Origin of the sequence: Nocardia concava NBRC 100430, assembly GCF_000308815.1 — a bacterium.
GTDB classification, from domain to species: domain Bacteria; phylum Actinomycetota; class Actinomycetes; order Mycobacteriales; family Mycobacteriaceae; genus Nocardia; species Nocardia concava.
The window spans coordinates 1-56,023 of the sequence record NZ_BAFX01000042.1; the positions used below are offsets into that span (position 1 = coordinate 1).

The 56,023-nt window shown below is 67.9% G+C and carries 59 protein-coding genes and 1 rRNA gene (1 of these 60 cut by a window edge); 40 read left to right on the forward strand and 20 right to left on the reverse strand.

Features of this window, described 5'->3' with window-relative positions; translation table 11 throughout:
- Positions 1-84 precede the first annotated feature (84 nt).
- The 5 genes from rrf to ON43_RS07750 all read left to right on the forward strand — a co-directional run bounded on the left by rrf (position 85) and on the right by ON43_RS07750 (position 2,644).
- Positions 85-201, forward strand: a 5S ribosomal RNA gene (gene rrf / locus ON43_RS07730).
- 157 nt (positions 202-358) lie between these two features.
- Entirely contained in the window at positions 359-1,081 is a 723-nt protein-coding gene (locus tag ON43_RS07735) for a rhomboid-like protein (RefSeq protein WP_063712508.1), read from the forward strand.
- A gap of 23 nt (positions 1,082-1,104) precedes the next feature.
- Complete coding sequence (gene nucS / locus ON43_RS07740) at positions 1,105-1,782, forward strand: endonuclease NucS (protein WP_040805250.1); 678 nt, start codon at positions 1,105-1,107, stop codon at positions 1,780-1,782.
- 10 nt (positions 1,783-1,792) lie between these two features.
- Positions 1,793-2,098, forward strand: coding sequence for an Rv1322 family protein (locus ON43_RS07745; RefSeq protein WP_040805251.1), 306 nt, complete (start codon positions 1,793-1,795; stop codon positions 2,096-2,098).
- Between the two features lie 87 nt (positions 2,099-2,185).
- On the forward strand, positions 2,186-2,644 hold the full coding sequence (locus ON43_RS07750) for a hypothetical protein (protein WP_157513946.1): 459 nt from the start codon (positions 2,186-2,188) through the stop codon (positions 2,642-2,644).
- 90 nt (positions 2,645-2,734) lie between these two features.
- Here ON43_RS07750 and ON43_RS07755 read toward each other — a convergent pair whose 3' ends face one another.
- Positions 2,735-3,706 (reverse strand): coiled-coil domain-containing protein, encoded by a 972-nt coding sequence (locus tag ON43_RS07755; protein WP_040805254.1) that lies wholly within the window; start codon positions 3,704-3,706, stop codon positions 2,735-2,737.
- 86 nt (positions 3,707-3,792) lie between these two features.
- Positions 3,793-4,380, reverse strand: coding sequence for a methylmalonyl-CoA epimerase (gene mce, locus ON43_RS07760; RefSeq protein ID WP_373283411.1), 588 nt, complete (start codon positions 4,378-4,380; stop codon positions 3,793-3,795).
- Positions 4,381-4,403: 23 nt separating this feature from the next.
- On the opposite strand from mce, the gene ON43_RS07765 reads away from it, so the two are divergent.
- The 3 genes from ON43_RS07765 to ON43_RS07775 all read left to right on the forward strand — a co-directional run bounded on the left by ON43_RS07765 (position 4,404) and on the right by ON43_RS07775 (position 6,998).
- Positions 4,404-5,588, forward strand: a complete 1,185-nt coding sequence (locus tag ON43_RS07765) for an acetyl-CoA C-acetyltransferase (RefSeq protein WP_040805256.1) — start codon at positions 4,404-4,406, stop codon at positions 5,586-5,588.
- Between the two features lie 116 nt (positions 5,589-5,704).
- Positions 5,705-6,076 carry a DUF3817 domain-containing protein gene (locus tag ON43_RS07770; RefSeq protein ID WP_040805258.1) on the forward strand — a complete coding sequence of 124 codons (372 nt, stop codon included), beginning with the start codon at positions 5,705-5,707 and terminating at the stop codon, positions 6,074-6,076.
- A 58-nt stretch (positions 6,077-6,134) separates the two neighbouring features.
- Positions 6,135-6,998 carry a tetratricopeptide repeat protein gene (locus ON43_RS07775; protein ID WP_040805260.1) on the forward strand — a complete coding sequence of 288 codons (864 nt, stop codon included), beginning with the start codon at positions 6,135-6,137 and terminating at the stop codon, positions 6,996-6,998.
- A gap of 10 nt (positions 6,999-7,008) precedes the next feature.
- On the opposite strand, the gene ON43_RS07780 is transcribed toward ON43_RS07775, so the two are convergent.
- Entirely contained in the window at positions 7,009-7,377 is a 369-nt protein-coding gene (locus ON43_RS07780; protein WP_040805262.1) for a VOC family protein, read from the reverse strand.
- An 83-nt stretch (positions 7,378-7,460) separates the two neighbouring features.
- Here ON43_RS07780 and ON43_RS07785 point away from each other — a divergent pair, with 83 nt between their 5' ends.
- Together ON43_RS07785 and ON43_RS07790 are read left to right on the forward strand one after the other, a co-directional pair.
- Positions 7,461-7,724, forward strand: a complete 264-nt coding sequence (locus ON43_RS07785) for an ArsR/SmtB family transcription factor (protein ID WP_040805264.1) — start codon at positions 7,461-7,463, stop codon at positions 7,722-7,724.
- 13 nt (positions 7,725-7,737) lie between these two features.
- The gene (locus ON43_RS07790; protein ID WP_051178118.1) at positions 7,738-8,358 is read left to right on the forward strand and encodes a TIGR03086 family metal-binding protein; all 621 of its coding nucleotides are present in this window, start codon (positions 7,738-7,740) and stop codon (positions 8,356-8,358) included.
- 60 nt (positions 8,359-8,418) lie between these two features.
- Here the strand turns inward: ON43_RS07790 and ON43_RS07795 are convergent, their stop codons facing one another.
- From ON43_RS07795 to ON43_RS07810, 4 genes are all read right to left on the reverse strand, one after another.
- A complete protein-coding gene (locus tag ON43_RS07795) occupies positions 8,419-8,634 on the reverse strand; it encodes a hypothetical protein (protein ID WP_040805266.1) in 216 nt (71 codons plus the stop codon).
- Between the two features lie 92 nt (positions 8,635-8,726).
- Positions 8,727-10,901, reverse strand: a complete 2,175-nt coding sequence (gene glgB / locus ON43_RS07800; protein WP_040805268.1) for a 1,4-alpha-glucan branching protein GlgB — start codon at positions 10,899-10,901, stop codon at positions 8,727-8,729.
- Positions 10,902-10,932: 31 nt separating this feature from the next.
- Positions 10,933-12,936: an alpha-1,4-glucan--maltose-1-phosphate maltosyltransferase gene (locus ON43_RS07805; protein WP_040805270.1), complete on the reverse strand. Its 2,004-nt coding sequence runs from the start codon at positions 12,934-12,936 to the stop codon at positions 10,933-10,935.
- A 44-nt stretch (positions 12,937-12,980) separates the two neighbouring features.
- On the reverse strand, positions 12,981-13,640 hold the full coding sequence (locus tag ON43_RS07810) for a PaaI family thioesterase (RefSeq protein WP_040805362.1): 660 nt from the start codon (positions 13,638-13,640) through the stop codon (positions 12,981-12,983).
- Positions 13,641-13,731: 91 nt separating this feature from the next.
- Between ON43_RS07810 and glgP the strand changes: the two genes are divergently transcribed.
- Positions 13,732-16,299 (forward strand): alpha-glucan family phosphorylase, encoded by a 2,568-nt coding sequence (gene glgP, locus ON43_RS07815; RefSeq protein WP_040805271.1) that lies wholly within the window; start codon positions 13,732-13,734, stop codon positions 16,297-16,299.
- Position 16,300: 1 nt separating this feature from the next.
- On the opposite strand, the gene ON43_RS07820 is transcribed toward glgP, so the two are convergent.
- Positions 16,301-18,373 (reverse strand): AMP-binding protein, encoded by a 2,073-nt coding sequence (locus tag ON43_RS07820; protein WP_040805272.1) that lies wholly within the window; start codon positions 18,371-18,373, stop codon positions 16,301-16,303.
- Positions 18,374-18,644: 271 nt separating this feature from the next.
- Between ON43_RS07820 and ON43_RS07825 the strand changes: the two genes are divergently transcribed.
- Both ON43_RS07825 and ON43_RS07830 read left to right on the forward strand, forming a co-directional pair.
- Positions 18,645-20,012 carry an NCS2 family permease gene (locus ON43_RS07825; protein ID WP_040805276.1) on the forward strand — a complete coding sequence of 456 codons (1,368 nt, stop codon included), beginning with the start codon at positions 18,645-18,647 and terminating at the stop codon, positions 20,010-20,012.
- Between the two features lie 179 nt (positions 20,013-20,191).
- On the forward strand, positions 20,192-20,719 hold the full coding sequence (locus ON43_RS07830) for a DoxX family protein (protein WP_040805279.1): 528 nt from the start codon (positions 20,192-20,194) through the stop codon (positions 20,717-20,719).
- Positions 20,720-20,882: 163 nt separating this feature from the next.
- Here ON43_RS07830 and ON43_RS07835 read toward each other — a convergent pair whose 3' ends face one another.
- Together ON43_RS07835 and ON43_RS07840 are read right to left on the reverse strand one after the other, a co-directional pair.
- Positions 20,883-22,934, reverse strand: a complete 2,052-nt coding sequence (locus ON43_RS07835; RefSeq protein ID WP_040805364.1) for an ATP-dependent DNA helicase — start codon at positions 22,932-22,934, stop codon at positions 20,883-20,885.
- A gap of 112 nt (positions 22,935-23,046) precedes the next feature.
- A complete protein-coding gene (locus ON43_RS07840) occupies positions 23,047-23,616 on the reverse strand; it encodes an isochorismatase family protein (protein ID WP_040805282.1) in 570 nt (189 codons plus the stop codon).
- A gap of 109 nt (positions 23,617-23,725) precedes the next feature.
- Here ON43_RS07840 and ON43_RS07845 point away from each other — a divergent pair, with 109 nt between their 5' ends.
- Positions 23,726-23,935, forward strand: a complete 210-nt coding sequence (locus tag ON43_RS07845) for a hypothetical protein (RefSeq protein ID WP_157513947.1) — start codon at positions 23,726-23,728, stop codon at positions 23,933-23,935.
- A gap of 4 nt (positions 23,936-23,939) precedes the next feature.
- Here the strand turns inward: ON43_RS07845 and ON43_RS07850 are convergent, their stop codons facing one another.
- Positions 23,940-25,250 carry a nicotinate phosphoribosyltransferase gene (locus ON43_RS07850; RefSeq protein ID WP_040805289.1) on the reverse strand — a complete coding sequence of 437 codons (1,311 nt, stop codon included), beginning with the start codon at positions 25,248-25,250 and terminating at the stop codon, positions 23,940-23,942.
- Between the two features lie 138 nt (positions 25,251-25,388).
- Here ON43_RS07850 and clpS point away from each other — a divergent pair, with 138 nt between their 5' ends.
- The 10 genes from clpS (at position 25,389) to ON43_RS07900 (ending at position 32,814) form a co-directional block, all read left to right on the forward strand.
- Positions 25,389-25,745 (forward strand): ATP-dependent Clp protease adapter ClpS, encoded by a 357-nt coding sequence (clpS, locus tag ON43_RS07855; protein WP_157513948.1) that lies wholly within the window; start codon positions 25,389-25,391, stop codon positions 25,743-25,745.
- 22 nt (positions 25,746-25,767) lie between these two features.
- Positions 25,768-26,337, forward strand: a complete 570-nt coding sequence (aosR, locus tag ON43_RS07860; RefSeq protein ID WP_040805368.1) for an oxidative stress transcriptional regulator AosR — start codon at positions 25,768-25,770, stop codon at positions 26,335-26,337.
- A 106-nt stretch (positions 26,338-26,443) separates the two neighbouring features.
- Positions 26,444-27,511: a P1 family peptidase gene (locus ON43_RS07865; RefSeq protein WP_040805292.1), complete on the forward strand. Its 1,068-nt coding sequence runs from the start codon at positions 26,444-26,446 to the stop codon at positions 27,509-27,511.
- A gap of 121 nt (positions 27,512-27,632) precedes the next feature.
- On the forward strand, positions 27,633-28,058 hold the full coding sequence (locus tag ON43_RS07870) for a M67 family metallopeptidase (RefSeq protein WP_040805294.1): 426 nt from the start codon (positions 27,633-27,635) through the stop codon (positions 28,056-28,058).
- A 32-nt stretch (positions 28,059-28,090) separates the two neighbouring features.
- A complete protein-coding gene (locus tag ON43_RS07875; protein ID WP_040805298.1) occupies positions 28,091-28,369 on the forward strand; it encodes a MoaD/ThiS family protein in 279 nt (92 codons plus the stop codon).
- A 2-nt stretch (positions 28,370-28,371) separates the two neighbouring features.
- Positions 28,372-29,334, forward strand: coding sequence for a PLP-dependent cysteine synthase family protein (locus tag ON43_RS07880; RefSeq protein WP_040805301.1), 963 nt, complete (start codon positions 28,372-28,374; stop codon positions 29,332-29,334).
- Between the two features lie 375 nt (positions 29,335-29,709).
- Positions 29,710-30,423 carry a rhomboid family intramembrane serine protease gene (locus ON43_RS07885; RefSeq protein ID WP_083913226.1) on the forward strand — a complete coding sequence of 238 codons (714 nt, stop codon included), beginning with the start codon at positions 29,710-29,712 and terminating at the stop codon, positions 30,421-30,423.
- A gap of 69 nt (positions 30,424-30,492) precedes the next feature.
- Positions 30,493-31,257, forward strand: a complete 765-nt coding sequence (locus ON43_RS07890) for a cyclic nucleotide-degrading phosphodiesterase (protein WP_040805303.1) — start codon at positions 30,493-30,495, stop codon at positions 31,255-31,257.
- Positions 31,258-31,441: 184 nt separating this feature from the next.
- Positions 31,442-32,212: a ribonuclease PH gene (gene rph, locus ON43_RS07895; RefSeq protein WP_040805305.1), complete on the forward strand. Its 771-nt coding sequence runs from the start codon at positions 31,442-31,444 to the stop codon at positions 32,210-32,212.
- Positions 32,209-32,814, forward strand: a complete 606-nt coding sequence (locus ON43_RS07900; RefSeq protein ID WP_040805309.1) for a non-canonical purine NTP pyrophosphatase — start codon at positions 32,209-32,211, stop codon at positions 32,812-32,814. Before rph ends, ON43_RS07900 begins: the two co-directional genes overlap by 4 nt.
- Positions 32,815-32,831: 17 nt before the next feature.
- On the opposite strand, the gene ON43_RS07905 is transcribed toward ON43_RS07900, so the two are convergent.
- Positions 32,832-33,518, reverse strand: a complete 687-nt coding sequence (locus ON43_RS07905) for a hypothetical protein (protein ID WP_063712505.1) — start codon at positions 33,516-33,518, stop codon at positions 32,832-32,834.
- 37 nt (positions 33,519-33,555) lie between these two features.
- Between ON43_RS07905 and ON43_RS07910 the strand changes: the two genes are divergently transcribed.
- Entirely contained in the window at positions 33,556-34,176 is a 621-nt protein-coding gene (locus ON43_RS07910) for a TetR/AcrR family transcriptional regulator (protein ID WP_040805372.1), read from the forward strand.
- A gap of 53 nt (positions 34,177-34,229) precedes the next feature.
- On the opposite strand, the gene ON43_RS07915 is transcribed toward ON43_RS07910, so the two are convergent.
- From ON43_RS07915 to ON43_RS07925, 3 genes are read right to left on the reverse strand one after another with little or no spacing between them, the layout of a single operon-like run.
- Entirely contained in the window at positions 34,230-34,640 is a 411-nt protein-coding gene (locus ON43_RS07915; RefSeq protein WP_083913227.1) for a DUF3817 domain-containing protein, read from the reverse strand.
- On the reverse strand, positions 34,637-35,092 hold the full coding sequence (locus tag ON43_RS07920) for a hypothetical protein (RefSeq protein WP_063712506.1): 456 nt from the start codon (positions 35,090-35,092) through the stop codon (positions 34,637-34,639). Before ON43_RS07920 ends, ON43_RS07915 begins: the two co-directional genes overlap by 4 nt.
- A gap of 52 nt (positions 35,093-35,144) precedes the next feature.
- Positions 35,145-36,020 (reverse strand): oxidoreductase, encoded by an 876-nt coding sequence (locus ON43_RS07925; protein ID WP_040805311.1) that lies wholly within the window; start codon positions 36,018-36,020, stop codon positions 35,145-35,147.
- A 137-nt stretch (positions 36,021-36,157) separates the two neighbouring features.
- Between ON43_RS07925 and ON43_RS07930 the strand changes: the two genes are divergently transcribed.
- Positions 36,158-36,814, forward strand: coding sequence for a TetR/AcrR family transcriptional regulator (locus tag ON43_RS07930; protein ID WP_040805314.1), 657 nt, complete (start codon positions 36,158-36,160; stop codon positions 36,812-36,814).
- 76 nt (positions 36,815-36,890) lie between these two features.
- Complete coding sequence (locus tag ON43_RS07935; protein WP_040805316.1) at positions 36,891-38,930, forward strand: MDR family MFS transporter; 2,040 nt, start codon at positions 36,891-36,893, stop codon at positions 38,928-38,930.
- 13 nt (positions 38,931-38,943) lie between these two features.
- Here ON43_RS07935 and ON43_RS07940 read toward each other — a convergent pair whose 3' ends face one another.
- Together ON43_RS07940 and ON43_RS07945 are read right to left on the reverse strand one after the other, a co-directional pair.
- Positions 38,944-40,143: an FAD-dependent oxidoreductase gene (locus ON43_RS07940; protein ID WP_040805317.1), complete on the reverse strand. Its 1,200-nt coding sequence runs from the start codon at positions 40,141-40,143 to the stop codon at positions 38,944-38,946.
- 211 nt (positions 40,144-40,354) lie between these two features.
- A complete protein-coding gene (locus ON43_RS07945; RefSeq protein ID WP_040805319.1) occupies positions 40,355-41,017 on the reverse strand; it encodes a PadR family transcriptional regulator in 663 nt (220 codons plus the stop codon).
- 122 nt (positions 41,018-41,139) lie between these two features.
- Between ON43_RS07945 and ON43_RS07950 the strand changes: the two genes are divergently transcribed.
- On the forward strand, positions 41,140-42,654 hold the full coding sequence (locus tag ON43_RS07950) for an FAD-dependent monooxygenase (RefSeq protein ID WP_040805376.1): 1,515 nt from the start codon (positions 41,140-41,142) through the stop codon (positions 42,652-42,654).
- Here ON43_RS07950 and ON43_RS07955 read toward each other — a convergent pair.
- Positions 42,651-43,451: a helix-turn-helix domain-containing protein gene (locus ON43_RS07955; protein WP_040805320.1), complete on the reverse strand. Its 801-nt coding sequence runs from the start codon at positions 43,449-43,451 to the stop codon at positions 42,651-42,653. The genes ON43_RS07950 and ON43_RS07955 overlap by 4 nt on opposite strands.
- Positions 43,452-43,644: 193 nt before the next feature.
- On the opposite strand from ON43_RS07955, the gene ON43_RS07960 reads away from it, so the two are divergent.
- The 3 genes from ON43_RS07960 (at position 43,645) to ON43_RS07970 (ending at position 45,786) form a co-directional block, all read left to right on the forward strand.
- Positions 43,645-44,667, forward strand: a complete 1,023-nt coding sequence (locus ON43_RS07960; RefSeq protein WP_040805322.1) for a zinc-dependent alcohol dehydrogenase family protein — start codon at positions 43,645-43,647, stop codon at positions 44,665-44,667.
- A gap of 172 nt (positions 44,668-44,839) precedes the next feature.
- Positions 44,840-45,337, forward strand: coding sequence for a hypothetical protein (locus ON43_RS07965; RefSeq protein ID WP_040805324.1), 498 nt, complete (start codon positions 44,840-44,842; stop codon positions 45,335-45,337).
- Between the two features lie 32 nt (positions 45,338-45,369).
- Positions 45,370-45,786, forward strand: a complete 417-nt coding sequence (locus ON43_RS07970) for a hypothetical protein (RefSeq protein WP_040805326.1) — start codon at positions 45,370-45,372, stop codon at positions 45,784-45,786.
- On the opposite strand, the gene ON43_RS07975 is transcribed toward ON43_RS07970, so the two are convergent.
- Positions 45,783-46,520, reverse strand: coding sequence for a VIT1/CCC1 transporter family protein (locus ON43_RS07975; RefSeq protein WP_040805329.1), 738 nt, complete (start codon positions 46,518-46,520; stop codon positions 45,783-45,785). The genes ON43_RS07970 and ON43_RS07975 overlap by 4 nt on opposite strands.
- A gap of 106 nt (positions 46,521-46,626) precedes the next feature.
- Between ON43_RS07975 and ON43_RS07980 the strand changes: the two genes are divergently transcribed.
- Positions 46,627-47,715 (forward strand): calcium:cation antiporter, encoded by a 1,089-nt coding sequence (locus ON43_RS07980; protein ID WP_218003217.1) that lies wholly within the window; start codon positions 46,627-46,629, stop codon positions 47,713-47,715.
- Here ON43_RS07980 and ON43_RS07985 read toward each other — a convergent pair whose 3' ends face one another.
- Positions 47,716-47,931: a nuclear transport factor 2 family protein gene (locus ON43_RS07985; RefSeq protein ID WP_040805377.1), complete on the reverse strand. Its 216-nt coding sequence runs from the start codon at positions 47,929-47,931 to the stop codon at positions 47,716-47,718.
- A gap of 398 nt (positions 47,932-48,329) precedes the next feature.
- Here ON43_RS07985 and ON43_RS07990 point away from each other — a divergent pair, with 398 nt between their 5' ends.
- The 8 genes from ON43_RS07990 to ON43_RS08025 all read left to right on the forward strand — a co-directional run.
- On the forward strand, positions 48,330-49,166 hold the full coding sequence (locus ON43_RS07990; RefSeq protein ID WP_040805334.1) for an ABC transporter permease: 837 nt from the start codon (positions 48,330-48,332) through the stop codon (positions 49,164-49,166).
- Positions 49,166-50,029 (forward strand): ABC transporter permease, encoded by an 864-nt coding sequence (locus tag ON43_RS07995; protein WP_040805336.1) that lies wholly within the window; start codon positions 49,166-49,168, stop codon positions 50,027-50,029. The genes ON43_RS07990 and ON43_RS07995 overlap by 1 nt, the downstream gene beginning before the upstream one ends.
- A 3-nt stretch (positions 50,030-50,032) precedes the next feature.
- Complete coding sequence (locus ON43_RS08000) at positions 50,033-51,061, forward strand: MlaD family protein (RefSeq protein ID WP_040805337.1); 1,029 nt, start codon at positions 50,033-50,035, stop codon at positions 51,059-51,061.
- Positions 51,058-52,053, forward strand: a complete 996-nt coding sequence (locus ON43_RS08005) for an MlaD family protein (protein ID WP_040805338.1) — start codon at positions 51,058-51,060, stop codon at positions 52,051-52,053. Before ON43_RS08000 ends, ON43_RS08005 begins: the two co-directional genes overlap by 4 nt.
- The gene (locus ON43_RS08010; RefSeq protein ID WP_040805340.1) at positions 52,041-53,060 is read left to right on the forward strand and encodes an MlaD family protein; all 1,020 of its coding nucleotides are present in this window, start codon (positions 52,041-52,043) and stop codon (positions 53,058-53,060) included. Before ON43_RS08005 ends, ON43_RS08010 begins: the two co-directional genes overlap by 13 nt.
- Entirely contained in the window at positions 53,060-54,142 is a 1,083-nt protein-coding gene (locus ON43_RS08015) for an MlaD family protein (RefSeq protein WP_040805378.1), read from the forward strand. Before ON43_RS08010 ends, ON43_RS08015 begins: the two co-directional genes overlap by 1 nt.
- 155 nt (positions 54,143-54,297) lie before the next feature.
- A complete protein-coding gene (locus ON43_RS08020; protein WP_245568503.1) occupies positions 54,298-55,341 on the forward strand; it encodes an MlaD family protein in 1,044 nt (347 codons plus the stop codon).
- 19 nt (positions 55,342-55,360) lie between these two features.
- Positions 55,361-56,023, forward strand: partial view of an MlaD family protein gene (locus ON43_RS08025; RefSeq protein WP_040805343.1) — the 5' portion only. 294 nt of this gene lie beyond the right edge of the window; 663 of the gene's 957 nt are visible here — the first part of the coding sequence; it begins with the start codon at positions 55,361-55,363; the stop codon falls past the right edge of the window.

Genomic DNA, 56,023 nt, shown 5'->3' on the forward strand with positions numbered 1-56,023 from the left:
TGCCGTGTGTTGAGACGGATCTCCGAACTCTCTTGCGGGAGTAAGGCTTTCCGGCTCCGCGCGCGGTGCATAGTTTCATAGAGTTACGGCGGCTATAGCGGTGGGGAAACGCCCGGTCCCATTCCGAACCCGGAAGCTAAGGCCACCTGCGCCGATGGTACTGCACTCGACAGGGTGTGGGAGAGTAGGACACCGCCGGAACATCATTCGCGAAGGCCCCGACCATTTGGTCGGGGCCTTCTGCGTTTACGGGTACGTTGGTGGTGTATCCCCGGTACATACCCGTAGATATGAGTTCACAGAAAGCTCCCAGCGGAGAGTCAGTCTCGCTGCGGATGGACAGGCAATGATCGAGGGCATGGTCGTAGAAGCAGTACCGGCAACGCCGGTGGTCTCCCGTCGACGGTTTCGGCCGGCGGCATTCTGGCTGCCCGCGACCTATGGCTATGTCGGACTGTTGATCGCCGTCGCCATCGCGCTCACCCTCGTCGGCGGGTCGACCGCGACACGAATCGTGCTGCACGCCAGCACGAATCTGCACAATCTGGCCGACGGCCGCTTCGGCACCCTGTTCTCCAGCGCCTTCGTGGTGAGCGAGGGTGCGGCCACGGTGTTCATCATCGTCCCGCTGCTGGCCTGTCTGCTGGCGTTGGCGGAGCGGCGGTTCGGCACCGTGAAGCTCATGCACACCTTCCTGCTGGGGCATATCGGTACGACCGTGCTGGTCGCCGTCGGCCTGTGGGTCGCGGTGGAGTCGCAGTTGGTGCCGAACAGCATCACCATGGTCGAGGACGTCGGCGTCAGTTATGGCGCGATGACCGTGGTCGGCGCGCTGATCGCGGTGCTGCCCGCGCATCGCCGATTCGTCTGGGCGGCAAGCTGGCTCACCCTGGCGCTGGGCGGCGTCCTGGTCTGGCACACCTTCACGAATGTCGGGCACTTCCTGGCGCTGTGCCTGGGCCTGGGTATCGGCCGGCTCATGATTCGCCGTCAGGTGGCCCCGCTGCACCCGTTCAACTGGCTGGAATACCTGTTGCTGGCAGTCGGTTCCGTTTTCGCCTGCCTGATGCTGCTGGCCTGAATCGCGGTCACTAGACTCGACCGGTGCGCCTTGTGATTGCTCGATGCCAGGTCGATTACGTTGGCCGTCTGACCGCCCATCTGCCCATGGCCCGTCGTCTGCTGATGATGAAGGCCGACGGTTCGGTGCTGGTCCACTCGGACGGCGGCTCCTACAAGCCGCTGAACTGGATGAGCCCGCCGTGCTGGCTGGAGGAGCGCGAAACCGACTCGGAGGCAAGTCAACTCTGGGTGGTGACCAACAAGGCCGGTGAGGAGCTCCGCATCACGGTCGAGGACATCGAGCTCGATTCCAAGCACGAGCTGGGCGTGGACCCGGGTCTGGTGAAGGACGGCGTCGAGGCCCACCTGCAGGAGTTGCTGGCCGAGCACATCGAGACCCTCGGCCCGGGGTACACCCTGATCCGCCGCGAGTACATGACCGCCATCGGCCCGGTCGACATCTTGTGCCGCGATGCGGACGGCGCGACGGTCGCCGTGGAGATCAAGCGCCGCGGTGAGATCGACGGCGTCGAACAGCTCACCCGGTACCTCGAGCTGCTCAACCGCGACCCCCTGCTGGCCCCGGTGGCGGGCGTCTTCGCGGCCCAGCAGATCAAGCCTCAGGCCAAGACCCTGGCCACCGATCGCGGCATCCGTTGCCTGACGCTGGATTACAACGCCCTCCGTGGCACCGAGTCCGACGAATTCCGCCTGTTCTAACCTCGATACCATGCCCCGCCGGAAGCCCAGACCCAAGGACGCGGCGCGGTCCAACACGGACCCGCGCCCGCTCGGCGACGTCTTCGGCCGCACCGAGCCCGGCCCCGGCACCGACGAGACCTTCATCGTCCGCACGGTCCCCGGCACCCGCGCCACCAAGCCCTACCGCTGCCCCGGCTGCGATCACGTGATCCCGCCCGGCACACCGCATATCGTCGCCTGGGCCGCCCACGACGGCGAGGACGACCGCCGCCACTGGCACACCGGCTGCTGGAAGGGCCGCAACACCCGCACCATCACCCGCCGCTGGTCCTGAGCCCCGGAAACTCGGGGGCTTCGGCTCGGCGGAGGGATCGCTACGCTCCGTGGAACTTAAATGTTTGTGTTCCACAAGGGGTTTCATATGCAGTACACGCGAATCGGCCTTGCGCTGGGTGCTTTCACGGCGGTCATGGTCGGCGTGACCGGCACTCCCACCGCATTCGCGGACGTCACGTCGGTCGTCGTTCGCACCAGCAGCGGGGGCACGGGTATCAACGACTGGGTCGCGCAGGCGCAGGTCCTGCCCTGCGACGGGGTGACGACGGTGTCCGTGGCGTTCACCGACAATGGCAAACCGATGCCCGGCAGCCCCGTCGCACAGACGCCCCATGATTGCGGCGCCTATTCCGGCTGGGTCGGAATCCCGTTCAGACCAACGACTCTCGGCGCGCACCATATCGTCGCGCAACAGTTGAACGCCGATGGATCGGTGGCGAGCTCGGGGTCGCAGGATGTGGACGTCACCTCGCTGCCCTGCCAGCAGGTCGTCAGCAGCGGAAGCAGCGGCTCCAAATGTCAGTCGTCCACTGGCTCTTGGTAGTCGAGTCGCCGGTTAGGAAATAAGGAAGGCCGCTTCCCGAGGGGGAGAAGCGGCCTTCGAACGGCTTCGGGTTGTCGCCCGTGGAGTGAATTAGCTGGAGACTTCGGCGTTCTCGCGCTCGTCGACGAGATCGTCGTCGTCACGGGCGTCGGAGATGGCCTTGCGGCCGCCCTTGTTGAGGGAGCGCTGTTCCGGTGCGCCGTCGAGCAGTTCGCTCTCGCGGTTGACGGCGGCGAGCATGGCGGGGACGGAGTCGAGCTGGCCGCGGATGCCGAGCAGCTGGGCCAGGACGCGGCCGCGCAGGACGCGCATTTCCTCGGCGAGTTCCTTGGCGTGCGCGATCTTTCGATCGGCGGTGTTGGTCGCCGAGGTGATGAGGCGGTTGGCCTCGTCGGTGGCGTCCTTGATGCGCTGGGCGGCCTCGGCCCGCGAGGTGGCCTCCAGCTCTTCCATGGCGCGGGTCAGCTTGGTGCGGCGCTCGGCCATGGTGACCTCGAAGTCCTGCTGCGTGGCCTTGCGCTTGGCCTCGGACTCCTTGGTGAGGCGGTCGGCCTCGGCATTGGCGGCTTCGACGATCTTGGCGGACTCGGAGCGCGCGTTGGCGAGGGTCTGCTCGAATTCGATCTCGAGCGCTTCGCGCTTCTCCTTGGTCTCGGAGAGGAGCGATTCGTACTTCCCACGCATTTCGGTCGCCTGCTGTTCGGCGATCGAAATCATTTCCGCGGCTTCGGCTTGCGCCTGGGCACGAACCTCGGAGGCCTCGTCGGAGGCCAGGCGCAGCATGCGCGAGATGCGATCGGACATACCTTCGGCGGTGGTCGGCGGCACGGAGAGCCGGTCGACCTCCTTACGGAGCTCGTCGATCTCGTCCCGGGCATCCTCGAGCTGGGCTGCGAGATTGCGGGCCTGGGCCGCGGCGGCATCGCGATCGGTCGCGGTGACCCTTAGCTCGGCATCGAAACGGTCGAAGTAGTTACGCACCTCGTCACGGTCATAGCCCTTCCGCACAACGGTAAAGGGCAGTGCAACGAAGCGATTACGATCGGGCTCAGTGGACGACATGCCCCACAAACTACAGCCTGACGACCACTGATGGTGACCCGACCGCGAATGTTGTTACAGCCTCTTTAGGGCGCCGGATGTCGGTACTAGTGGGTAGTTTTCGAGGCCGGTTCGACGAGTTCGACCAGCACACCGCCAGCATCCTTGGGGTGGATGAAATTGATGCGGGAACCAGCAGTTCCACCTCGCGGCTCTGCGTACAGCAAACGCAAGCCCCGTTCACGCAGTTGCGCGGAAACCGCCTCGACATCGGTGACCCGATATGCGAGCTGCTGCAGGCCAGGCCCGTTTCGATCGATGAACTTTGCGATGGTCGACTCCTCGTTCAGCGGAGCCAGCAACTGCAGAGCTACCGAGCCCGTCGGCGTGCCGGGCACCGACAGCATGGCCTCGTGGACGCCCTGCGCCTCATTGATCTCGCGATGCGTCTCGACCATGCCGAGATTGTCCCGGTACCAGGCGACCGCCGAATCGAGATCGGGCACAGCGATTCCCACATGATCGACGGCGACGACGTATTCCGAAGGGATGAATTCGGTCTTCTCCGACGGCGCCGCCGTCGTGTTCTCGGTGTTGCTCACACCACGAACGGTAGCGCGCACCCACATACCCTGCCCGAAGTGCCGGGAGTTACCGTGGAGTACCACTCCGATGGTTGGCGGAGCGGTCACCATACGACGTAAGCGAGGCCCTCATCGTGTCCACCACCTCCGTCATCGTCTCCGGCGCGCGCACGCCGGTCGGCCGGCTGCTCGGATCGCTGAAGGGGTTCAGCGGCTCCGACCTGGGCGGTATCGCCATCAAGGCGGCGCTGGAGAAGGGTGGCGTCGCGCCCGAGCAGGTCGATTACGTGATCATGGGCCAGGTGCTCACCGCGGGCGCGGGCCAGATCCCGGCCCGGCAGGCCGCGGTCGCCGCCGGCATTCCGATGGACGTCCCGGCGCTCACCGTCAACAAGGTGTGTTTGTCCGGTATCAATGCAATCGCGTTGGCGGATCAGCTGATTCGCGCCGGTGAGTACGAGATCGTGGTCGCCGGCGGCCAGGAGTCCATGACCAACGCCCCGCACCTGCTGGAGAAGAGCCGCGAGGGCTTCAAGTACGGCGACGTCAACCTGCGCGACAGCATGGCCTACGACGGCCTCTACGACATCTTCACCGACCAGGCGATGGGCGCGCTCACCGAGCAGCGCAACGACGCCGACAAGATCAGCCGCGAGGAGCAGGACGCCTTCGCCGCCGCCTCGCACCAGAAGGCCGCCGCCGCGTGGAAGAACGGCGTCTTCGAGAACGAGGTAACCCCCGTTGCCATCCCGCAGCGCAAGGGCGACCCGATCCAGTTCGCCGAGGACGAGGGCATCCGCGCCGACACCACCGTCGAGTCGCTGGGCAAGCTGCGCCCCGCCTTCCGCAAGGACGGCACCATCACCGCCGGTTCGGCCTCGCAGATCTCCGACGGCGCGGCCGCGGTGGTCGTCATGTCCAAGGCCAAGGCCGAGGAACTGGGCCTGAGCTGGATCGCCGAGATCGGCGCGGCCGGCGTGGTCGCTGGTCCGGACTCCAGCCTGCAGGAGCAGCCCGCCAACGCCATCGCGAAAGCCTGTGCCAAGGAAGGCATTTCGCCCGCCGACCTGGACCTGGTCGAGATCAACGAGGCCTTCGCGGCCGTGGGCATCGCCTCCACCCGCAAGCTGGGCATCGACGCGGACAAGGTGAACGTCAACGGCGGCGCCATCTCCATCGGCCACCCGCTGGGCATGTCCGGCGCCCGCATCGTCCTGCACCTGGCGCTCGAGCTCCAGCGTCGCGGCGGCGGCATCGGCGCGGCCGCCCTGTGCGGCGGTGGCGGCCAGGGCGACGCCCTCATCATCCGCGTGAAGTAAGCAGATACAGCCATTACCGAACGGCCCCGGCTCCAAACGAGCCGGGGCCGTTCGTATCACTGCGTGTGACCAGCTCCACGACAGGCTGTCGTAGCTCGTCCGGCAGAATAGGCACCATGGGTGATCTGTTCGACCTGTCTACGGTCGCTAAGCGCGTGCGGTTCTTCGGCCTTCTGGAAGTTCCCTCCTGGGTGCTCCTCTTCATCGGCTCGGCGTTGAAGCGCGCGGATGCGCTGGGCATCGCCGATCAGCCGATCAAGTGGCCGGTGATGGTGTTCGGCATGCTGCACGGCATCGTGTTCCTGGCCTACGCCATCAACTGCCTGCTGGCCTCGCGTGAATTCGAATGGCCCGGCAAGACCACGGGTCTCGCGCTGCTGTCCTCGGTGGTGCCGTTCACCTCCGTGTGGTTCGAGCGCTGGGCCATCAACTCCGGTCAGCTCGGTGAGCTGAGCCAAGCCGCGACACCCGCCGCCGCGCGTTCGTGACAAACTGGATGTCGTGACTCGACCAGCACGCCGTCCTTCCGCCGCCGCAGCCGCCGCCATGTCGGGCGCGGTTGACCTGTCCGCCCTCAAGCAGCCGGCCGCTCCGGCCGGGGATGTTCCCGGCGACCACGCCGTCACCGAGGCCAATTTCGAGGATCGAGTGCTGCGGCGCTCCACCCAGGTGCCGGTGGTGGTGGCGCTGTACTCGCAGCGCAGCCCGGGCAGCATCGAATTGGTGAAGCTGCTGGAGAAGCTGGTCGGCCAGGGCGGCGGTGACTGGGATCTGGCCACCGTCGAGGCCGAGGCCAATATGCGAATCGCGCAGGCCTTCGGCGTGCAGGGCATCCCGACCGTGGTCGCGGTGGCCGCGGGCCAGCCGCTGGCCGACTTCACCGGCAACCAGCCCGAGGAGCAGGTGACCGGCTGGATCGCCGCCGTGGTGGACGCCGTGCGCGGCAAGCTCCCCGGCGTCGGCGCGGGTGGTGCGGAGGATGCCGAGCCCGAGGTCCCCGAGGATCCGCGCTTCGTGGCCGCCGAGGAGGCGCTGGAGAACGGCGATTTCGACGCCGCCATCGCCGCCTACCAGGCCATCCTGACCGCCGAGCCGAACAACGCGGAGGCCAAGGCCGCCCTGCGGCAGGTCCAATTCCTTTCCCGCGTACAGGATCTCGATCCGGGCGCCATCGCCAAGTCCGAGGCGGACCCGTCCGATCTGGACGCCGCCCTGGCCGCCGCGGATCTCGAAATGTTCAACCAGCAGCCCGAGGCCGCCTTCGATCGCCTCATCGCCCAGGTCAAGCGCACCGCCGGCGACGACCGCACCCGGGCTCGCACCAAGCTCCTCGAACTCTTCGAGCTCTTCGATCCGGCCGAGCCCATCGTGGTCGCCGCCCGCCGCAAGCTGGCCGCCGCGCTGTACTAGGAGTTCTTGTTCAGACCCGCGCCAGCTTGGCGGGGTCGAATTCGACGTATTCGATCTGGGCGCCGCCGGGGTGGCGGACGGTCAGATTGCGGCCCGTGGGGACATCGTTGGGACCGTCGACGATGTCCCCGCCCGCCGCGGCGATCAGCTCCAGCACCGTGTCGAGGTTGTCGATGACCGTGGTGGCGTGCGTATCCCGGTAGGGCGCAAGGGCTTCCGGGGTTCCGGCGATGAGTAGATAGCCGCCGATGCCTGCCAGTTCCAGGTCGCGGTATTCGAACCGCAGCCGCGGCTGTTCGCCGGTCAGGGCGGTGAAGGTGGGCAGTGCGGTGTCCAGGTCGTCGACGTAGACGCGCGCCAGGGTGCTCTGAATGGCCACGGGCTCCTCATTTCGATAATCCCGAATTGACGAATCGACAGTATGCTCGGTGGGCCGAGTCCGTCAATCGAGGGAGAACTGCCATGGATCTCGTCGCGGTGCTGCACGCCCTGGGGGATCCGGTGCGGCTGGAGTTGGTGCGCGCGATGGCTTCCGGGGATGAAGTGTCTTGCAGCCCAGCGCATCTGACGGTGCCGCGCTCGACCCTCTCCAATCACTGGCGCATTCTGCGCGAGGCCGGGCTGACGGATACCCGTGCCGAGGGCAAGGCGCGGTTCATGACGCTGCGTCGTGCGGAGCTGGATCGATGTTTTCCGGGATTGCTTGCCGCGGTTCTACCGGATTAGTACGCTGATGCTTATGATAAGCACATACGACCAATTGTTGAAGTCCGGGACCGAACTGATCGCGCTGGATGGGCGGGCGGTGCGCGCGAGCATCGAGGTGGTGGAGAGGATGGCCGCGTCCGATCTGGACGCGCCGACGCCGTGCGCGGGCTGGAATCTGCGAGATCTGCTGGAGCACATGATTGTTCAGCACTACGGATTCGCCGCCGCCTCGCGTGGGGAAGGCGATATCGCGCTGTGGAAGCCGCAGCCGCTGGGTGCCGATCCGGTGGGGGAGTATCGGGAAGCGGCCGAGCATGTGCTGGCGGCGTTCGCGGAGCCCGGAGTGTTGGAGCGGCAGTTCCCGCTGCCCGAGATCCGCGGCGGCGTAGTGGTTCCCGCGCCGCTGGCGATCAGCTTTCACTTCATCGACTACATCGTGCACGCCTGGGATGTGGCGCGGGCGCTGGGAGTGGCCGTCGAATTCGACGAGGACCTGCTGAGTGCCGGGCTGCCGGTGGCCGAGGCGGTGCCGGGCGGTGCGGCTCGGGAGGAGCCGGGAGCGGCCTTCGCTCCCGCGCTGGACGCGGCGGGCGCGTCGGGTCTGGATCGGATTCTCGCGGTGCTGGGCCGGTCGCCCGGCTGGCCGGAGTGATCGGCGGGACCGTGAGCCCCGCGGTTCCCCACTTTCCCCGCGAAGTGGGGAACCTGTGTATTACTTGGTGGTTCCGGCCTTCGCGCTGCCCGTGGACAGCAGATCCGTGAGGCTCTTCACGAGCGTGGAGGACCCGGAGCTGGTCGGATCCGGCTCGCCGACGGCGATGATCGGCTTGGCCTCGACGGTGTCGTCAGCGGCGGCGATGCCGGCGCCCGCGGTCAGGATTCCGGCCGCGGCCGCACCGATCAGAGCGAAGGTTCCGAGCTTCTTCATACAGATTCATTCCTTCGGGGTATAAGGCAATTCGGTTGCGACGCCGCTGAATTCAGTCCTACCCGCTTCCATTCGGAATGGGTTGACCTTGATTACCGTGCCCCTGGAATCGGGGGCATGCGCGACAACCAGACGGCGCTGTGCGGCGCGAGCGTCAGTGCGGCCGAAATCGGACGGCCGTGCCAGGAAAGTGCCTCGGCGCGAATCTCGCCGGAATTTCCCACCCCGCCGCCACCGTAGGCGACGGCATCGGTATTCAGCACCTCGAACCACGAATCCGGTTCGGGCCCCGGCAATCCGATGCGATACCCGTCGAGCTGCCGCCCGGAGAAGTTGTAGACGCAGGCGAGCAGGGAGCCGTCGGTGCCGTAGCGCAGGAACGAGAGCACATTGTTGTCGCGGTCGTCGGCATCGATCCAGGCGTACCCGCCGGGCGAGGTGTCCTGGCTCCACAGCGCCGGGCTCGCCGCGTAGAGCCGGTTGAGGTCGCCGACCAGCGACTGAATCCCTTGGTGCAGTGGGTTTTCCAGCTCGTACCAGTCGAGTCCGCGGTCGTGGTTCCATTCCCGGAACTGACCGAACTCCTGGCCCATGAACAGCAGCTGCTTGCCCGGATGCGCCCACATGTAGGCCAGCAGCGCCCGCACCCCGCTCGCCTTGGTGTAATCGTCGCCGGGCATGCGGGTCCACAGTGTGCCCTTGCCGTAGACGACCTCGTCGTGGCTGATCGGCAGCACGTAGTTCTCGCTCCAGGCGTAGGTCAGCGAGAAGGTGACCTCGTTGTGGTGCCACGCGCGATACACCGGATCGTGGGCGAGATACCCGAGGGTGTCGTGCATCCAGCCCATGTTCCATTTCATGGTGAAGCCGAGCCCGCCCACCTCGGTGGCGCGGGTGACGCCGGGCCAGGTGGTGGACTCCTCGGCGATGGTCAGCACGCCCGGATGATGCTTGTGCACGGTCGCGTTCATCTCCTGGAGGAAGGACATGGCCTCCAGGTTCTCGCGGCCACCATGGATGTTCGGCTCCCAGCCCGGGCGCGAGTAGTCGAGGTAGAGCATGGCGGCGACGGCGTCCACGCGCAGGCCGTCGACGTGGAATTCCTCGATCCAGTACAGGGCGTTGGCGACCAGGAAGTTACGCACCTCGTGGCGGCCGAAGTTGAAAATGTAGGTGCCCCAGTCGAGTTGCTCACCGCGGCGGGGGTCGGCGTGCTCGTAGAGCGCGGTGCCGTCGAAGCGCGCCAGCGCCCATTCGTCGCGCGGGAAGTGCGCGGGCACCCAGTCGAGGATCACGCCGATGCCATTGCGGTGCAGGTGATCCACCAGATACCGGAAGTCGTCGGGCGAGCCGAAGCGGGCGGTCGGCGCGTAGTAGGAGGTGACCTGATAGCCCCACGAGCCGCCGAACGGATGCTCCGCCACCGGCAGCAACTCCACATGCGTGAAGCCCTGGGCGAGAACGTATTCCGCGAGCTGATCGGCGATCTCGCGATAGCCGAGCCCCGGCCTCCACGAGCCCAGATGCACCTCGTAGATGCTGACCGGCGCGCGTAGCGGGTCGGTCATCGCGCGCGTCCGCAGCCATTCCCCGTCGCCCCAGGCGAATTCGCTCTCGGTGATCACCGATGCGGTCGCGGGCGGCACCTCGGTGGCGTAGGCCATGGGATCGGCGTGGTCGACGGTGCGCCCGTCCGCGCCGTGCACCCGGTACTTGTAGAGCGCCCCCGGTCCGATGCCCGGCAGGAACAGCTCCCACACCCCGGAATCGCCGAGTCTTCGCATGGGCGCGGTGTTTCCGCTCCACCCGTCGAAGTCGCCGATCACCGCGACACCGCGGGCATTGGGGGCCCACACCGCGAAGGCCGTCCCCGCGATCTCGCCGTCGAGGGTGGTGTAGCGCTTCGGATGCGCGCCCAACGCCTCCCAGAGCCGCTCGTGCCGACCCTCCCCGAGCAGATGCAGATCGACCTCGCCGAGCGTGGGCAGGAAGCGGTACCCGTCCGCCTCCACCACCGTGCGCCCGCCCGGATACGACGCGACGATCCGGTAGTCCCACAGGTCGGCGAACGGCACCACGCCCTCGAAGACGCCGCGATCACTGTGCGCCAGTGGATGATCCACGCCGCCGATACGCGCCGCCACCGTGTCCGCGTGCGGCCGCAGCACCCGGATGACGGTCCCGTCCGGATGCGGATGCGCCCCCAGCACCGTGTGCGGATCGGGATGGGTGCCCGCCGCCAGCAGCAGCAGGTCGCGGCGATTCATCGCAACGCCGTGCGTCACCGGAAGGCTGTCTTCATCGGAATGACCGGCGATGGGCGAGTTCGGTGCGCGCCGCGGCCGGGACCGCGGGCAGGGCGAGGATGTGCGCGACCGCGCGCGCCGGGTCCAGGCGCACGAAATTGCTCTGCCCCCAGTGGTATTCCTCGCCGCTGATCTCGTCGTACACGACCGGCCGGTCGTGCCACTCGCGCCCGATGGCCGGCAGATCCAGCGACACCATGCCGTGCTCGGCCCCGAACGGATTGAGGTTCACCACCACCAGCACGGCATCACCGGTGGTGGGATCGAACTTCGAGAAGGCCAGCAGCGCATCGCTGTCGGTGTGGTGGAAGTGGATGCAGCGCACCTGCTGCAGCGCCGGATGCGCGCGCCGGATCTCGTTGAGCCGGGTCAGCCACGGCTCCAGCGATTCCCCGCGCGCCGCGGCCTCGGCGAAGCGGCGCGGGCGCAGCTGGTACTTCTCCGAATCCAGGTACTCCTCGCTGCCGGGCCGATCCGCCTGGTGCTCATAGAGTTCGAAGCCGGAGTACACGCCCCAGCTGGGTCCGAGCGTGGCCGCCAGCACCGCGCGGATGGCGAACATGCCCGGCCCGCCGTGCTGCAGGCTCTCGTGCAGGATGTCGGGGGTGTTCACGAACAGATTGGCCCGCGCCTCATCGGCCTTGGCCGCCAATTCCCTGCCGAATTCCTCGATTTCGTGTTTGTGCGTGCGCCACGTGAAATACGTATAGGACTGGCTGAATCCACGCCGCGCCAATCCGTACATGCGGGCCGGGCGGGTGAATGCCTCGGAGAGGAAAATGATCTCCGGATGCTTCCGGTGAATTTCGGCGATGAGCCATTCCCAGAAATCCGCCGGTTTGGTGTGCGGATTGTCGACCCGGAATATGGTGACGCCCAATCCGATCCAATGCCGCACCACCCGCAGCACCTCGGCATAGAGCCCGTCGGGATCATTGTCGAAATTCAGCGGATAGATGTCCTGATACTTCTTCGGCGGATTCTCCGCGTACGCGATGGTGCCGTCGGGCAGCGTGGTGAACCATTCCGGATGCGCCGCCACCCACGGATGGTCGGGCGCGCACTGCAGCGCCAGATCCAGCGCCACCTCCATGCCCAGTTCCCGTGCCTCCGACACGAAGTCGGTGAAGTCGGCCTCGGTGCCCAGCAGCGGATGGATGGCGTCGTGCCCGCCCTCGGCCGACCCGATGGCCCACGGCGAGCCCACATCCTCGGGCCCGGCGGTCAGGGAGTTGTTGGGGCCCTTGCGATTCACCGTGCCGATGGGATGGATCGGCGGCAGATACACCACGTCGAAGCCCATGGCGGCAATCCGCTGCAGATCCTTGGCGGCGGTGGCGAAGGTGCCGTGCACCGGCTTCCCGTCGGCATCCCAGCCGCCGGTGGAGCGCGGGAAGAATTCGTACCAGGACCCGTACAGCGCCCGCTGCCGCTCCACCTGCACCACGTGCAGCGGTCCGGGAGTCACGAACTCGCGCAAGGGCGTTGCCCGCAGGATCGCGCTCACCTCGGCGCCGAACGCCGGGGCCACCCGCGCGGGCAGCTGGGCGTCGGAGCGCAGGGCCGCGGCCGCGTCGCGCAGGATCTCCCACTGCTTTTTCGGCACCGCCTGCGCTGCCCGTTCCAGCAGCCGCGCCCCGATCTCCAGATCGTTGGCCAGATCGACGGCGCTCTGCCCGACCGCCAGCTTGGCCTCGACGCCCGAGCGCCAGGTGGCGATGGGATCGCTCCAGCCCTCGATGCGGAAGGTCCAGCGTCCGGGCTTGCCAGGGGTGAACACCGCGTTGAAGACGTCCGGCTCGTACTCGGGTGTCATGCGAATGCGCTGTGTGCGAGACGAACCCGGCCCGCGCACCGCGAGCGTGGCGGACACCGCCTCGTGGCCCTCCCGCCAGACCACGGCCCGCACCGGCACGACCTCACCGACCACGGCCTTCGCGGCCCGGCCGCCGGGAATCGCGGGGGCGGTGTCATCGATGGCGATGCGGCCGGTCACGCCCTCGAACTTACCGGAGTGCCCTCCCCGGTTACCGGAGCGGACTACTGCTGGCCGGGCTTGAGGAGCACGAACAGGCCGTGCGCCTCGGCGCAGAGCCGGTCACCGTCGTGCAGGGTGGCGCGCACGAACACCTTGCGGCCCTCCTGCCGCTCCACCCAGCCGCGCAGCTGCAGTTCGGTGTTCAGCGGCGTGATGGACCGGTAGTCGACGTGCAGGAAGGCGGTGCGGGTGGCCTGCTTGGTGTAGACGGCGGCCGTCATGCCGAGCAGGTCGTCGAAGCCGAGCGCGATGTGGCCGCCGTGGGCCGCGTTGTTGCCGCCCAGGTGGAAGGTGCGGAAGGTGATGCGCGCCCGCACCCCGTCCTTGCCCGCGGCGTCGACCTCGAACGGCGGCAGGGTGATATTGCCGCGCGAGGGCAGGTCGTTGCGATGCCAGGACGGCGCGTCCCACTCGCTCACCACCGCCTCGTCGAGCTTGTCGTTGAGCTCCTTGAGCGTGGCGATGACCTCGAGCCCCAGCTCGTCGGACGGATCGGCCAGCCGCACCCGGTCCATCAGGCCGCGCACCTGGTCGATGAACTCCCCGTAGTGGGCCCCGCCCTTGGTGTTGTCGCGCCCCAGTTCTCGGATCGGCCGGAACCCGCCCTCGTGATGCTCCTGGGTGGGCTGTCCGTCGACGGCCTCGATCTGCTGCTCGCTCATATAGAACACGTTATCGGTTGCTTAGCGGATGCTCACCGCGGGGCACCGGTAGTGAGCTGCGCAGACGGTCCCCCGGGTAGGGTCTACAGAGGTGAAGGCACTGCGTCGATTCACCGTTCGCGCCCATCTTCCGGAGCGGTTGTCCGCATTGACGGAGCTGGCGACCAATCTGCGCTGGTCTTGGCATGGGCCCACACAGGATGTGTTCGCCGAACTGGATCCCCGGCTGTGGGTGGAGGTCGGGCACGATCCGGTGCGGATGCTGGGGGAGGTTCCGGCCGAACGGCTCGACGAGCTGGCCGTGGATGATGCTTACACACGGCGGGTCGATGCGGCCGCCGCTGACCTGGCCGACTACCTCGCCCGGCCGCGCTGGTTCCAGAAGCAGCAGCGCGGGCCGCGCGGAATCGCCTACTTCTCCATGGAGTTCGGTGTCACCGAGGTGCTGCCCAACTATTCGGGCGGGCTGGGGATTCTCGCGGGCGATCACCTCAAGGCCGCCTCGGATCTGGGCCTGCCGCTCATCGGCGTCGGATTGCTGTACCGCTCCGGCTATTTCCGGCAGTCGCTGACCGCCGACGGCTGGCAGGCCGAGCACTACCCGGCACTGGACCCGATGGGCCTGCCGCTGCGGCTGCTCACCGAGGGCGGCGCGCCGGTGCTCATCCACGTGGCCATGCCCGAGGGCCGGGTGCTGCGGGCGCGGGTGTGGATCGCGCAGGTGGGCCGGATTCCCCTGCTGCTCTTGGACTCCGATATCGCCGACAACGATCCCGAACTGCGGGCCGTCACCGACCGGCTCTACGGCGGCGACCAGGACCATCGCATCAAACAGGAGATCCTGGCCGGTATCGGCGGCGTGCGCGCGGTCCGCGCCTACACCCGCGCCAACGGCCTGCCGGACCCCGACGTCTTCCACATGAACGAGGGCCACGCCGGATTCCTCGGCATCGAGCGCATTCGCGAATACATGGCCGCCGGAATGGATTTCGACACCGCGCTGACCGCGGTCCGCGCCGGGACGGTCTTCACCACCCACACCCCGGTCCCCGCCGGTATCGACCGCTTCGCCAGCGCCCTGGTGCGGCGCTACTTCGGCGGCGCGCACGGCGAGCGGGAATCCCTTGTGCTGCCGGGCGTCTCGGTCGATCGCATCCTGGCCATGGGCCGCGAGAACGATCCGTCGGTGTTCAACATGGCCCACCTGGGTCTGCGACTCGCCCAGCGCGCCAACGGCGTATCGAAACTGCACGGCGAGGTCAGCCGCGAGATGTTCGCCCCGCTGTGGTCCGGCTTCGACGCCGCCGAGGTGCCGATCGGCTCGGTCACCAATGGCGTGCACGCCCCCACCTGGGCCGCGCGCGAATGGATCGACAAGGCGCGTGAGCTCATCGGCGACGAACTGGTCGAGGAGGCGCGCGGCTGGGAGCGGCTGTGCGATGTGGACCTGCGCGAACTGTGGTCCACCCGGAACTCGCTGCGCGGCGTCCTGGTCGACGAGGTGCGCCGCCGGCTGCGTGAATCCTGGTTCGAGCGCGGCGCGGCGCCCGCCGAACTCGGCTGGGTCGACGAGGTTTTCGACCCGAACGTGCTGACCGTCGGCTTCGCCCGGCGCGTCCCGACCTACAAGCGCCTCACGCTCATGCTGCGCGATCCGGAACGCCTGCGCGCCATGCTGCTCGATCCGGAGCGCCCGGTGCAGCTGGTCGTGGCGGGCAAGTCGCATCCGGCCGACGACGGCGGCAAGGCCCTCATCCAGCAGATCGTCCGCTTCGCCGACGATCCGGCCGTGCGCCACCGCATCGTGTTCCTGCCCAACTACGACATGTCCATGGCCCGCTACCTGTACTGGGGTTGCGATGTCTGGCTGAACAATCCGCTGCGCCCGCTCGAGGCCTGCGGCACCTCCGGCATGAAGTCGGCCCTCAACGGCGGCCTCAACCTGTCCATTCGCGACGGCTGGTGGGACGAGATGTACGACGGCGAGAACGGCTGGGCCATCCCCACCGCCGACGGCGTCCGCGACGAGCACCGGCGTGACGACCTCGAGGCCTCGGCGCTGTACGAACTGCTGGAACGCGCTGTGCTGCCGCGCTTCTACGACCGCGACCACGACGGGCTGCCGGTGCGCTGGATGGAGATGGTCCGGCATACCCTGCGGACTCTCGGTCCGAAGGTGCTGGCCTCGCGCATGGTTCGCGATTACGCGGTGGACTACTACGCGCCGACGGCCGCGGCCTTCGAAGCGGTGTCCGCCAATGACTTCAAGGGTGCGCAGGACCTGTCGGTGTACCGCCGCCGCGTCGAATCCGCCTGGCCGAGTGTGAAAGTCCTGCAGGTGGACAGCTCCGGGCTGCCCGATATCCCGGTCATCGGCGCGGAACTGGCGTTGCGTGCCCGCATCGATCTGGGCGGGCTGACCCCGTCCGATGTGAGCGTGCAGGCCGTGCTCGGCCGGGTCTCACCGACCGACGACCTCACCGACGTCCACAGTTTCCCCATGCAGCACCACGGAACCGATTCCGGCGCGGATGTTTTCACCATCCAGACCCCGGTCCCGATCTCCGGTGCGGTCGGCTACACGATCCGGATCCTCCCGCACCACCCGCTGCTGGCCACCGACGCCGAACTGGGCCTGATCGCCACGCCCAGCCCGTAACTCAGGTCGGCGCGATCAGCGTCCGCTTGAGGATCTTCCCGGTCGTATTGCGCGGCAACGAGTCCAGGAAGGTCACATCGCGCGGCACCGAGAACCGGCTCACCCGATGCCGGATGTAGTTGCGCACCATGTCGGAATCGAGTCCGGAGCCGGGCCGCTTCACCACGAAAGCGGCCAGGCGCTGGCCGAATTCGTGATCGGGAACCCCGACCACCGCCACCTCGGACACCTGCGGCAGATGCGACAGCGCCTCCTCCACCGCACGCGGGAAGACGTTCTCGCCACCGGAGATGATCATCTCGTCGTCGCGCCCGGCCACGAACAGCTTGCCCGTGGCGTCCAGGTACCCGACATCGCCGGTATCGAGCATGCCGTCGGCCTCGTCGGGCGGCGTCGCGTCGGTGTACCCGTCGAAGAGCATGTGGTTGCCGACGAAGATGCGCCCGGTCACGCCCACCGGCACCGGCCGCCGGTCCGGGCCCAGCACACCGAGTTTCGTGCCCAGCGGCGGCCGCCCGGCGGTGGTGGGGGACATGCGCAGATCCGCCGAATCGGCGATCGAGGCCCACGACACCTCGGTGGAGCCGTACACGTTGTAGAGGATGTCGCCGAAGGCATCCAGGAACTTCAGCACCGTCGCACCCGCCAGCGGCGCACCGCAACTGGCCACGATCCGCAGACTGGACAGGTCGTAGCGGGCGCGAACATGGGTGGGCAGGTCCAGGATCCGGTTCACCATGATCGGCACCACGATCAACGCGGTGACCCGGTTCTCGGCAATGCGCCGCAGGCAGTCCTCGGCGTCGAAGCGGTCGCCCAGCAGCACCGTGGCCCGGATGGGCGTGGAGATCTGCAGCGCCCCCAGCCCCCAGGTGTGGAACAGCGGGGCCGGAATGAACATGGTCTCGTTGGTGCCGAACGGGATTCGCGACAGCAGCGCCGCCACCGTCCCGAAACCCTTGGGGTGCGGTCGCCGCGCACCCTTGGGCGTCCCGCTGGTCCCCGAGGTGAGCACGACCAGCCGTCCCGGCCGCGGCGGCTTGCGCGGCGGCTCCTGGCGCATGGCGATGAGGTCCTCGATCGTGGTGCGCCCCGTATCGTTGTAGTTCTGCGCAGCCGGCGGCAGGTCGTCACTGGTGAAGCGCGGCAGCTCCGGCGGCAGATATCGCACCAGATGCTCGAATTCGCTGTCCACGAACAGCGCCGAGAGCTGATGCCGCCCCACGATCTCCTCGACCTGCCGCGCGGGCAGCCCGGTATTGAGCAGCACCGCGTCCGCGCCCGACTTACCGGCCGCCACCATGCACTCGACCATGCCGGTGTGATTGCGGCACAGCAGTCCGACCGCGGTGCCCGGGCCGAACCCGAGTGTGGCGAACGCACCCGCCAGAGCGCTGGTGCGCGCGTTCAACTGCTCGAAAGTGCTCGAGTACCGGTCGTCGATCATGGCGGTGCGCTGCGGTGAGTGCGCGGCCGCCGCGGCGTAGCCGCCGGCCAGGCTGAAGCCCCACTTGGCCAGTCCGCCAATCTGTTTCAACCCGACATCCGGGCGGAAGGTGCGCACCACACCGGAGCTCACCATCTGCTTGACCACTCCGGCCTGCAGCTTCATCGGCGAGTCCTCGCCATTGACGATGAGCGAGCTGGGCGTGCCCAGGATCGAATCGGCGACCCGCTTGAGCCCGGCCTGGGTCCAGGCCACCACCGTCGAATTCGGCAGCTGCGCCAGCACCGGATGCACCAGCCCGGCCTTGAAATAGGTGACGTAGACACGCGTGTGCTGCCCGTCGCCGCGCAGCCGCACCACGGCGAAGCTGCCGTGATCGGGGCTGTGCAGCTCGAAGCTCTCGCCGGTGCGGGTGACATGCAACTGGACGCGCACCACGTGCACCTCGATGCCGTGGCCGCCGACGCGCATATTCAGCGTGGGGTGCGCGTCCACGGTATCGAGTTGTTCGCATGCGCCGATTCCGGGAAATAGTCGGGGATAGGTCTGCGGCTCGATCAGCGCATCCCAGATAGCTTTGCGGGCGATCGCGAACTCCGCGACCGCGTCGATGACATCGGTTACCACTGGCGTACTACTTCTGCCTGGCCGGTTCCCCTGATAACCCCCGGCTGATTACGTATTTGTAACGTCCCAGACAATAAGGGTCAAGGGCCTTAAATTACTGGCCGGTAATTATTTAAATAGCGGGTGAATTGCGCTGGTAGGGCCGCGGAACCAAGCCTCTGGCGGTGCGGTAGCTCACGATTCGCCGGGTCGGTTCATGTTCGGACATACGGAACAAGTACGGTTCCCACGGCAACCTTCGTACCTTCCTCCGACTGGAGACACCACACTCATGACCACCGACGTCCTCACGCGCACCAAGGGGCGCGTCGACGCGTACTTCGGCATCAGCGAACACGGTTCCACCTTCAAGCGCGAGCTGATGGCCGGCACCGTCACCTTCCTGGCCATGTCCTACGTGCTCGCCGTGAACCCGCGCATCCTGGGCGACGGGCCCGCCGGCGATCTCCACGACAAGGGCATGCCGATCCAGGCCGTGTTCACCGCGACCGCGATCGCCGCCATCTTCGGCACGCTGGTCATGGGCCTGTGGGCCAAGTACCCGGTCGCGCTGGCGCCGGGCATGGGCCTCAACGCCTTCTTCGCCTACACCGTCGTGCTGCACATGGGAATCCCGTGGCAGGAAGCCCTTTCGGGCACCTTCCTGTCGGGCGTCATCTTCTTCGTGCTGGCCGTGACCAAGGTGCGCGAGAAGATCATCGAGGCCATCCCCATGCAGATGAAGCTGGCCGTCGGCGCCGGCATCGGCATGTTCGTGGCGTTCCTGGGCCTCAAGAGCGCGGGCATCGTCACCGCGAGCGAGGCCACCTTCGTGCACCTGGGCGACTTCCACAAGGGCACCACCCTGCTGGCGCTGTTCGGACTCGTCGTCACCGTGGTGTTCCTGGTGCTGGGCTGGCACGGCGCGGTGCTCTACGGCATCCTCGCCACCACCGTGGTCGGCATCGTCACCGGTCTGGTGAACCTGCCGAGCTCGGTCGCGGCCATGCCGCACGGGCTGGATCAGACCTTCGGGCAGGCCATCATCCACCTGCCCAACGCGTTCACCAGTCAGATGATCGTGGTCGTGCTGACCATGCTGTTCGTCGACTTCTTCGACGCCTCCGGCACTTTGATCGGCGTCGCCAACCAGGCCGGGCTGCTCACCAAGGACGGCAAGCTGGAGCGCGCGGGCCAGGCGCTGGCCGCCGACTCGGTCGGCACCGCGGCGGGCGCGATCATCGGCACCTCCTCGACCACCGCGTACGTCGAATCCACCGCGGGTGTCTCGGCGGGCGGCCGGACCGGCCTGACCGCGGTGTCCACGGCCTTCTGGTTCCTGGTCGCGCTGTTCTTCTTCCCGGTCTTCGCGACCTTCGCCAATGTCTCGGCGGTGACCGCACCGGCGCTCATCGTGGTCGGCGTGCTCATGGCCCGGTCGCTGGGTGAGATCGAGTGGAACAAGCTGGAATACGCGGTCCCGGCCTTCATCACCGTGATCATGATGCCGCTGACCTACTCGATCGCGAACGGCATCGCCATGGGGCTGCTGTTCTACCCGATCGTCATGGTGGCCAAGCGGCGGGCGCGGGAGATCCACCCGATCATGTGGGTGCTCATGGCGATCTTCCTGTACTACTTCTGGTTCCTGGCCGAGTAACGCAACTCGACTCTCGGACTCTCAGGGGCTTCCCCTGAAACCCCTTCAACCAACGGGCGCGCGGCGGAATAGCCTCGCGCCCGTTCTCGTTGGGGATCTGCTGTAGGCTTTCGAAGCGGACCATGGTCCGGTTGAAATCGCCCAAGAGCCGTAAGACCCGAAAGACGAGGACCCCGAACATGACCGCAACCCTGAACACCACCGCGGCGACCGCCCGCGCCACCGCCGCGAACGGCGTGACCGGCACCGATATCGGCCTGCTGGCCGCCCGCGTCGGCTTCGGCGGCCTGCTGGCCGTGCACGGCAGCCAGAAGCTGTTCGGCTGGTTCAACGGCTACGGCCTCGACGCCACCGCGCAGGCCTTCCAGGGCATGGGCTACGACCCGGGCAAGTTCTTCGCGACCCTGGCCGGGCTGAGCGAGATCGCCGGTGGTCTGTTGCTGGCGCTCGGGTTGCTGACGCCGCTGGGCGCCGCCATCGCGCTGGGCACCATGATCAATGCCGTGAACGTCACCCGGGGTGGCGGTTTCGCGATGTGGGAGGCGCCCGCGGTCTTCGGCATCGCCGCCGTGGCACTCGCCTTCACTGGTCCGGGCCGCCTCTCGCTGGATCACGGTCGGCCGTGGCAGCGTCAGGGTCTGGTCTGGGGCGCCGCGGCGATCGCACTGGGCGTGGTGGCCGGGCTGATCACACTCGCCGTGAAGTAGGCGGAGGTAAAAGAATTTTCGGTGTCCCCGCGCCGCGTGCAGGGCTTGGCGCGGGGACGACGGACACGTCCGATGTGGGAATTGGGGGGTACATCGGAGTATCGAAAGCCAATTTACTTCTGATCAGAAGTAAGAACCACCCCTGTGACTGTTCTCACAGATGTCATTTCATTTGCGCGACACTATTTGTCAGTCTTTCGAGAGCTTTTGTCACAACTTGGGGATCGGACGTTTCCCAATAGGGCGGCAAAGATGCTCGGAGATAACCGCCATAGCGTGCGGTGGCGAGTCGCGAATCGAGAATTGCGATAACTCCGCGATCGTCGGTACTGCGCAGCAAACGGCCCGTTCCCTGCGCCAGCAGCAGCGCCGCGTGATTGGCCGCCACGGACAGAAAACCATTGCCACCACGCGATTCCACCGCGCGCTGGCGGGCCACCAGCAGTGGATCGTCCGGGCGCGGGAACGGAATGCGGTCCAGGATCACCAGACTCAGCGACGGGCCCGGCACATCCACGCCCTGCCACAGCGAAAGCGTCCCGAACAGTGAGGTTTCCGGGTCGTCCGCGAATTTGCGGACCAGCGCGCCGGTGGCGTCGTCGCCCTGGCACAGGATCGGGGTGTCCAGGCGTTCCCGCAGAATTTCGGTGGCGGCCTTGGCCGCCCGCATGGACGAGAACAGGCCCAGCGTGCGCCCGCCCGCCGCGAGAATCAGCCGCTCGATCTCGTCCAGATACGACTGCGGCAGCCCGTCCCGGCCGGGCGCGGGCAGATGCTTTGCCACGTAGAGGATTCCGGATTTGGCGTGGTCGAACGGGGAGCCGACGTCGACGGAATTCCAGCGCAGGGATTTCTCGTCGGACGGCGCCTCGGCGCCATTGGCCAGCGCCGGATCCACCTTCGACGCCGACTGCGGCGGCAGGCCCCAGGTCACCGCGAGATTGTCGAAGGAGCCGCCGATCTGCAGGGTGGCCGAGGTCAGAATCACTGTGGCCGTGCCGAACAGGCGACTGCGCAGCAGGCCGCCCACCGACAGCGGGGCCATGTGCAGGGTGCGGCGCGGCACCCCGCGCACATCCTCGGAAGCCAGCCAGATGACATCGCGGTGCGCGGATGGATCGGCTTCCTCGAAGGTGGTGAGCACTCGCACCGCGGCGTCGTGCACCTCCTCGACGGCCGCCAGCGCCTGATTGCGAGCCGCCGCGCTCTCCGGATCGCCCTGCGCCGAGCTGCCGCCCTGCGGGGCCAGGGCGGTGCGCGCGTTCCAGGCCGCGTCGCGGATCAGCGCGAGCACCGGGGCCGCGCCGTCCGGCATGCGGTCCCAGCGGCCGGGATTCAGATCGTCGAGCAGGCTGTGCCAGGCCTCGGCCGCGCCCTCGAGCCGGTCCACCTCCTGCTCGTCGATGAGCTTGGTGCAGCGCTTGGCGGCGGCGCTGATGGCGGAGGTGGACAGTTCGGCGGTGGCCACGCCGGTCACCCGGTCGACCAGTTCGTGCGCCTCGTCGACGACCACGACATCGTGTTCGGGCAGCACCTGGATGCCGCTGATGGCATCGATGGCCAGCAGCGCGTGATTGGTCACCACGACATCGGCCTGGCCGGATTCAGCGCGCGCCTTCTCGGCGAAGCAGTCCTGTCCGAAGGGGCAGCGCGATTTGCCCATGCATTCGCGCGAACTCACGCTCACCTGCCGCCACGCGCGGTCGCTGACGCCCGGGGTGAGTTCGTCGCGATCGCCGGTCTCGGTGTCGGAGACCCATTCGTTGAGCCGCTGCACCTCGCGGCCCAGCTTGGAAATGGCGAAGGCGTCGAACAGTTCCGCCTCCGGCTCCTCCGGAATCGCGCTATTGATCTTGTTCAGGCACAGATAGTTGTTCCGCCCCTTGAGAATCGCGAACTGCGGCACCCGCCCCAACGGCGTGGCCAATGCCTCGGCCAGGCGAGGCAGATCCCGATCCACCAGCTGCCGCTGCAGCGCGATGGTCGCGGTCGACACCACCACGGTCCGCCCGGTCCGCACCGAATGCCGAAGGCTCGGCACCAGATACGCCAGCGACTTACCGGTACCCGTCCCCGCCTGCACCGCGAGGTGCTCCCCGGTATCGATCGAGTGCGCCACCGCGGCGGCCATCGTCTGCTGCCCGGTGCGCTCCTTACCCCCCAACGCCTCGACAGCAGTGGCCAACAGCTTCGGTACGGGAGGCAGTTCGGGCACGGCGGCCAGATTACTGCGCCGCGCCGACAACCCCCGCGCAAACCTCGCCGCCCCGCCCGTCAGGACCGAAATCCGCCGATCCGGGCAGGCGTGAGGTGGGCCCGTGGCCGGGTCAGCTTTCGAGGGTTCCGGCCAGCTCGACGCCGGAGGCGCGGAGTTTGTCCAGGGCGGTGGAGACGGTGTCGGGGGAGACGGCGGCGGTGAGGCCGAGGAGGACTCGGGTGTCGAAGCCCTCGGCGCGGGCGTCCAGGGCGGTGGCTCGGACGCAGTGGTCGGTGGCGATGCCGCAGACGTCGACGGCGTCGATGTCGTGGTCGCGCAGCCAGTCGGCGAGGGTGGTGGAGCCGTCGGAGGCGGTGCCCTCGAAGCCCGAATAGGCCGCGGTGTAGGCGCCTTTGGAGAAGATCTCCTGGATGGGGGCGGTGTGCAGGTTCGGGTGGAAGTCCGCGCCCGGGGTGCCGACCTTGCAGTGCGGGGGCCAGGTGTCGATGTAGTCGGGCGTGGCGGAGAAGTGCGCGCCCGGATCGATGTGGAAGTCGCGGGTGGCGACGACGGCGGAGTAGTCGGACACGCCCAGGTATTCGGAGATCCGCTCGGCCACCGCCGCGCCGCCCGCGACGGCCAGCGATCCGCCCTCACAGAAATCGTTCTGCACGTCGACGACGATCAGCGCTCGGCTCATGGGCTGCCTCCCGGGGCCGGAGTGAACCACGACGGTTCGGCTCTCGTATTGCATTGTGCCGCTCGGCCGTCGGCCGGTCCATGCGGCCCACACCGGTTCGGGGGTATTCATGCGGCGCGCCGTTGTCTACGGGCTAGTGCTGTTCGTGGCGTTCTCGATCGCGAGCGTCATCACCGCCCTGATGGACGGCCGGATACACGGCCATCCCGGGGAGATGCTCGGATTCGCGCTGAGCCATCCGGTGCTGCCCGCGATCGCGGCGGTGCTGGCCGCGATCGTCTGGTACCGGCTGCAACGGCGGTCGGGCGCGCGGCGGTAGCGGCTCAGCTCAGGAATGTCGTCGGAATCGCCGGTTCTCCCGCCGACAGTTTCAGACCCTCCCAGGGCAGACTGACCAGTCCCTTGGACACCAGTTCCCGGCTCTGCGCCAGGGTCGGCTGATCGGGGAGCACCTCGCCGTCGCGGACCAGCGGCACCTGCAGATCGCGGATCTCGAAGCCGTCGGGCTCAGGGCGGGAAGCGGCAGCGGGATAGACGATTTCCTCGACGATGGTGCCGGTGCGCCGCGCCAGCCGGGCCGCGCGCTTGGTGCCGCCGCGAGACTCCTTGTGCGAGCTGCGCTTCGCCACCGGGATGCCCTCGACCTCGACCAGCTTGTAGACCATGCCGGCGGTCGGCGCGCCGGAACCGGTGACCAGCGAGGTGCCGACGCCGTAGACGTCCACGGGTTCCGCGCGCAGCGAAGCGATGGCGTATTCGTCCAGATCGCCGGACACCACGATGCGGGTGCGGACCGCGCCGAGGGCGTCCAGCTGGTCGCGCACCTGCCGGGCCAGCACGCCCAGATCTCCGGAATCGATGCGCACGCCGCCCAATTCGGGCCCGGCCACCTCGATGGCGGTGGCCACGCCGCGGGTGATGTCGAAGGTGTCGACCAGCAGCGTGGTGCCGATGCCCAGCGCCTGGATCTGGCTGCGGAAGGCCGCCGCCTCGTGCTGGCCGTCCGCGCCGGAGTGCAGCAGGGTGAAGGCGTGCGCGCTGGTCCCCGCGCTGGGCACGCCGAAGCTGCGGGCCGCCTCCAGATTGGAGGTGGCGTCGAAACCGGCGAGGTAGGCGGCGCGGGCGCTGGCGGGTGCCGCCAGTTCGTGCGTACGGCGCGAACCCATTTCGATCATGCGGCGGCCGCCGGCGGCGCTCACCATGCGGGCGGCCGCGGCGGCGATGGCGCTGTCGTGGTTGTAGATCGACAGGATCAGGGTTTCCAGCAGGACGCATTCGGCGAAGGTGCCGCGCACGGTGAGGATGGGGGAGCCGGGGAAGAACAGCTCGCCCTCGCGGTAGCCGTCGATCTCGCCGCGAAAGCGGTAGTCGCGCAGCCACTCCAGGGTTCGGGCGTCCAGGAACTTCGCGGCGACCGCGAGTTCCGGCTCGCCGAAACGGAATTCGCTCAGCGCCGCGAGCAATCGCCCGGTCCCCGCGACCACACCGTACCTGCGGCCATTCGGCAATCTGCGGGCGAATACCTCGAAGGTGCACTGCCGCTGGGCAGAATCGTCCGCCAGCGCCGCCGCGAGCATGGTGAGCTCGTACTGATCGGTCAGCAGCGCAGTACTGGTCAGTCCGTCCGCGATCATCACGGGACCCACTCTAGGCACATCCGGACCTACCCGGCCGACCACGCGCCACGCCCGGGTGTCGATCACGCTTTCCCGACGGAGTGGCGTGTCGCCTGGGCTGTTGTTTCATCGGCGTGCAGTCGTACCCTGGTTGTTATGGGTCTGTGTAATCAAGACGATGTCAGGGTCGCCACCGGTCCGGTGCGCGTGGACATGACGTTGTCGGCGGCACAGGCGACACCGGAGGCCATCGAATACACCGAGATTCTGGAAGCCGAGGACCGGCCGTGGGTCACCGTCGTGTGGGACGATCCGGTCAACCTCATGCACTACGTGACCTACATCTTCCAGAAGCTCTTCGGTTACAGCAAAGGCAAGGCAACCGAGCTCATGTTGAAGGTGCACAACGAAGGCAAGGCCGTGGTGTCCGCAGGGTCGCGCGACAAGATGGAACACGACGTTCAACGCCTGCACGCGGCGGGGCTGTGGGCCACCATGCAACGTGACGACTGACCGCGACGACTACGGTTACCCCGTGCGGAAGTGGAGCAGAAAGAACTCCCTGGGCGGGCTGAAGCTGCGTTCGGAAATGGACGCCCACGAGGCGGACGTGCTGCGGTCGCTGGTCGGGGCGGTCACCGGACTGCTCACCGATCGGGCCCGCTCGGCGCCCGAGGACGAGCTGGCGGCCCTCACCGGGCTACAGCTCGGCAACACCACCCCGCCCGACGATCCGCGCCTGGCCCGGCTGCTGCCGGACTTCCATCGCCCCGAACCCGGTTCCCCCGACGCCGAGCGCGCGGACCTCAACAGCGCGCTGCGCAGCCTGCACGAGCCGGAGATCATCGAGACCAAGGTGGCCGCGGGCCTGGTCATCCTGGAAACGCTGCCGCCGCAGGGCGGCAAGGTCGTCATCACCCCCGAGCAGGCCGACGCCTGGCTGACCGGGCTCAATGACGTGCGGCTGGCGCTGGGCACGGCCCTGAAGATCGACGCCGACACGCCCGAACACCTACCGGACGAGGATCCGCGCGCGCCGAGCCTCGAGGTCTATCACTGGCTCACCTGGATGCAGGACTCGCTGATCCAGGCGCTCACGCCCTGAGCGCTCCGTCGAACACTCCGTCATTCCGGCGTGCTTTTGGCCGGAATCCATTGACATGGGTGAGATCCCGGCCAAAAACATGCCGGGATGACGAAAGGGAGCTGCTGTGAACAGTGTTGCGGGACCACGTAATTCGATCACCGATGTCGCCGGTGTGCTCGTCGGCCATCACCACGCGCTGGATCCGGCCGCCACCCTGGGCGCCGGTGCGGCCACCGGCTGCACCGTGGTGCGGGTGCCGGGCGGGGCGGTCGCCTCGGTGGACGTGCGCGGCGGCGGCCCGGGCACCCGCGAGACCGACCTGCTGGCCCCGGGAAACACCGTGCGGCAGGTGAACGCCATCCTGCTCACCGGCGGCAGCGCCTACGGGCTGGCCGCCGCCGATGGCGTCATGCGCTGGCTGGAGGAGCACAAGGAGGGCATCCCGATGGATCCCGCCGATCCGGCCCGCGTGGTGCCGATCGTGCCGGGCGCGGTCATCTTCGATCTTCCGGTGGGCGCGTGGGACATTCGGCCCGATGCCGACTTCGGTTTCATGGCCGCCGAGGAGGCGGGCGTGGATTTCGCGCGCGGGTCGGTGGGCGCGGGCGTCGGGGCGCGGGCGGGGTCGCTCAAGGGCGGGATCGGCACGGCCAGTGTGCGTTTCACCGACGGTCCGGCCGCCGGGATCACGGTCGGCGCGGTCATCGTCGCCAATCCCGTTGGCTCGGTGTTCGATCCGCGCACGGGGTTCCCGTGGGGCGCGGGCACCGACGGCCCCGAGCACTTCGGGCTGTCCCCGGCCACCGCCGAACAGCTGGCGGCCGCGAACGCGCTCGCGGTCAAGGGCACCGTGCTCAACACGACCATCGGCGTGGTCGCCACGGATGCCGCGCTGGACAAGGCCGCCTGCAAGCGGCTCGCGGCCACCGCACACGACGGCCTGGCCCGCGCCATCCGCCCCGCGCATTCCCCGCTGGACGGCGACACCCTCTTCGCGCTGGCCACCGGCACCGCCGAACAGCAGCCGAATTTCCCACTGCCGCCGGCCTTCCCGCCGGATCTGCTGATTCTCGACCAGCTGTGCACGGCCGCCGCGGTCTGCGTGGAGCGGGCCATCGTGGACGCGATCCTGGCGGCGACCTCGGTGGCGGGCATTCCCGCCTACCGCGACCTGTTCGGGAGTCCGCGGTGACCGGTTCGGCGGCCCGGCAGGGGTGTGACCGCTTTCACCGGGAATAGCCGCATATTCTCACCTGTTGACGACAGCGTTTCGGCCGTTCGGCCGCGGGCGTCGTGAGCGGAAGGATGCGACCGTGCTGGTGATCAGGGCAGACCTCGTGGAGGCGATGGTCGCGCACGCGCGCGCCGACCACCCCGACGAGGCATGCGGTGTCATCGCCGGTCCCGAGGGCTCCGACCGCCCCGAGCGCTTCATCCCCATGATCAATGCCGCGCGATCGCCCACCTTCTACGAGTTCGACTCGACCGAGCAGCTGCGGCTGTGGCGGGAGATGGACGCGGCCGACGAGGAGCCGGTGGTCATCTACCACTCGCACACCGCGACCGAGGCGTACCCGAGCCGCACCGACATCTCCTTCGCGTCGGAGCCCAATGCCCACTACGTGCTGGTGTCCACCCGCGATGCGGAGCAGCACGAACTGCGCAGTTACCGGATCATCGAGGGCGTGGTCACCGAGGAGCCCGTCGAGATCGTCGCCGCCTACAGCCAATCCGCCTGAGCCCGAACGAAATACACAAGGAGTCCCCACTCATGTCGGTCACCGTGTCCATCCCGACCATCATGCGTCCGATCACCAAGGGCGAGAAGCGAATTCAGGCCGAGGGTGCGACCCTGGCCGCGGTCATCGCCGATCTGGAGGCCAATTACCCGGGCCTGGAGGCGAAGCTGCTCAAGGACGGCAAGCTCAACCGCTACGTCAATATCTACATCGACGACGAGGATGTGCGTTTCACCGGCGGCCTCGAGGCCGAGGTGACCGACGGCGGCACCGTCACGATCCTTCCGGCGGTCGCCGGTGGTTCGCGCTAGCCGTGGCGCGCTATGAGTCGCTGATCGCGACGCTGGGCGACACACCGCTGGTCGGGCTCAAGAACCTGTCCCCGCAATGGGACGGCGACGATCACGTCCGGCTGTGGGCCAAGCTCGAGGACCGCAACCCGACCGGCTCCATCAAGGACCGCCCGGCGCTGCGCATGATCGAGCAGGCCGAGGCCGAGGGCCGGATCACCCCCGGGGACACGATCATCGAGCCGACCAGCGGCAATACCGGCATCTCGCTGGCGATGGCGGCCAAGCTCAAGGGCTACAAGCTGATCTGCGTCATGCCCGAGAACACCTCGGTGGAGCGGCGGCAGCTGCTCACCATGTTCGGCGCGGAGATCGTCGACTCCCCGGCGGCGGGCGGCTCCAATCAGGCGGTGGCGCTGGCCAAGCAGATCGCCGCCGAGCATCCGGACTGGGTGATGCTCTACCAGTACGGCAATCCGGCCAACGCCCTGGCCCACTACGAGGGCACCGGCCCGGAAATCCTCGCGGACCTGCCCGAGATCACCCACTTCGTCGCGGGCCTGGGCACCACCGGCACCCTCATGGGCACCGGCCGCTTCCTGCGCGAGAAGGTCCCCGGCATCGACATCGTCGCCGCCGAACCCCGCTACGGCGAACTCGTCTACGGCCTGCGCAATCTCGACGAGGGCTTCGTCCCCGAGCTCTACGACGAGTCGGTCCTGACCTCCCGCTTCTCCGTCGGCCCCTACGACGCCGTCCGCCGCACCCGCGAATTGGTCTCCGAAGAGGGCATTTTCGCCGGCATCTCCACCGGCGCGATCCTGCACGCCGCCCTCGGCGTCGCCAAGAAGGCCCAGAAGGCCGGCCGGCGCGCCGACATCGCCTTCGTCGTCGCCGACGGCGGCTGGAAATACCTCTCCACCGGCGCATATGACGGCACCCTCGAAGAGGCCGAGGAAAAACTCGACGGCCAACTCTGGGCCTGATTCCAGATTGCCCGGACTCCCCGCGCCCGCTGTGAAAACGCAGCGGGCGCGGGGATTTGCGAGCGCCGCCGCCCTCGTCATCCCAGTCTGCCGTCGCCTCCCGTCATCCCGGCATGTTTTTGGCCGGGATCCACACCGGCAGTGCATGCACCGATGGCGTGGATTCCGGCCAAAAACGCGCCGGAATGACGGGGTGGCGCTCTCGCAATTTCGGGGCGTGGCGCTCATTGAATGGCGGGGTGGCTATTTGTGCCTGGACAGACGTGGGTTTCGGGCGAGGTCCACTGATCACCGCCGGTCGTCAGGGAATTCCCCGAGGCGGTGCAGCCCGGGGCGGCGGTAGGCTCGGGGCAAGGTGGCCTAGGAGGTCTTGCTATGAGCGGCGGTAGTGGGCTGGGGTCGTCGTTCGATCCGGATCGGATCGCGCGGTTGCGGGGGCAGTTGGCGAAACCGGCGGCGGGGGCGGGCGGTTCGAGCGGGTCGAATGCTCTGAAGTTGCTGTGGCAGCGGGCCATTGCGTTGACGTTGGGGTTCACCGCGTTGCTGTACGGGGTGGAGGGGGTCAATAGCGTCACCAATGGGGAGCTCGACAATGCGGGGGTGCGGCCGCGCAGCGAGGAGGGGCTGGTCGGGATCCTGTTCGCGCCACTGCTGCATGCCAATTGGGCGCATCTGTTCGGGAACACCTTGCCGGTGCTGGTGCTCGGGCTGCTCACGCTGCTGACCGGGATCGGGCGCGGGCTCATCGCGACGGCCATCATCTGGGTGATCGCGGGATTGGGGCAGTGGCTGACCGCTCCGCCGCACAGTGTTTCGGTCGGCGCCTCGGTACTCGTGTTCGGCTGGCTCACCTATGTGATCTGCTGGGGATGGTTCTCCCGGAATGTGTTGCAGATCGCCGTCGGGCTGGCGGTGCTGGTGCTCTACGGCTCGATTCTGTGGGGCGTCCTGCCCGGCAACCCGCAAATCTCTTGGCAAGGACATCTTTTCGGGGCGATAGGTGGAGTGGTTGCCGGGTGGGTACTCTCTGGGAATGAACGTCGTCATCGTCGCGGGGCTGACGCCGGCCGTCTCGCGTCGCAGGGGTGACGCTGGACGCGGTCGGCGATTTGGGGGATCCCTCCTTTGAGTGAGAATGCAGCGTGGCAGCATGGGGGAATGCGCCTCACCGTGATCGGGTGCTCGGGCAGTGTGTCCGGCCCGGATTCCCCGGCGTCGGGTTACCTGTTGACCGGCCCGGATATGACACCGACAGTCATCGATTTCGGTCCCGGGGTGCTGGGTGCGCTGCAGCGCCACCTGGATCCGGGTGAGGTCGACATCTTCCTGACCCACCTGCACGCCGACCACTGCCTGGATTTGCCGGGCCTGCTGGTGTGGCGGCGGTATCACCCGAATCCGCCGACGGGTAAGGCCATCGTCTACGGCCCGACCGACACCTCGCTGCGCATCGGCAACGCCTCCGCGGAGATCGGCGGCGAGACCGACGACTGGTCCGATGTCATCGACATGCGCGTGTGGCAGACCGAGACGCCGATCTCCTTCGGCCCCGGCCACACCATCGAGGCGCGCCGCATGTACCACCCGCCGGAGTCCTACGGCCTGCGCATCACCACCGCCGCCGGCCGCACCCTGGTCTACACCGGCGACACCGCCCTGTGCGACGAGGTCTTCGAGTTGGCCAGCGGCGCAGACGTTCTCCTCTCCGAGGCCTCCTGGACCCACGACCCGGCCAACCGCCCGCCGGGCATCCACCTCTCCGGCCACGAGGCGGGCCTGGTCGCCGCCCGCGCGGGCGTCAAAGAGCTGCTCCTCACCCACATCCCCCCGTGGACTTCCCGCGAAGACGTCATCGCCGAAGCCAAGGCCGTGTTCTCCGGCCCGGTGCACGCGGTCTCGCCGGGCGAGGTCTTCGACATCTAACCGCCGGTACCTGACCGTTGGCCCGGCACCACCCCGTCATTCCGGCGTGCTCTTGGCCGGAATCCACCATCTCGGTGTGGATCCCGGCCAAAAACATGCCGGGATGACGAGGGAACATTGTCGTCCCGCATAGGTTCAGCGGGCCGCGGACATCGGCGGACCGGCGGCCGTTAGGCTGCATGGCGTGTCGAAACGAGCCGATGGCAGGGCGGATGACGAACTCCGCGACGTGAAGATCACCCGGGGTTTCACCTCGCACCCGGCGGGTTCGGTGCTGGTGGAGTTCGGTGGGACGCGGGTGATGTGCACCGCGAGCGTCACCGACGGGGTGCCGCCGTGGCGCCGCGATTCCGGATTGGGCTGGCTGACGGCCGAATACGCCATGCTGCCCGCCGCCACCCACACCCGCTCGGGCCGAGAGTCGGTGAAGGGCAAGGTCGGTGGCCGCACCCAGGAGATCTCCCGGCTGATCGGCCGTTCCCTGCGCGCCTGCATCGACCTGGCCGCCATCGGCGAGAACACCATCGCGCTGGACTGTGACGTGCTGCAGGCCGACGGCGGCACCCGCACCGCCGCCATCACCGGCGCGTACGTGGCGCTCTCGGACGCCATCACCTACCTGGGCGCGGCCGGGAAACTGGCCGACCCGCAACCGATCTCCTGCGCCATCGCCGCGGTGAGCGTCGGCGTCGTCGACGGCCGGGTGCGCCTGGACCTGCCGTACGAGGAGGATTCGCGCGCCGAGGTCGATATGAACGTGGTCGCCACCGACACCGGCACCCTGGTCGAGATCCAGGGCACCGGCGAGGGCGCGACGTTCCCCCGCTCCACCCTCGACAAGCTGCTCGATTCCGCGCTGGCGGGCTGCGAGCAGCTGTTCGTGGTGCAGAAGGAAGCCCTGGCGCTGCCGTACCCGGGCGTGCTGCCCGAGCCGGAGGAGTCCAAGAAGCGATGACCCGCGTCCTGGTCGCCAGCCGTAATGCCAAGAAGCTGAACGAACTGCGCCGCATCCTGGACGAGGCGGGTGTCGAGGGCATCGAGATCGTCGGCCTCAACGACGTCCCGGAGTATCCCGAGGCACCCGAAACCGCCGCCACCTTCGAGGGCAATGCCCTCGCCAAGGCCCGCGACGGTTTCGCCGCCACCGGAATCCCTTGCGTCGCAGACGATTCCGGCCTGGAGGTGGACGCCCTCAACGGCATGCCCGGCGTCCTGTCGGCGCGCTGGTCCGGTGCGCACGGCAATGACGAGGCCAACAACACCCTGCTGCTGGCCCAGCTCGGCGATGTCCCCGACGAGCGCCGCGGCGCCCGCTTCGTCTCCGCCTGCGCCCTGGTCGCCGACGGCGTCGAGGAGATCGTCCGCGGCGAATGGCCCGGCATCATCGGCCGGAAGCCGGTGGGCGACGGCGGTTTCGGCTACGACCCGCTGTTCTTCCCCGACGGCGGCGACATCTCCGCGGCCCAGCTCACCCCGGCCGAGAAGGATGCCGCCTCGCACCGCGGCCGCGCCCTGCGCCAGCTGCTTCCCGCCCTGGCGGCCTTGGCCGCCAAATGATTTCGACCCCGCGTGCCCTAGCGGCGCGCGGGGCGAATCAGGGTGACGCCATACGTGGCGACCCAGACCACCCACAGCAGCCAGCCGACCAATCCGATCAGGCCCAGCGGGCTGCGATGGTCGAGTTGCAGTGGCGCAAGCAGCGTCCATGTGAAAAGTATTGCGGCGGAAGTGAACCCGAGATTCGCGTGCCACTTCCGCAGTATCCCCGCGCGTAGGCCGCCGACCGACAGCCCCACCATAGCCAGGGCCAGGAAGACGCCGTTCCCGATGAACAGGGCATTGTGCAAGGTCCAGAGCCCGCCCGCGACGGCGGATCCCCGGTCCGGAATCGCGGTGAGGGTGAAGCGAATCGCGGTGACCGCCGTGAAAGTGACGGTCTGCATGATCAATCCGGCCAGGCCGACCAGTGACCAGGCGGTGCCGTCGGCTCGCTCGTGCTCGCGCAGCAGCGCGGCGACGCTCGCCCCGAAGAGGATCACGCACACGAAGGCCACCGGCGCGCAGGCCCAGGCGAACTCCGCGATTCCGGCATGGTTGCTGAAGTATGTGCTGCTGTCGGCGATATTCGTGCCCGGCTCGGGCATGCCCGAGACCAGCAGGATGCCGTTGCTGCCGAGAAGCACGAGGACGAATCCGAGCGCGGCGACCCCGCCGATGCGGCTGAAATCCCAGCCCGCGAGGTTCGAAGCTTTACTGGCCACATATTCAATATAAGCTGCGTAAACCCAAAGGGGAATGATGAATCAGGAGCGCCGCCGCTACGACTCGCTACGCCGGACCGCGCAGGCCCAGGAGACCGGCGCGGCCATCAGCCGTGCCGCGCGCGAGCTGTTCGTGGCGCACGGCTGGGCCGCCACCACCGTGCGCGATGTCGCCCGCGCGGCGGGCGTCTCGGTCCCGACCGTCTACGCGGCCTACGGCAACAAGACCGGCCTCACCCGCGCCCTCATCGACGCCGCCGACCTCTCTGCCGACGTGCCCGCCCTGATCGCCGAATTGGATTCCGCCGCAGGCGATCCCGCGCGCCAGCTGGCCGCCTTCGCCGCCTACGACCGCCGCCTGTTCGAGCGCGCCGGGGATGTCATCGCCCTGGTCCGGGAGGCCGGACGCACCGAACCCGAACTCGCCGCGGCCTATACGGAGGGCCGATCCAGAGGCGACCGATCCAGGCGGGAGATCTTCGCGAGCTGGCCGGACGGCACACTCCGGCCGGGTCTGGAGGTCGCCACGGCGGTGGATGTCTGTGCGGCCCTGTGCAATATCGACGCCTACGCCACTCTCACGTGGGAACGCGGGTGGTCACCGGATCGCGTGCAGCAATGGTGGACCGAGGCCCTTGCCCGCGAACTGCTGGCATGAGAAAGGGGTTCGAGGTGAAACCCCGAACCCCTTGTGCTCGATGCTGATTCGACTCAGAGGCCGAAGGCGGCCTTCACTTCGCGAGTGCGGTTGTGCTCGAAGACGAACGACAGGAACGGGATGGTGCCCGCCAGGCAGGTCAGGGCCGTGGTGGCGGGCTTCCAGCGCGCCTTGATGCCCAGGTCGATGGTGAAGACCAGGTAGATCATGTAGAAGATGCCGTGTACCTGGCCGATGTAGAACAGCCAGTGCGGGGCGGTGCTGGAATCGTCCAGCAGCAGGTACTTGTAGATCATCTCGCCGCACAGCACCAGCAGCCAGACGCCGGTGATGTAGGCGAGCGCGCGGTAGCGGATCAGCGCGCCGCGGATCTTCTCGGGCGCGGCGGCACCGAGCGGGCGGGGAGCCAGCGTGGTGGTCTCATCGGCGACCGGTGTTTTCGCGGTGTTGTCGCTGGTGCTCAACCGGCGCTCCTCTCGGGGTGGTGCAGCCCGGCCGCACGGACCTTCTCATCCATATCGCGGGCGTGCAGATCGGCCAGGTACCTGTTGTATTCGGCGAGCTCGGGATCATCGTCCTTGGCCGCCGTCGGGCGCTCCGGCAGGATGCCCGCCGGAATCTCGCGCGGCGCCGCCGATTTCGGCCGGCGCGGCCGAGGATCGGGGGCGTCGACCGGAATGGACTCGACTTCGGGTGCGTCTTCGCGCTTGGCTTCCTTCTCCAAGCGCACGAACCGGATGTAAGCCCACACCACGAATCCCGCGAACAACGGCCACTGCAAGGCGTAGCCGAGATTCTGATACGTGCCGCCACCGGATTCGAATCGAGTCCACTGCCAATAGCCCAGTCCCAGGCACGCCAGGAAAGCCACGACCACGAACACGATCAGGGCCGGACGGCGATGGGGAGCGGACACGACCTCTACGGTACCTGCCTACTACGGGTCCCGTAGTAGGCAGGTGTGCTGGTTAGAACTTGTATGTGACCCCGGTCAAACGCTCCGACTCTTCCCACAGGCGGCGCTGCAGATCGCGGTCCTGCGAAATCTTGCTCGACGGCGATGCCTCGACCGGTCCCTGGCTGCCGAACCAGCGGGTCGGACCCCAGTAGACGTTCGGGTCGGCGTCGGTCTTGGTGGCCGCGAACAACGAGGAGTAGGCCGCGTGGAACGGCGACTGGCCCACGATCCGGATGAAGGGCTTGGAGACCTTGTCCAGGAGGGTTTCGGTCTGGGTGAACAGGTCGGTCGCCGAGACGCCCGGGTGCACGGCGTAGGAGCGCTTGGTCGATCCCGCCGCCTCGAGCCGGTGCTGGAGTTCGCGGGCGAACATCAGATTCGACAGCTTGGCCTGCGCGTAGGCGAGATTGCGCTGGTAGCGGCGGTTCTCGTAGTTGAGGTCGTCGATCCACAGCTTGGGGGTCTGCTTGTGGGCGATGGAGGCCAGCGTGACCACCCGGTCGCGCACCCGGTCCAGCAGCAGCCCGGTCAGCGCGTAGTGGCCGAGATGGTTGACGCCCCACTGGGTTTCGAACCCGTCCTTGGTGCGTGAGAACGGAATGTTCATCAGGCCCGCGTTATTGATGAGCACGTCGAATTCGCCCTGGCTGTCGGCGAACTCGCGCACCGAGGCGAGGTCGGCCAGGTCCAGCGTCGCGACCCGCACATCGCCCTCGATGCGGTCGGCCACCTGCTGCGCCTTGGCGGCATTGCGGCAGGCCATGATGACGGTCGCGCCCTTGCCCGCGAGCACCTTGGTGGTCTGCTCGCCGAGCCCGCCATTGGCGCCGGTGATCACGAAGGTGCGTCCGGACTGGTCCGAAATTTCGCTGGGCTTCCATGCCATGGCTGTGTGACCTCACAATTCGAGTCGTTTGTTCGACCTTACTTCAGAGTAAGTTCCGGCGATAGACCGGAGTGGTGAAGCCGGGAGCCGCGGGCAGAAACTTGTGACAGTCATAAAAAGATGCTGATAATGAGTTTATGACATCCTCGCCGACCGGCGCGCCACTGGGCCTGCGCGAGCGCAAGAAGCTGCAGACCAGGCAGAACATCTCGAACACCGCGACCAGGCTGTTCATGGAGCGCGGGTACGACACGGTCACCATCGCCGAGATCGCGGAGGCCGCGGAGGTCGCCAAGATGACGGTGACGAACTACTTCCCGCGCAAGGAAGACCTGGTGCTGGATATTCACGACGCCTTCGTCGCGGGCCCGGCAGACACCGTGCGCGGGCGGCGGTCCGGCGAGTCGGCGCTGGCGGCGCTGCGGCGGGTGTATCTGGCCGCGGTGGCCGGGAAGGATGCGGTGCTGGCGGGATTCTCGGGGCCGGATTTCGCGGCCCTGCTCACCGGAAGTCCCGCCTTGGTCGCGCGGCTGCGTGAGTTCCACGAGGATCGTGAGCGCCTGCTGGCCGAGGTCCTGGCCGAGGAAACCGGCGCTCCCGCAGGAGATTTCACGGCGCGGGTGGCGGCCGCGCTGCTGGGTGGTGTGCATAGAGTGCTGTTCGAGGAGGTGTTGCGCCGCACGGTCGAGGGGGAGTCGAACGAGACCATCGCGGCCGCCCTGACCGAGCGGGCCGCCACCGCCTTCGACACCTTGGAGCCCGCGCTCGGCGACTACGCCATCCGATCGAACTGATCGGTCGCCCTGCCGTATTGCCCGGTTTGCCGTGTCGTTGCCGGATCATCGCTGGTGAGCGCCACATACTGGGCCGATGACCGGTGCCAGCGTCACCGCCGAGCAGCCCACCGCGCCACAGCCCTTGAGCAAGGCGCGCAGAAACGTCATCTTCGGAACCGTCGCCCTCGGCATGCTCATGGCCGCGCTCGACTCCACCATCGTCTCCACGGCCCTGCCGACCATCGTCGCGGACCTGGGCGGGGCCGGGCACATGGCGTGGGTGGTCACCTCGTATCTGGTGGCCGAGGCCATCGCGACCGCGCTGTCCGGCAAGTTCGGCGACCTGTTCGGCCGCAAGCTGGTGTTCCAGCTCAGCGGCGCCATCTTCATCATCGGCTCGATGATCGCCGGGCTCTCCCAGGGCATGACGCTGCTGATCGTCGCGCGGGCCATCCAGGGTCTAGGCGCGGGCGGGCTCATGGTCACCTCCATGGCGCTGATCGCCGATGTCATCCCGCTGCGCGAGCGCGGCAAGTACCAGGGCGCGCTGGGCGCGGTCTTCGGCATCACCACGGTCATCGGGCCGACGCTGGGCGGCCTGTTCACCGACCATCTGAGCTGGCGCTGGTGCTTCTACGTGAACGTTCCCGTCGCCATCGTCATGATCGCGCTGGCGGCCCGCACGATTCCGATGACCAAGGCGGTCGTCAAGCCGATCGTGGACTACCTCGGCATCGCCCTGGTCGCCGTCGGTGTCACCTGCCTGATCCTCGGATTGGAATGGGGCGGACAGGAATACGCGTGGGGCTCGTCCATGATCCTCGGGCTGTTCGGGGCCGCGGCGGTGCTGCTGGCCACCTTCGTGTTCGCGGAGTTCCGGGCCAAGGAGCCGATGCTGCCCATGCATCTGTTCCGCAGCAATGTCTTCACGGTGTGCTCGATCCTGAGCTTCATCGTCGGCTTCGCACTGCTGGGCGCGATGACCTACCTGCCCGCGTATCTGCAATACGTGGAAGGCGTTTCGGCGACCGCGTCGGGTGTGCGCACGCTGCCGCTGGTGGTCGGATTGTTCTTCACCTCCATCCTGTCCGGCAATATCGTCGGAAAGACGGGGCACTACAAGATCTTCCCGATTCTCGGCTGCGCGATCATGGCGGTGGGCCTGTACCTCATGTCGACCATGGGGCCGGGCACCGGCTTCTGGCTCATGTCGCTGTACATGCTGATCCTCGGCCTGGGCGTCGGTCTGGCCATGCAGGTGCTGACCATCGCCGTGCAGAACAGCGTCCCCTATTCGGATCTGGGCACCGCGACCTCCGGGGTCACCTTCTTCCGCACCATCGGCAGCGCCTTCGGCACCACCGTGTTCGGCACCCTCTACTCGAATCAGCTGCGGCCGCATCTGGCCTCGGCGCTGATGGAGACGCGGGTGCCGCCGGAGTCGGCGCAGAATCCGGCGCTGCTGCGGGAGCTGCCGAAGGAACAGTCCATGCCGATCGTGCAGGCGTACGCGGACTCCATCGATTTCGTCTTCCGCTGGGTGGTGCCGGTGGCGCTGCTCGGCTTCGTGGTGGCGTTCTTCCTGAAGCAGGTGAAGCTGCGCGACAGCGCGCGGGCCGAGGCCACCGATGTGGGGGAGCAGTTCTCCATGCCGGATTCGGCGGACCGGCTGGTGCAGTTGGAGCGGGGCATCGCGCGGGTGCTGCGCAAGCTGCGCGACAATGCCGTGCCGGATCCGGGAATCCTTGCGGCGGCGGGCAGTTCGCTGGGCCGCGATGAGGCGTGGGCGCTGGGGCAGGTGCGCATGTACAACCGCCTGCGCGGCACCGCGACGCTGGACGATATTGCCCGAACCCATTGGATCCCTGCCGAATTGATCGGCCCGGTATACGAGAAGGCCGAACGTGACGGCCTGCTCCGGCGCGACGGCGACGTCCTGAACCTGACCGACAAGGGCGTCGAAGAAGTCGACCGGGTGCGTGGCGCGTGGAAGCACTGGCTCGAAACTCAGCTCACCGATTGGGATTCCACCGATCCTGCCGATCGCGAACTGCTGGATCAAGCCATCGACAATATCGCCACCAAACTCCTCGACGAGGCCGACCGGCCCGATGTCCTGCCGGTCGGCCGCTGAGCGGATCTCGCGATCAGGCGTCGACCTTGGCCGGTCGCACCGTGGCATCCCAGTCGATTCGGAACCGCTGCTCGCCGCCGAGCATCTGCTCCGGATCCATGCGCTTGAACATCATCGGCATCATGATCTGCATGGCCTTGCGGGCGATCGGCCCGGCCGCCTTGGTCCGATTCATCCGCGCCACCCGGGCCGCGACGCCCTCCACCCGCGGGCGGCGCAGCGCCTCGTAGGTGGCGAAAGCCCGTGCCGGATCATCGATATCGCGCAGGCAGCGCGCCAGTTCGATACCGCTCTCGATGGCCAGCGAGGCCCCCTGCCCGGAGGTATTGCTGGGCGCGTGGATGGCGTCGCCGGTGAGCACCATGCGGCCCCGGTACCAGTGCGGCACCGACGGCATGACGTGCAGCGCTCCGACCACGGACAGCTCGGCCGCGGTGGTGTTGCGGGCCAGCCGCTCGCCCGGCTCCTCCCCGGCGTACGCCTCGCGCAGCCGGCGCAGCCATTCCTCGGCCGGTATGGCCTGGGCCTCGGTCAGCGAGTAGTACTGCTCGCTGGGCAGATTCGCACCCCACGCGACGCGGCCGTCGGGCATGGCCCAGTACAGGTAGTAGGCCCGCTTGCCGAAGGAGAAGACCATCTGCTCCGGTTCCAGGTCGATATCGCATTCGGTGTAGGCGCCGAGTCCGAGCATGCGCAGATACGTCGGCCCGGGAGCGTTCGGATCGACCAGGGTGCGCACGGTGGAACGGATTCCGTCCGCGCCGATGAGCACGTCGGCGGTGGCGCTGCTGCCGTCGGCGAAGATCGCGGTCACGCCGCCGGCGTGCTCCTCGACCTCGACCAGCCGCTTGTCGTACTCGAAGCGGACACCGGCGGCGACCGCATTGTCGTGCAGGATCTCGTGCAGCACGGGACGGTCGATCGCCTGCAGCGGCTCGACGTTCTCGAGCCCGGGCAGGTCGAAACGCTTGCCGTTCACCGACATCGAGGATTTGGAGATGGGGACGGCCTGCGCGCGCACCGCGTCGGCGGCCCCGACGATCTCGAGGGCGGCGACGCCGTTGGGTGCGAGCGCCAGATTGGATCCGATGCCGTAGGCGGGGCCCGGGTAGGCCTCGAAGACGGTGACATCGATGCCCGCCTTGTGCAGGGCGGTCGCGGTGACGGGACCGGAAATGCCGCCGCCGATGACGATTGCGGAGTTGGTAGACATGGTTCTCTCCAGAAGGTGTTCGTAGGTTTTTCGAAAAACCCCGAACCGGCGCGCGTATGGAGAACCCAGTTATCCTGTAGTTGCCAAACTCGGTGCCGGGTTCGCCTGCACGGACGCGGTTCGAGACGGTGTGTTCCCGGGCTTCGGCGGCGGTGTTGCAGCACCCCCGTCGGGGCCCGGTCCATTGCATGGACGGTGTTCGAGCGTGTGATCAGCCCTGGTCGGTGTCCGGCGCGGGCGCTCCCCCTTCCGCCAATTCGACGAGCTCGGCGGGCATGACGCCGTCGCGATGCCAGGCGCGCCAGACCTCCGTATCGGGGAAGCTGCCGTCGGCCAGCGAATCGCGCAGGGCGCGAGCCCAATCGGCCTCCGCGCTCAGCATGGTCAGCTCATAGTCGTCTTCGACCAGGAAAAGGCGCGGCACTGTGCCTTCCAGAGCGGCCAATTGGGCGCGGGATTCGGTAATGGTCTTGTCCAGCTTGGTGATTCGCTGGGTGAGCAGGTCGATGACCTCGTCGGGCGGCAGCACCGACAGGACGGACAGCCCGGCCAGGAACCGGCCCTTCTCGGCCTCCGGCTCGGAGACGAGTTCCCTTGTCCAGTCGGTGAGTTCGGCACGCCCGGCCTCGGTGATCCGGTAGATGGTCCGCTCCGGCCGCGCCCCGTCGCGCTCGCTGCCGGTGACCTCCAGGAAGCCGTGCTTGGTGAGGTTGTCCACGACGGTGTAGAGCGATCCCCACTTGATGCTCATATCGGATTCCTTGCCCCATGCCCGCAACCTGGCAGCGATCTCGTACCGGTGCATGGGCTGGACGGCCAGGGCGGAGAGCACCGCCAACCCCATCAGATTGGCGACCTTGCGCTTGCGGGCCATTCGGCACCTCCTTACTCGTCTACGAATATACGTCTACGAGTATTCGGCCACAAGTACTCAGTCGGAATCGATATAACCCACCGTCATTGACGGTTTTCGCCACGGGCCGCACACTCGGAGGGGTGGCGGATGCCGGGGTGGAGGTACTGATCGTCGGGGGCGGTCCGGTCGGACTCACCGCCCGCGCGCTGCTGAACCGCTGGGGTGTGCGGACCTTGCTGGTGGAGCGTCACCGTGAGCTGTCGCCCTTCCCGAGGTCGCGGCTGGTCAATGTGCGGTCGATGGAGATATTCCGGCAGCTGGGCCTGGCCGGGACGATCCGGAGCCGGGCCTTCGGGCCCGAGTTCGGCCGGGTGCGATTCCGGGAGACGCTGGGCGACAGCGACTTCGGCGCCGAGGCGCTGGTCGGCGTCGCCGCGCCGATACCGGAGAGCCCCGAGACCGGTGTGGTCACCTCGCAGGATCGGCTGGAACCGACGCTGCTGGCCGCCGCGGACACGCCGGTGCGGTTCGACGTCGAACTCGTGGATCTGGTCGAGGATTCCGAGGATGTGGTGGCGATGCTCGCCGGCCGCGTCGACGGTGCCCGCGAACAGGTCCGCGCCCGCTATGTGATCGCCGCCGACGGGGCCAATTCCACCGTTCGGCACCTGCTCGGGATCGGCACCACCGGTCCCGGCGCGATCGGGAACACCACCACCGTGGTCTTCGATGCCGATCTCGGCCGGTGGTGCGCCGATCAGCCCGCCGGGGTCTACTTCACCGCACACGGGTCGTTCACGCCGCTGTACCCAGAGGGCGGCTGGGCCTGGTTCGGCCCGGCGCCGCGCGGCACCGACTTCGACTGGGCCGCCCTCGTCGCGCAGGCCTTCGGTCCGGGCATCGATATCCCGGTGGAGGTGCTGCGGGTTCAGCATTGGGTAATGAATGCCTTTGTCGCCGAACGGTTTCGCCACGGCCGGGTGCTGCTGGCCGGTGATGCCGCACACGCGGTCCCGATCCTCGGCGGTCTCGGCATGAACGTCGGCGTCGCCGATGTGCACAACCTGTGCTGGAAGTTGGCCGGTGTGCTGCGCGGCTGGGCGATGCCGGAGCTGCTGGAAACCTATGCGACGGAACGGCTTCCGGTGGCCCATCGCACGCTGCGGCAAGCGGTGGCCAATGCCGAGCGGGTCCGCCACGCCCAGGCCGCGCGCCGGGCGCACCGGGAATCCGGCGAGACGGCGGATTCGGATGTCGAATTGCCCTGGACCGACAGGTATTTCGATCAGATCGGGCTGGTGCTGGGTGTCGCCTACGACTCCGCGGCGGTGCGGCCGGACGGCAGCCCGCCGCCGCCCGAGAGCGCTACCGCATACCTCCCCAGCGGGCGGCCCGGCACACGCCTGCCGCATGCCTGGTTGGGGCCGGGCCGCTCCGGACTCGATGCGGTCGGCGAGTGGTTCACGATTCTCGCCCCGGACCCCGCCGACTGGGAAAAGCGGGTCACCACAACGCTTCCGGTCCACTTCGAGCACTTGCCCGACGACTACGCGGACCTGTGCGGTGTCGGCCCGAGCGGGGCACTGCTGGTCCGGCCGGACGGCCACATCGGCGCGCGCTGGCCCGACGCGCCCGGGGGATCGGTGAATCTCTAAGCGGGCGCGAATCTTCCGCGCAGGTAGTCCGCCGTGGCCTGGTCCGCGGGCAGGAACGCCTCCAGGTGCAGCTCCGAGAGCGTGATGTCGGTGGCGGTGGCGAACGAGGTGATGGTGGTGATCAGCCGCAGCTCGCCCGCCTCCGAGGTCAAGCGCAGCGGCACCGCGAAGCCGAGGTGGCCCGGACCCGGATCCACCGGCGGCAGATAGCTTTCCAGCTCGGCGATGAGCGCGTCGAGCGCGGGATCCGGGCTGCGCCCGGCCCGATTACGCAGGCTGTCGGTGACATGGCGGCCCCACTCCGGCAGGTTCAGCACCCGCCGTGCCAGCCCGTCCGGATGCAGGGCCAGCCGCAGCACATTGAGCGGCGCCTCCAGCAGTTCCGGCGCGCACCCCTCGGTCAGCAGCGCGAAGCCGGGATTGGCGGCCACCAGCACCCCGAACGGCCGGGTCACCACCGCCGGGTAGGGGAGATGCCCCTGCAGGATGGTGTCCAGCGCGAACCGCACCGCACCCAATTCCGGTGCGTCCAGCGAGGATTCGGGAAAGATCGGCGCGTACCCGGCCGCCAGCAGCAGGCCGTTGCGCTCGCGCAGTGACAGCCCCAGCACCTCGGCCAAGCGCACCACCATGGTCCGCCCCGGATGCGAACGCCCCTGCTCCAGGAAGCTCAGATACCGCTGGCTGGTCTCGGCGGCAATGGCCAGATCGAGCTGGCTCAACCGCCGCCGCGTACGCCACTCGCGCAGTTGCTGGGCGAACGGGTTGGTCGTCGTCGCCACCGCCATGATCGTCATGCCTCCACTCTGTGCCCGCGAGGGCCGCGCCGCGATTCCCCGGAGGGTATGAGAGATTCCAACTCTCGTAACTCTCAGGGGGCTACGCCCCCCGAACCCCCCTCAATGATTCCCTACAGGGAATCGCGGGTGCGCATCGTCTCGAGCAGACTCGGTTCTCGACAACGAGATTCGAACAGTTTCGGAGAGAACCATGAACGGCATTGCCTACCACCTGGAACCGCGGCGCGGACTCGACGGCCTGACCACCCGTGAGCAGCGGATGCCGGAACCCGGACCGCACCAGGTCGTGGTGAAGGTGCGGGCGACCGCGCTCAACCGCCGCGACATCATGCTGATGGACGGCAACTACGTGCTGCCCGCCACGCCCGGCGTCGTGCCGCTGGTCGACGGCGTCGGCGAGGTCATCGCGATGGGCGACGGTGTGACCCGCGCGGCCCTCGGCGACCGCGTGGCCGGGACCTACTTCCTGGCCTGGAACGACGGCCCGCAGCTGCAGGCGCAATCCGCGCAGCAGTACGGCGCGAACCACGACGGCTGGCTCGCCACGTACGTGCTGCTGGAGGAGGACTCGGTGGTGCACGTGCCCGCGTTCCTCACCGATGCGGAGGCCGCGTCGCTGACCTGCGCGAGCCTGGTGGCCTGGGCCGCGCTCACCAAGCCGGTGCCCGCCGGACCGGGGGAGACCGTGCTGACCACCGGCACCGGGACGGTGGCGCTGGCCGCGGTGCAGCACGCCAAAATGCTGGGCGCCCGGGTCCTTTCGATCACCTCCTCGGCCGCGAAGGCCGAGCGGCTGCGCAAGCTGGGCGCCGACGAGGTGATCGACCGCACCGAGGTGCCGGACTGGGAGCGCGCGGTGCTCGACCTCACCGGCGGCGAGGGCGTCCAGCATGTGGTGGAGGCGGTCGGCATGCCGACCCTGCCGAAATCCGTTGCCGCGTCGGCCTACAACGCCCAGGTGACCTTGATCGGGGCCTTCGCTCCGGCGCCGGGGCAGCCCCAGCCGCCGAGCCTGTTCGGCGGCAAGTTCGTGTCGATCCGCCGTATCGCGGTCGGGAGCCGGGCCGATTTCGAGGCCATGAACTCCATGCTGGACGAGCACCGGATGCGGCCCGTGATCGATCGCGTATACCCGTTCGAGCAGGCGGTCGAGGCGTACCGGTACTTCATGCAGGGCGACCCGTTCGGCAAGGTTGTGATCACCCTGCCGTGATCGCGTCAACGCGACTCGGCAACTTATTGGCAATCGATTCGAATAGATATCCACCTGGAACTATTTCCTTACCGTGTAGCCGGTTCGACCGCCTGGCAACCCTGTGTACGGTCGGTGAAGGAGAGTCTTTTCGGATCGGCGGGCGAGTACTTCGACTCGAAGGAGTTCCCGGGTGGCGGTGGGTGCGGTTCGTGAGAAACCCGAAGTGGCGCGGGAACAGCCCGCCACCCCGTCCGCCGACGGCACCCCCGGCCTGGCCGCGCCGGGGGAGATGTCGCCCAAGGTGCTCGTCGGACTCGTCGTTCTCTCGGCGGGCGTGGTGTTCGCCCTGATCGGCGGCACCCTGCGCGCCGGATTGGTCAACCCGGGCGGTGGGGACGAGCCCGGCAAACCGTCCTCGAGCACCACCCAGCCCGTCAATGCCAAGCCCCCGGCGCCCACCCCCGCGCCGCCGCCCGCACCGGCCGCCCCGGTGCAGATGCCCGCCCCCGCACCGGAGACCCAGCAGTACGTTGCGCCCGCGCCCGCGCCCGCGCCCGACCCGACCACCGAATCCGCCGCGGCCCCGCCCCCGCCGCCCGCGCCCGCCCCGCCGGCGCTGCCCGACATCCTGGCCCCGATCCTGCCGTTCCTGCTGCCCCCACCCCCGCCTCCGCCGCCCGCCCCCTGACGCCGCGGCCCGGAATCCGAAGGAGGACCGCCATGCTCGGCACCGTCGACGAGATCCGGCGCGACGCGGACGATATCGATCCCCGCCGCCTGGGCCTGGTGGTCCTGGTCGCGGCCCTGATGGCCGCCGGGGTGGGAGCGGGCATGTGGCTCACCGGCTCCGGCGATCGCCCGATCGCCGACACCTCGATCGTCAATGTGGTCCGCCCGCGCCACGACAGCCCGGCGCCCGCGCGGCGGCCACCCGAGATCGCACCGGCCGTGCAGGTGCCCGCCACGCCGAATCCGGCCCCGGCCGAAGCGAATCCGGCCCCACCGCCGCCGGTCGCGCCCGTGGCGCCGCATCCGGTGGAGATCCCGGTCGTGATCGGCCCGGACACTTCGGGTCCCGTCGACGCGTCGCCGGATGTGCCCGCGCCGCCCGATGATTCGGCTCCGGTCCCGAACTAGATTCCGGAAATGCCCGCGAGCTGACCGATTCCGTAGGTGACGGCCATGGCCAGCGCGCCGCCGATGACGACCCGCAGCACCGCGCGGCGCGGATTGCTGCCGCCCAGACGCGCACTCACCGAACCGGTGATGGCCAGCGCCACCAGCACGGCGGCGAAACAGACGGGGATGCGCCACTGCACCGGCGGCAGCAGGATGGCCAGGATCGGCAGGATCGCGCCCAGGGTGAACGACACGGCCGAGGACAGCGCCGCATGCCACGGATTGGTGAGATCGTGTGGGTCCAAACCCAATTCGGCCTCGGCGTGGGCGGCGAAGGCGTCGTGCTCGGTGAGTTCCTTGGCCACCTGCCGGGCGGTCTCGGCGCTCAGGCCCTTGGCCTCGTAGATCTGGGTGAGTTCGGCCAGTTCGTATTCCGGCTCGTCGGCCAGCTCCTGCCGCTCCTTGGACAGCAGCGCGCGCTCGGTGTCGCGCTGGGTGCTGACCGAGACGTATTCGCCGACGGCCATCGAGATGGCGCCCGCGGCCAGGCCCGCGATGCCCGCGGTGAGGATGGCGCTGGTGTCGGTGGAGGCGGCGGCGACGCCGACCACCAGACCGGCGGTGGAGACGATGCCGTCGTTCGCGCCGAGCACGCCCGCGCGCAGCCAGTTGAGCTTGGACGCGAGGCTGGCGTCGTGTGGCTCGTGCGGGTGCGTCGCGCCGGTCGCGTCGGGTCCGGAGGTGTCGTCCACGTGGGCAGCCTAATTCACCGGCGGGCGGTCATGCGGTAACGCGATCGGGGGAGGGATCGCTCCCATTTGCGGGGTATGCGGACGGTTTGCTGGAACGATGGTGATCATGGTGCGTTTCTGCAGTCGGTACTGGGCGGTCATCCTCCCGCTGGTGGCAGCCGTGGTGCTGGCCGCCTCGTGGGGCCGGGAGCTGAACCCGGTCGTGGCGGTGCTGGTCGGGGTCTGGCTGATCGGCGCGACGCTCTCGGCGGTCTATCACGCGGAGACGGTGGCGCATCGGGTCGGCGAGCCGTTCGGGTCGCTCATCCTCGCGGTGGCGGTGACCATCATCGAGGTCGGGCTGATCGTGACGCTCATGGTGTCGAGCGGGGAGAAGGCCGCCTCGCTCGCGCGCGATACCGTCTTCGCCGCCGTAATGATCACCTGCAACGGCATTTTCGGCCTGTCGCTCCTGGTGGGCGCGCTGCGCCGAAGGGTGGCCGTCTTCAATGCGGAGGGCACCGGCGCGGCGCTGGCCACGGTCGCGACGCTGGCCACGCTGAGTCTCGTGCTGCCGACCTTCACCACCAGTGAGCCCGGCCCGGTCTTCTCCGCCTCGCAGTTGATCTTCGCGGCGGTGGCCTCGCTGGTGCTCTACGGCGTCTTCGTGATGGTGCAGACGGTCCGGCATCCGGACGACTTCCTGCCCGTCGAGGGTGTCGCGATCGACGCGGATGACGAGCACGAGGACCCGCCCACCAAGCGGCAGGCTCTGCTGAGTCTGGGTTTGCTGCTGGTTGCCTTGATCGGTGTGGTCGGCCTGGCGAAGGTGGTCTCGCCCAATATCGAAGCCGGTATCGCCGCGGCCGGTCTGCCGCAGTCCGCGGTCGGCGTGGTCATCGCGCTGCTGGTGCTGCTGCCCGAGACCATCGCGGCCGTGCGCGCCGCGCGCCGCGAGCGCATGCAGATCTCGCTGAATCTCGCGCTGGGTTCGGCCATGGCCAGCATCGGCCTGACCATTCCGGCCATCGCGCTGGCCTCGATCTGGATCGAGGGCCCGCTCATGCTCGGCCTGGGCGCGACCCAGATGGTGCTGCTGGCGCTGACGGTGGTGGTCGGCGCGTTGACCGTGGTGCCGGGTCGCGCGACTCTGCTCCAGGGCTGTGTGCACCTGGTGTTGTTCTCCGCCTTCGTTTTTCTGGCGGTCAGCCCGTAATCAGGAGTTCCAGCCGTAGACCTGGCCGTCACGCATTTCGACCGACGTCGCGGGTTTGGTCGCGTGATGCCGGGATAGCAGGGCCATGACCTGAACCCGCCCGCGCGTGGTGACGCCGTCCTCGGTCCAATGCACATAGGGGTGCACGAGTTTCGCGAATTCCGCCCAGTCGCCGGCCTCGATCGAGTGCAGGACCGCCGACACTGTGTTGTCCACAGCGACAGTGAACACGCCGCGTCCGGGTTACGTGTGGGTTCGATGGGAATCAGGGGTTGCTGCTAGATCACTCAATTCTGGTTTAGGTATGGCTCTCGGTCTCGAAAAGGTCTCAGAGAGGGTTCGCGCGATAGGTGCTGGAGATCACAAGCATGACCGATCTGCTCTGATAACACGTTCTAGAACCGCAGGTCGCATGCATGTCCGCCCCGTTGACCGGGCGTGACAGATTGCGTACTCGTCGGTAGCTTGATGGTCTCGATCACATCACAAAGCGATTTGTTGTAACTCGCCGTAACCATTAGCTTTGATGGCAGGCAGTGTTGCCGATCACGGAGAAGAATTTTGAAGCTCGCCACCCCACGCCGGTTCCGGCGTCCTGATGAAGTAGTCCCGCGATGACCCGGGCCGTCAAGAGTCGGTCCGCCGCGCGCATCGTCCGCGACAACTTCTCCGGCACCACGGTGGCGTCGCTGCGCACCTTCGGGCGTGCGGTCGGCATTGCCGAGGAGGCGGTGGTCGGCACCTTCACCGATATCGTGCGCCGCGAATTCCAATGGAAAGAGGCCATTCTCCAGGCTTGGCGGCTGATTACCGTCACCGCGATTCCGGCCGTGCTCATCGCGATTCCGTTCGGCGTCATCGTTTCCGTGCAGGTCGGCAACCTGATTCACACGCTCGGCGCGGATTCGCTGCTGGGCGCGACCGGCGGCCTGGGCGTCATCAAGCAGGGCGCGCCGCTGGCGACCGGCTTCCTGCTGGGCGGCGCGGGGGCCGCGGCGCTGGCGGCGGATCTGGGCGCGCGCACCATCCGCGAGGAGATCGACGCGCTGAACACCATGGGCATCAGCCCGATTCACCGCCTGGTGATCCCGCGCCTGGTCGCCATGGTCTTCGTCGCGCCGCTGCTGAACGTGCTCATCATCTTCGTGGGCGTGCTCGCGGGCTACGGCGTCGCCATCGGCGGGCAGGGCGTGACGCCCGGCTCGTACTGGTCCACCTTCGGCTCCTTCACCACCACCGCCGACGTGTGGGTGTCGCTGTTGAAGGCCGTGATCTTCGGCTTCCTCGTGGTGATCATCGCCTGCCAGCGCGGGCTCGAGGCCAAGGGCGGCCCGCGCGGTGTCGCCGACGCGGTGAACGCGGCGGTGGTGCTGTCGGTGGTGTCCATCGTGACCGTGAACCTGGTCGCCACCCAGATCACCGACATGTTCCTGCCGACGAGGCTGGCCTGATGTCGGCTACCTACGTGCCCAAGGGGCTGGGCTGGGCCGCGCGCGCCTACCGCCGCCGGGGACTGATCCTGCGCCGGGTGGAGAACCTGGGCTTCGTGCTCGCCTTCGTCTGGCAGGTGCTCTCGTCGATCCCGTTGACGCTCAAGCGCTATCGCAGCGAGACCATGCGCGCCATCTCCGATATGACCTGGGGCCGCGGCTCGGTCATCGTGGGCGGCGGGACCGTGCCGATGATGATCGTGCTCGGCCTGGTCATGGGCGCGTCGGTCGCGGTGGAGTCGTTCACGACACTGGACATGCTGGGCATGGGCCCGGTGTCGGGTCTGGTGTCGGCCTACGCCACCACCCGTGAGCTGGCCCCCATCGCCGCCGCCATCGGCTTCGCGGCTCAGGCGGGCTGCCGCATGACCGCCGAGATCGGGTCCATGCGCATCTCCGAGGAGATCGACGCCATCGAATCCCTCGGCCTGCGTTCGGTTCCCTTCGTGGTGACCACCCGCGTGCTGGCGGGCGCGGTCGCCATCATTCCGACCTTCCTGATCGCGCTGATCCTGTCGTATGCGGCCTGCCGCGGGCTGATCACGCTGGTGCACGGGGCCTCGGCGGGCGTGTACGACCACTATTTCTTCCAGTTCGTGTCCGGATTCGACGTGATCGCGGCCGTGGTGAAGGTGGCCATCTTCGCGGTGGTCGTCATCCTGATCCACTGCTACTACGGCTTTTTCGCCACCGGCGGTCCCGAGGGCGTGGGTATCGCCTCGGGCAAGGCCGTGCGCGCGTCGTCGGTGGCGATCATCGCCATGGACATGGTGCTGTCGCTGTCCCTCTGGGGCTTCAACTCGGCGATTACGTTCACGGGGTAGGGGATGCCGAATTACGGAATGCCGGGTGTGGCCGTGGATCGCAAGCGCGCGATGACGGTCGGCGCGGTCGCGCTGGCACTGGTGATCGCGGTCGCCGCGGGCTGGTCGCTGTACCGGTCGCAGCAGGCCGAACCGGGGCTGCCGATCTCACTGCGCACCGAGCAGATCGGTGACGGCGTGCTGGTCGGCACCGAGGTGCGGGCCAATGGCGTGGTGGTCGGCAAGGTCACCGATATCGCGCCGGACCAGCATGGGACGCAGCAGATCTCGCTGCGGCTGGACGACACCAAGCTGTTCGGGATCGACGACAGCCTGCAGATCGATTACGCGCCCGCCAACCTCTTCGGCATCAGCGAGATCGAACTGCGCCGGGGCGCGGGCGGTTCGCCGCTGCGCTCGGGCACGGTGCTGGACTTCACCGGCCGCCGCGCGTCCGAGGTCTACGACGCCACCATGGGCTCGATCCTGCGCAGCGCCTCGCAGGTGGGCGGTTCGGTGCTGACTCCGCAGATGGCCTCGGTCATCGCGCAGGCCGCGGCCGACACCCAGGCGTTCACGCCGCTGGCGCAGGCGCTCATCACCGCGCAGCGCACCATCACCAACAACCAGAAGATGCCGATGTCGGAGCTGTTCGGCAATCTCGGCCCGGCCTTCGACGGCGGCGGCAAGTTCGCGGGCGCGACCGTGCAGGTGGTGGATCTGATCCGCAGCATGCAGCGCCTGCAGAACGATCGCGCCGCCTACGACAAGGGCGTGGCGACCGTCACCGGGCAACTGCTGCCGATTCTGGCGAACACCTTCGCCCAGGCCGGGACTCAGCTCTCCGGCACCACCGACATGCTGGTGCCGGTGCTGACCGCGCTGGCGCAGATGGTGCCGCAGCCGCAGCAGTCCGCGGTCGAGTTGAGGCAGCTGCTCGAGCGGTTGCGCGCGGCCATGCCCGACAACGGGCAGGGACCGGTGCTGAATGTGGAGGTCGAGCTGAAGGGCGTGCCCGCCATCGCCGTTCCTCTGTTGGGAGGGGCGCGATGAGTGTGAAAGCGGCCGCGTGGCGGCTGGCCTTGTTCGCGGGCGTGATCGCGGTGGTGCTCATGCTCATCATGACCGCGATCCAGCGGCCGGTGTCGGGTAGGACCGAGACCCACGACGCGATCTTCACCGACGCCAACGGCCTCAAGGTCGGCGATGACGTGCGCATGTACGGGGTGCAGGTCGGCAAGATCAAGAACATCAGCCTCGAGGGTGCGAAGGCGCGAGTTCAGTTGTCGGTCAAGACCGATGCGCCGATCTACGACAACTCCAAGCTGGCCATCCGCTACCAGAACCTCACCGGGCAGCGGTACATCGATCTGCAGCAGCAGCCGCAGCCGGGCAATCGGATCGCGGCGGGCGCGCGCATCGGCGACGACCACACGGTGCCGTCGTTCGATGTGACGCAGCTGTTCAACGGCCTGAAGCCGGTGTTGCAGACCATTTCTCCCGAGGCCATCAACCAATTCAGCGCCAGCATGGTGGCGTTGATCGAAGGTGACGGCAGCGGTGTCGGACCGGCCCTGGACGCGATCGGGAAACTGGCGTCGTACGTGGACAATCGGCAGCAGGTGATCTGGACGCTGATCCGGAACATGTCGGATCTGTCCGACCGGCTGGGCGGGCGGGTGCACTACCTGGTGCCGCTGCTGAAGCAGCTGTCCGACATCTTCGAGGCGTTGCAGCAGAACATCGGCGGCCTGGCGCAGTTCGCCATGACCGCGCCGTCGGTGCTGCGGCCCATCGACAATCTGCTGACGTCACTGGGCATCACCAGCGGCTCCGATGTGGACGCGCTGATCCGCAAGGTCTTCCCCGACGCCAAGGAGGCGGTGGAGACCTTCGGCCGCCTGCCCGCGGTGCTGGGTGCGGCCGACGTGTCCGCCGGCGGCCCGGGCGGTTGGAAGCCGGTGTGCAGCAAGGGCACCGCGGATGTTCCCGCGGTGGTCAAGGTGCTCATCTCGGGACAGCAGGTGGCGATATGCAACGGATGAGACTGCCGAACCTGCTGCGGCGGGACGATCGCGTCGTCGACGACGCGACCAAGCAGAAGCGCAATCTGCGCAAGGGCATCATCGGCGCGATCGTGGTGGCGCTGGGCCTGGCGGCCGCGGGTGCGCTGTACGTGGTGCCGTTCGGCAAGCACACCTACACCGCGGAACTGTCCGAGGCGCAGTCGGTGAAGGCGGGCGACGATGTGCGTATCGCCGGGATCTCCGTCGGTGAGGTCAAGTCCCTGGAACTGAAGCCGGACAAGGTCGTCATGCGCTTCACCGTGAAATCCGATGTGTTCCTGGGCGATCAGACCTCACTCGACATTCGCATGCTGACCATCGTCGGCGGCCACTACGTCGCGGTGTTCCCCGCCGGGAGCAAGCCGCTGGGCTCCGCGCCCATCCCGGCCGACCGGGTGCGCCTGCCCTACAGCCTGGTCGAGACCTTCCAGGACGCGGCCACCCCGCTGGCCAAGATCGACGGCTCCACGCTCAACAAGAACCTTGCGGCGCTGGGCAATTCGATCGACGGCGCGCCCGACAGCCTGCGCACCACGCTGGCCACGGTCCAGACCTACGTGGACGCGCTGGACAAGCAGCGCAGCCAGGTGTCGAACGCGGTCGCGGTGGCGGACGAGTACGTGCGCATGTACGACGGCGCGAAATCCGATCTCGGGCGGCTCATGGACAACGCCAATCTGCTGGTGACCGTGCTCGACGACAAGCACACCGAGATGGCCGAGGCCATCCGGCTGCTCAGCGACGTGCTCGGCCGGCTCGGCGGCGTGGAACCCACGTTCTCGGATCTGAAGCCCAAGCTGACCGATGCCATCACCCAGCTCGAGCAGCTCGGCCAGAAGTTCGCCCCGACCCTGACCGCCGCGCAGGACCTGCAGAAGAAGCTGTCGGACCTGGTGATTCCCGACGGCGGCGTGAAGGTCGACCAGTCGGGCCAGACCGTGACCCTGCCGCAGGTGTGCATTCCGGTGCCGGGGAAGGACTGCTGATGTTCAAGCGGATGCTCGGATCGCAGGCGTTCATGTCGGTCGCCGGTGCGGTGCTGGTCGTGGTGCTCGCGGTGGTCGGCTATTTCATCTGGTTCGACCCGATGAAGAAGACCGTCTCCTACTGCGCCGTCATGCCCGACGCGGTCGGCCTCTACGCCGGCAACAAGGTGACCATGCGCGGAATCCCGGTCGGCACCGTCGATTCCATCGATACCGACGGCACCAAGGTGAAGGTCAAGTTCACCGTGGACGCCCAGTACCCGGTGTACGCGGACGCCGCGGCCACCACGGTCTCGGATTCCATTGTGGCCGACCGCAATCTGGCGGTGCTCAATACCGGCAAGGACCTGAAGCACTGGGATGCGTCGCAGTGCATCACCAGAACCCTGACGCCCAAGAGCATTACCGAGACGCTGACCGCGCTCGCCGACCTCTCGTCGCAGCTGCAGCAGACGCAGGCCCCGGATGCGCTGGCGCACGGCCTGTCCGGGCTCGACACCGCCACCCAGGGCGCGGGACCGCAGATCAACGAGATCGTGAAGAAGCTGGGTTCGGCGCTGTCGCAACCGGATGCCGACATCGGCCACCTGGCGGGCATCTTCGACGCCTTCGCCTCGGTCGGTCAGAAGGTCGAGGAGCACTGGGGCGATCTGCGTTCCATGCTGCTGCGGCTGGGCCCGGCCCTGAACAATGCCACCACCGAATTGATCGGTCCCGGTGCGCAACTCATCGACCGCCTCGGTGACGTGCTGCCCATGCTCAACGATCTGGTCACCATCGCGGGCGACCCGATCATGACGGCCCTGAACGACACCCTGCCGCTGGTGCGCCTGCTGCGCGCCAATGTCGGCTCGCTGTCGGAGGTCGTGCTCAAGCTGCCGGTGCTGACCAATGCCGCCCAGCACATGATGGGCGACGGCGTCACCTACGGCTCGCCGCGCGCGGCGCTCCCGGCCCCGCAGGCCGAACAGGTCTGCGCCGCCGTCAACGCGGCCTCCCCGGGCGCGTGCGCCGATGCCGCCAACGGCCTGGTGAACGTCCCGCTGGTGCCCCTGGTGCTCGGAATGGCAGGTGCGCGATGAGAATCGGACGCTGGGACATCAGCATCGACACCGGATCCTCCCGTCCCCGTGGTGGGCGACCCCGTCATCCCGGCATGCTTTTGGCCGGGATCCACCCCGCCGCTGTGGATTCCGGCCAAAAGCGCGCCGGAATGACGAAGGGGGCGTCTCGCCGCGTGAAGCGAGCGGGTGCTGCCGTGCTGGCCGCCGGGCTGCTCGTCGGCGTGGGCGGCTGTGCCTTCGATCCGTCGTCGGTGCCGGTGCCCGGGACCACGATCTCGGGGCCGACTTACCGGATCCACATCGAGTTCGGGAATGTGCTGAATCTCCCCGCCAAGGCGAAGGTCATCGCCAATGGCGCGCAGGTGGGTTCGGTGAGCGGTGTGCGCGTGGTGGATTCGGCGCATTCGAGCGGACGCGGCGGGTATGTCGTGGTGGACGCCGATATTTCGTCGAAGGTGCAGCTGCCGACCGCGACTGTGGCCGAGCTGCGGCAGAATACGGTGCTCGGTGATATTCACCTGGCGCTGACCACGCCGCCGGGCGGGTTCGGTTCGCTGTTGCAGGACGGCGGCACCATCACCCAGGAGCACACCAAGCCGCCGGTGCAGCTCGAGGACACCATGGCCGCGCTGGCCGCCTTCACCCAGGGCGGGGCGATCAATCAGCTGCAGGACATCATCAACCGGTTCAATGCCGTGCTGCCGCAGGATCCCGACGAGACCAAGCGGATCGCGCAGAACGCAGCCGGGAACGCGGTCGATCTGGCGGCCAATCTCGACAAGGTCGACAGCCTGCTCAACGGCCTCGGCGTGAACGCCCAGGTGCTGCACGATCGCGCGGACTTCCTGGACCATCAGCTCAGCCAGGAGTCGGTGGACGCCATGACCGGCGTCACCAATTCCATCAAGGGCGTCACCCAGATCTTCGCGGTGCTCGGGCAGCTCGGACAGTCGCTGGTGTGGCTGGCCCCGCTGGCCGGTGCGCTGGATCCGGTGACGCAAGCCTTTGCGCCGCTCGCCCTTTCGGGAAAGCCCCTGGATCTGTCGCAGCCGTCGAACCTGTCGGCGCTGGTATCGCTGGTGCGGGACAAGCTGATTCCGTTCGTGGAGAACGGGCCGAAGGTGAACATCACCGGGATCAAGGCGGATTCGGTTTCCCGCGACGACCAGGTCACCAACATTCTGGCCGGACTGCGCATGATCGGCGCTGTGCGATGAAAGAGATTGGGGCCGTTCGATGAAGTGGGGTTCGCTGGCGTCGCTGGGCGGCATCGCGGTCGTCACCGTGGTGGGCGCGAGCTATCTGACCTTCGGTGTGGTGCGGGCCGATCCGTTCGCGCACTACACCGACGCGTCCATGGTGATGCCGAATTCCGGTGGCCTGAGCGTGGGTTCGCCGATTCTGCTGACCGGCATGAAGGTCGGCAAGGTCACCTCGGTGGACTCGACCGCGCGCGGCGTCGAGGTGGGTTTCCGCATCGACGGTGATCGCAAGCTGCCCACCAACAGCGATATCACCATCGAGCAGCTCTCCGCGCTGGGTGAGCCGTACGTGGAATTCCGGGCCAAGGCCCCGGGCGGGCCGTACCTGAAGGACGGGCAGCGCCTGGACACCGCGGCGGTCAAGTCGCCGCTGTCGATTCCCGAGGTGTCGCGGCTGGTCAACAAGGTCATGAACCAGCTGGACCCGAAGGTGGCGGCCTCGCTGGCCAGCACCCTGGGAACGGCGTTCCACGACACGGATTCGTCCATGCCGAACCTGACCCGCGCGGGTGATCTGCTGGCCCAGGCCATCATGAGCCGCGAACCCAAGATCGCCCAGCTACTCAACAGCTTCCAGGCTGCGGCCTCGAATATCGCGGGCATGGGCGAGGCGACCGCGGCAGCCGCACCGGCATTC

Excerpts from the sequence above, each read along its gene's own strand:
- ON43_RS08015 (WP_040805378.1), top strand. The coding sequence starts at position 53,060 with ATGTTCAAGCGGATGCTCGGATCGCAGGCGTTCATGTCGGTCGCCGGT.
- ON43_RS07890 (WP_040805303.1), top strand. The coding sequence starts at position 30,493 with ATGCGCCTCACCGTGATCGGGTGCTCGGGCAGTGTGTCCGGCCCGGAT.
- ON43_RS08000 (WP_040805337.1), top strand. The coding sequence starts at position 50,033 with ATGCCGAATTACGGAATGCCGGGTGTGGCCGTGGATCGCAAGCGCGCG.
- ON43_RS07775 (WP_040805260.1), top strand. The coding sequence starts at position 6,135 with ATGTCGGGCGCGGTTGACCTGTCCGCCCTCAAGCAGCCGGCCGCTCCG.
- ON43_RS07755 (WP_040805254.1), bottom strand. The coding sequence starts at position 3,706 with ATGTCGTCCACTGAGCCCGATCGTAATCGCTTCGTTGCACTGCCCTTT.
- ON43_RS07785 (WP_040805264.1), top strand. The coding sequence starts at position 7,461 with ATGGATCTCGTCGCGGTGCTGCACGCCCTGGGGGATCCGGTGCGGCTG.
- mce (WP_373283411.1), bottom strand. The coding sequence starts at position 4,380 with ATGGTGACCGCTCCGCCAACCATCGGAGTGGTACTCCACGGTAACTCC.
- ON43_RS07930 (WP_040805314.1), top strand. The coding sequence starts at position 36,158 with ATGACATCCTCGCCGACCGGCGCGCCACTGGGCCTGCGCGAGCGCAAG.
- ON43_RS07745 (WP_040805251.1), top strand. The coding sequence starts at position 1,793 with ATGCCCCGCCGGAAGCCCAGACCCAAGGACGCGGCGCGGTCCAACACG.
- ON43_RS07980 (WP_218003217.1), top strand. The coding sequence starts at position 46,627 with ATGGTGCGTTTCTGCAGTCGGTACTGGGCGGTCATCCTCCCGCTGGTG.
- ON43_RS07900 (WP_040805309.1), top strand. The coding sequence starts at position 32,209 with ATGACCCGCGTCCTGGTCGCCAGCCGTAATGCCAAGAAGCTGAACGAA.
- ON43_RS07940 (WP_040805317.1), bottom strand. The coding sequence starts at position 40,143 with ATGTCTACCAACTCCGCAATCGTCATCGGCGGCGGCATTTCCGGTCCC.
- ON43_RS07885 (WP_083913226.1), top strand. The coding sequence starts at position 29,710 with ATGAGCGGCGGTAGTGGGCTGGGGTCGTCGTTCGATCCGGATCGGATC.
- ON43_RS07830 (WP_040805279.1), top strand. The coding sequence starts at position 20,192 with ATGACCGCAACCCTGAACACCACCGCGGCGACCGCCCGCGCCACCGCC.
- ON43_RS07935 (WP_040805316.1), top strand. The coding sequence starts at position 36,891 with ATGACCGGTGCCAGCGTCACCGCCGAGCAGCCCACCGCGCCACAGCCC.
- ON43_RS07850 (WP_040805289.1), bottom strand. The coding sequence starts at position 25,250 with ATGATCGCGGACGGACTGACCAGTACTGCGCTGCTGACCGATCAGTAC.
- ON43_RS07750 (WP_157513946.1), top strand. The coding sequence starts at position 2,186 with ATGCAGTACACGCGAATCGGCCTTGCGCTGGGTGCTTTCACGGCGGTC.
- ON43_RS08005 (WP_040805338.1), top strand. The coding sequence starts at position 51,058 with ATGAGTGTGAAAGCGGCCGCGTGGCGGCTGGCCTTGTTCGCGGGCGTG.
- ON43_RS07735 (WP_063712508.1), top strand. The coding sequence starts at position 359 with ATGGTCGTAGAAGCAGTACCGGCAACGCCGGTGGTCTCCCGTCGACGG.
- ON43_RS07770 (WP_040805258.1), top strand. The coding sequence starts at position 5,705 with ATGGGTGATCTGTTCGACCTGTCTACGGTCGCTAAGCGCGTGCGGTTC.
- ON43_RS07925 (WP_040805311.1), bottom strand. The coding sequence starts at position 36,020 with ATGGCATGGAAGCCCAGCGAAATTTCGGACCAGTCCGGACGCACCTTC.
- ON43_RS07810 (WP_040805362.1), bottom strand. The coding sequence starts at position 13,640 with ATGAGCGAGCAGCAGATCGAGGCCGTCGACGGACAGCCCACCCAGGAG.
- ON43_RS07955 (WP_040805320.1), bottom strand. The coding sequence starts at position 43,451 with ATGACGATCATGGCGGTGGCGACGACGACCAACCCGTTCGCCCAGCAA.
- ON43_RS07945 (WP_040805319.1), bottom strand. The coding sequence starts at position 41,017 with ATGGCCCGCAAGCGCAAGGTCGCCAATCTGATGGGGTTGGCGGTGCTC.
- ON43_RS07910 (WP_040805372.1), top strand. The coding sequence starts at position 33,556 with ATGAATCAGGAGCGCCGCCGCTACGACTCGCTACGCCGGACCGCGCAG.
- ON43_RS07795 (WP_040805266.1), bottom strand. The coding sequence starts at position 8,634 with ATGAAGAAGCTCGGAACCTTCGCTCTGATCGGTGCGGCCGCGGCCGGA.
- ON43_RS07845 (WP_157513947.1), top strand. The coding sequence starts at position 23,726 with ATGCGGCGCGCCGTTGTCTACGGGCTAGTGCTGTTCGTGGCGTTCTCG.
- ON43_RS07875 (WP_040805298.1), top strand. The coding sequence starts at position 28,091 with ATGTCGGTCACCGTGTCCATCCCGACCATCATGCGTCCGATCACCAAG.
- ON43_RS07840 (WP_040805282.1), bottom strand. The coding sequence starts at position 23,616 with ATGAGCCGAGCGCTGATCGTCGTCGACGTGCAGAACGATTTCTGTGAG.
- ON43_RS07790 (WP_051178118.1), top strand. The coding sequence starts at position 7,738 with ATGATAAGCACATACGACCAATTGTTGAAGTCCGGGACCGAACTGATC.
- ON43_RS07970 (WP_040805326.1), top strand. The coding sequence starts at position 45,370 with ATGCTCGGCACCGTCGACGAGATCCGGCGCGACGCGGACGATATCGAT.
- ON43_RS07995 (WP_040805336.1), top strand. The coding sequence starts at position 49,166 with ATGTCGGCTACCTACGTGCCCAAGGGGCTGGGCTGGGCCGCGCGCGCC.
- ON43_RS07825 (WP_040805276.1), top strand. The coding sequence starts at position 18,645 with ATGACCACCGACGTCCTCACGCGCACCAAGGGGCGCGTCGACGCGTAC.
- clpS (WP_157513948.1), top strand. The coding sequence starts at position 25,389 with ATGGGTCTGTGTAATCAAGACGATGTCAGGGTCGCCACCGGTCCGGTG.
- ON43_RS07990 (WP_040805334.1), top strand. The coding sequence starts at position 48,330 with ATGACCCGGGCCGTCAAGAGTCGGTCCGCCGCGCGCATCGTCCGCGAC.
- ON43_RS08010 (WP_040805340.1), top strand. The coding sequence starts at position 52,041 with ATGCAACGGATGAGACTGCCGAACCTGCTGCGGCGGGACGATCGCGTC.
- ON43_RS07960 (WP_040805322.1), top strand. The coding sequence starts at position 43,645 with ATGAACGGCATTGCCTACCACCTGGAACCGCGGCGCGGACTCGACGGC.
- glgB (WP_040805268.1), bottom strand. The coding sequence starts at position 10,901 with ATGAATCGCCGCGACCTGCTGCTGCTGGCGGCGGGCACCCATCCCGAT.